This is a genomic window from Lactiplantibacillus daowaiensis, from assembly GCF_005405085.1.
Classification (GTDB): Bacteria; Bacillota; Bacilli; order Lactobacillales; family Lactobacillaceae; genus Lactiplantibacillus; species Lactiplantibacillus daowaiensis.
In genome coordinates this window covers 57,672-100,345 of the sequence record NZ_BJDJ01000011.1, presented here as the reverse complement: position 1 = coordinate 100,345, position 42,674 = coordinate 57,672, and the positions used below count along the sequence as shown (strand labels likewise).

General features: G+C 43.4%; 40 protein-coding genes (1 of these 40 only partly in view). 19 read left to right on the top strand and 21 right to left on the bottom strand.

The features are described 5' to 3' along the window. Positions 1-84: 84 nt before the first annotated feature. Positions 85-951: a LysR family transcriptional regulator gene (locus FFM75_RS08355; protein WP_137628719.1), complete on the bottom strand. Its 867-nt coding sequence runs from the start codon at positions 949-951 to the stop codon at positions 85-87. A gap of 113 nt (positions 952-1,064) precedes the next feature. On the opposite strand from FFM75_RS08355, the gene FFM75_RS08350 reads away from it, so the two are divergent. Next, positions 1,065-1,931 carry an aldo/keto reductase gene (locus FFM75_RS08350; RefSeq protein WP_137628718.1) on the top strand — a complete coding sequence of 289 codons (867 nt, stop codon included), beginning with the start codon at positions 1,065-1,067 and terminating at the stop codon, positions 1,929-1,931. Between the two features lie 15 nt (positions 1,932-1,946). Beyond that, positions 1,947-2,810, top strand: a complete 864-nt coding sequence (locus FFM75_RS08345) for an aldo/keto reductase (protein WP_171001464.1) — start codon at positions 1,947-1,949, stop codon at positions 2,808-2,810. 34 nt (positions 2,811-2,844) lie between these two features. Here the strand turns inward: FFM75_RS08345 and FFM75_RS08340 are convergent, their stop codons facing one another. Further along, positions 2,845-3,453, bottom strand: a complete 609-nt coding sequence (locus FFM75_RS08340; protein ID WP_137628716.1) for a TetR/AcrR family transcriptional regulator — start codon at positions 3,451-3,453, stop codon at positions 2,845-2,847. 161 nt (positions 3,454-3,614) lie between these two features. On the opposite strand from FFM75_RS08340, the gene FFM75_RS08335 reads away from it, so the two are divergent. The 4 genes from FFM75_RS08335 (at position 3,615) to FFM75_RS08320 (ending at position 10,718) form a co-directional block, all read left to right on the top strand. After that, the gene (locus FFM75_RS08335) at positions 3,615-4,676 is read left to right on the top strand and encodes an amidohydrolase family protein (protein WP_137628715.1); all 1,062 of its coding nucleotides are present in this window, start codon (positions 3,615-3,617) and stop codon (positions 4,674-4,676) included. A 118-nt stretch (positions 4,677-4,794) separates the two neighbouring features. Continuing rightward, a complete protein-coding gene (locus FFM75_RS08330; RefSeq protein ID WP_137628714.1) occupies positions 4,795-5,235 on the top strand; it encodes a MarR family winged helix-turn-helix transcriptional regulator in 441 nt (146 codons plus the stop codon). Between the two features lie 2 nt (positions 5,236-5,237). Continuing rightward, on the top strand, positions 5,238-5,891 hold the full coding sequence (locus tag FFM75_RS08325; protein ID WP_263390551.1) for a YczE/YyaS/YitT family protein: 654 nt from the start codon (positions 5,238-5,240) through the stop codon (positions 5,889-5,891). A gap of 519 nt (positions 5,892-6,410) precedes the next feature. Beyond that, on the top strand, positions 6,411-10,718 hold the full coding sequence (locus tag FFM75_RS08320) for a BspA family leucine-rich repeat surface protein (protein ID WP_171001463.1): 4,308 nt from the start codon (positions 6,411-6,413) through the stop codon (positions 10,716-10,718). 85 nt (positions 10,719-10,803) lie between these two features. Here the strand turns inward: FFM75_RS08320 and FFM75_RS08315 are convergent, their stop codons facing one another. The 4 genes from FFM75_RS08315 to FFM75_RS08300 form a co-directional block, all read right to left on the bottom strand. Then, positions 10,804-11,367, bottom strand: coding sequence for a hypothetical protein (locus FFM75_RS08315; RefSeq protein ID WP_137628712.1), 564 nt, complete (start codon positions 11,365-11,367; stop codon positions 10,804-10,806). A gap of 119 nt (positions 11,368-11,486) precedes the next feature. Further along, positions 11,487-12,911, bottom strand: a complete 1,425-nt coding sequence (locus FFM75_RS08310) for a PTS fructose transporter subunit IIC (RefSeq protein ID WP_137628711.1) — start codon at positions 12,909-12,911, stop codon at positions 11,487-11,489. A 19-nt stretch (positions 12,912-12,930) separates the two neighbouring features. Then, positions 12,931-13,392, bottom strand: coding sequence for a PTS sugar transporter subunit IIA (locus FFM75_RS08305; RefSeq protein ID WP_137628710.1), 462 nt, complete (start codon positions 13,390-13,392; stop codon positions 12,931-12,933). Between the two features lie 20 nt (positions 13,393-13,412). Beyond that, positions 13,413-15,326, bottom strand: a complete 1,914-nt coding sequence (locus FFM75_RS08300) for a BglG family transcription antiterminator (protein ID WP_137628709.1) — start codon at positions 15,324-15,326, stop codon at positions 13,413-13,415. 261 nt (positions 15,327-15,587) lie between these two features. Here FFM75_RS08300 and FFM75_RS08295 point away from each other — a divergent pair, with 261 nt between their 5' ends. Beyond that, positions 15,588-15,884, top strand: coding sequence for a hypothetical protein (locus FFM75_RS08295; protein WP_137628708.1), 297 nt, complete (start codon positions 15,588-15,590; stop codon positions 15,882-15,884). Between the two features lie 200 nt (positions 15,885-16,084). Here FFM75_RS08295 and FFM75_RS08290 read toward each other — a convergent pair whose 3' ends face one another. After that, positions 16,085-16,999 (bottom strand): LysR family transcriptional regulator, encoded by a 915-nt coding sequence (locus FFM75_RS08290; RefSeq protein WP_223876639.1) that lies wholly within the window; start codon positions 16,997-16,999, stop codon positions 16,085-16,087. Positions 17,000-17,618: 619 nt separating this feature from the next. Here FFM75_RS08290 and FFM75_RS08285 point away from each other — a divergent pair. The 4 genes from FFM75_RS08285 (at position 17,619) to FFM75_RS08270 (ending at position 22,809) form a co-directional block, all read left to right on the top strand. Next, positions 17,619-18,557, top strand: coding sequence for a nitronate monooxygenase (locus FFM75_RS08285; RefSeq protein ID WP_137628707.1), 939 nt, complete (start codon positions 17,619-17,621; stop codon positions 18,555-18,557). A 200-nt stretch (positions 18,558-18,757) separates the two neighbouring features. Continuing rightward, a complete protein-coding gene (locus FFM75_RS08280) occupies positions 18,758-19,465 on the top strand; it encodes an MIP/aquaporin family protein (RefSeq protein ID WP_137628706.1) in 708 nt (235 codons plus the stop codon). A 53-nt stretch (positions 19,466-19,518) separates the two neighbouring features. Further along, positions 19,519-21,033 (top strand): glycerol kinase GlpK, encoded by a 1,515-nt coding sequence (gene glpK, locus FFM75_RS08275; protein WP_137628705.1) that lies wholly within the window; start codon positions 19,519-19,521, stop codon positions 21,031-21,033. Positions 21,034-21,054: 21 nt separating this feature from the next. Further along, a complete protein-coding gene (locus FFM75_RS08270) occupies positions 21,055-22,809 on the top strand; it encodes an FAD-dependent oxidoreductase (protein ID WP_137628704.1) in 1,755 nt (584 codons plus the stop codon). Between the two features lie 243 nt (positions 22,810-23,052). On the opposite strand, the gene FFM75_RS08265 is transcribed toward FFM75_RS08270, so the two are convergent. Then, positions 23,053-23,379, bottom strand: coding sequence for a type II toxin-antitoxin system PemK/MazF family toxin (locus FFM75_RS08265; protein WP_137628703.1), 327 nt, complete (start codon positions 23,377-23,379; stop codon positions 23,053-23,055). Further along, on the bottom strand, positions 23,379-23,597 hold the full coding sequence (locus FFM75_RS08260; RefSeq protein WP_137628702.1) for an AbrB/MazE/SpoVT family DNA-binding domain-containing protein: 219 nt from the start codon (positions 23,595-23,597) through the stop codon (positions 23,379-23,381). Before FFM75_RS08260 ends, FFM75_RS08265 begins: the two co-directional genes overlap by 1 nt. A gap of 166 nt (positions 23,598-23,763) precedes the next feature. On the opposite strand from FFM75_RS08260, the gene FFM75_RS08255 reads away from it, so the two are divergent. Then, positions 23,764-24,270 carry an acyl-CoA thioesterase gene (locus tag FFM75_RS08255; protein WP_137628701.1) on the top strand — a complete coding sequence of 169 codons (507 nt, stop codon included), beginning with the start codon at positions 23,764-23,766 and terminating at the stop codon, positions 24,268-24,270. Positions 24,271-24,315: 45 nt separating this feature from the next. Here the strand turns inward: FFM75_RS08255 and FFM75_RS08250 are convergent, their stop codons facing one another. Next, positions 24,316-24,570 (bottom strand): hypothetical protein, encoded by a 255-nt coding sequence (locus FFM75_RS08250; protein ID WP_137628700.1) that lies wholly within the window; start codon positions 24,568-24,570, stop codon positions 24,316-24,318. 76 nt (positions 24,571-24,646) lie between these two features. Then, positions 24,647-25,435, bottom strand: a complete 789-nt coding sequence (locus tag FFM75_RS08245) for a Cof-type HAD-IIB family hydrolase (RefSeq protein WP_137628699.1) — start codon at positions 25,433-25,435, stop codon at positions 24,647-24,649. A 193-nt stretch (positions 25,436-25,628) separates the two neighbouring features. On the opposite strand from FFM75_RS08245, the gene FFM75_RS08240 reads away from it, so the two are divergent. Further along, entirely contained in the window at positions 25,629-26,090 is a 462-nt protein-coding gene (locus tag FFM75_RS08240; RefSeq protein ID WP_171001462.1) for a PTS glucose transporter subunit IIA, read from the top strand. A gap of 90 nt (positions 26,091-26,180) precedes the next feature. On the opposite strand, the gene FFM75_RS08235 is transcribed toward FFM75_RS08240, so the two are convergent. The 4 genes from FFM75_RS08235 to FFM75_RS08220 all read right to left on the bottom strand — a co-directional run bounded on the left by FFM75_RS08235 (position 26,181) and on the right by FFM75_RS08220 (position 31,593). Next, positions 26,181-27,548, bottom strand: a complete 1,368-nt coding sequence (locus FFM75_RS08235; protein WP_137628697.1) for a HAMP domain-containing sensor histidine kinase — start codon at positions 27,546-27,548, stop codon at positions 26,181-26,183. Continuing rightward, on the bottom strand, positions 27,541-28,233 hold the full coding sequence (locus tag FFM75_RS08230; protein WP_137628696.1) for a response regulator transcription factor: 693 nt from the start codon (positions 28,231-28,233) through the stop codon (positions 27,541-27,543). Before FFM75_RS08230 ends, FFM75_RS08235 begins: the two co-directional genes overlap by 8 nt. 110 nt (positions 28,234-28,343) lie before the next feature. Beyond that, positions 28,344-30,896, bottom strand: a complete 2,553-nt coding sequence (locus tag FFM75_RS08225; RefSeq protein WP_137628695.1) for a YfhO family protein — start codon at positions 30,894-30,896, stop codon at positions 28,344-28,346. A 31-nt stretch (positions 30,897-30,927) separates the two neighbouring features. Further along, entirely contained in the window at positions 30,928-31,593 is a 666-nt protein-coding gene (locus FFM75_RS08220) for a phosphatase PAP2 family protein (RefSeq protein WP_171001461.1), read from the bottom strand. Between the two features lie 358 nt (positions 31,594-31,951). Here FFM75_RS08220 and FFM75_RS08215 point away from each other — a divergent pair, with 358 nt between their 5' ends. Then, entirely contained in the window at positions 31,952-32,944 is a 993-nt protein-coding gene (locus FFM75_RS08215) for a glycosyltransferase family 2 protein (RefSeq protein WP_137628693.1), read from the top strand. A gap of 4 nt (positions 32,945-32,948) precedes the next feature. Further along, complete coding sequence (locus FFM75_RS08210; RefSeq protein ID WP_137628692.1) at positions 32,949-34,991, top strand: hypothetical protein; 2,043 nt, start codon at positions 32,949-32,951, stop codon at positions 34,989-34,991. A gap of 96 nt (positions 34,992-35,087) precedes the next feature. On the opposite strand, the gene FFM75_RS08205 is transcribed toward FFM75_RS08210, so the two are convergent. After that, positions 35,088-35,357: a hypothetical protein gene (locus FFM75_RS08205; protein WP_137628691.1), complete on the bottom strand. Its 270-nt coding sequence runs from the start codon at positions 35,355-35,357 to the stop codon at positions 35,088-35,090. Positions 35,358-36,277: 920 nt separating this feature from the next. Here FFM75_RS08205 and FFM75_RS08200 point away from each other — a divergent pair. Continuing rightward, a complete protein-coding gene (locus tag FFM75_RS08200; protein WP_137628690.1) occupies positions 36,278-36,859 on the top strand; it encodes a TetR/AcrR family transcriptional regulator in 582 nt (193 codons plus the stop codon). A gap of 40 nt (positions 36,860-36,899) precedes the next feature. On the opposite strand, the gene FFM75_RS08195 is transcribed toward FFM75_RS08200, so the two are convergent. Then, positions 36,900-37,307, bottom strand: a complete 408-nt coding sequence (locus FFM75_RS08195) for a GtrA family protein (protein WP_137628689.1) — start codon at positions 37,305-37,307, stop codon at positions 36,900-36,902. A 17-nt stretch (positions 37,308-37,324) separates the two neighbouring features. Beyond that, a complete protein-coding gene (locus FFM75_RS08190; RefSeq protein WP_137628688.1) occupies positions 37,325-37,966 on the bottom strand; it encodes a VTT domain-containing protein in 642 nt (213 codons plus the stop codon). A gap of 577 nt (positions 37,967-38,543) precedes the next feature. On the opposite strand from FFM75_RS08190, the gene FFM75_RS08185 reads away from it, so the two are divergent. Both FFM75_RS08185 and FFM75_RS08180 read left to right on the top strand, forming a co-directional pair. Then, positions 38,544-39,806 carry an NEAT domain-containing protein gene (locus FFM75_RS08185; protein ID WP_137628687.1) on the top strand — a complete coding sequence of 421 codons (1,263 nt, stop codon included), beginning with the start codon at positions 38,544-38,546 and terminating at the stop codon, positions 39,804-39,806. Next, on the top strand, positions 39,807-40,367 hold the full coding sequence (locus FFM75_RS08180; protein WP_137628686.1) for an NEAT domain-containing protein: 561 nt from the start codon (positions 39,807-39,809) through the stop codon (positions 40,365-40,367). It begins immediately after the preceding gene. A gap of 241 nt (positions 40,368-40,608) precedes the next feature. On the opposite strand, the gene FFM75_RS08175 is transcribed toward FFM75_RS08180, so the two are convergent. The 3 genes from FFM75_RS08175 to FFM75_RS08165 are packed head-to-tail and all read right to left on the bottom strand — an operon-like array spanning position 40,609 to position 42,381. Next, entirely contained in the window at positions 40,609-41,277 is a 669-nt protein-coding gene (locus FFM75_RS08175; protein WP_137628685.1) for a chloramphenicol acetyltransferase, read from the bottom strand. After that, positions 41,270-41,647: a GIY-YIG nuclease family protein gene (locus FFM75_RS08170; RefSeq protein WP_137628684.1), complete on the bottom strand. Its 378-nt coding sequence runs from the start codon at positions 41,645-41,647 to the stop codon at positions 41,270-41,272. The genes FFM75_RS08175 and FFM75_RS08170 overlap by 8 nt, the downstream gene beginning before the upstream one ends. Positions 41,648-41,649: 2 nt before the next feature. Next, entirely contained in the window at positions 41,650-42,381 is a 732-nt protein-coding gene (locus tag FFM75_RS08165; RefSeq protein ID WP_137628683.1) for a DUF2087 domain-containing protein, read from the bottom strand. 205 nt (positions 42,382-42,586) lie between these two features. Between FFM75_RS08165 and FFM75_RS08160 the strand changes: the two genes are divergently transcribed. After that, positions 42,587-42,674: the beginning of an NUDIX hydrolase gene (locus FFM75_RS08160; protein ID WP_137628682.1), read on the top strand. It continues 413 nt past the right edge of the window; only the first 88 of its 501 coding nucleotides appear in the window; it begins with the start codon at positions 42,587-42,589; its stop codon lies off the right edge, out of view.

Genomic DNA, 42,674 nt, shown 5'->3' with positions numbered 1-42,674 from the left:
ATATCAAAAACAGGTCTGGAAAAATCCGAAGATTTTTCCAGACCTGTTTTGTTTCTAGAGACTTATGTCACAGCCTCGATTTTTTTAGGTTGTTGGCCAAGCCGATTGTAATTGCTGAATCAATGGTTGGACTTGGGTTTGATTGGTTGTTAAGTACGTCGCATAAACCGTCATCTGTGCGCTAGGATCGCTAATAGGGATTTGGACACGGCTATCATCGGCGGTAATTGATTTTGCGGCGGGATCTAATGGCGACAAATTAGTACTAAAATACGGGAAGTCGGCATATTTGGTGATTTCTGCCAGTGCCGCGCGTTCTTTTTGATAGAAAAAGTTGGCTTGCGGAATCGCTTGTTGAATGATGGTGCGCCAGGGACCAATATCGCTTAAGACAATAAAACTCATATTTGCAAGTTCTGCAAAAGTCACGGTCGTCTGGTTGGCTTGATACATAAACTTGTTCAAATTAACGGCAAGTCGTTCAGTGCCGATGCGTGTTGACGTTACCAAAGGACTCGTCAACGATTGATTAGACAAAATTACTGTTTGGTCGCGCTGTATTAGCGTGGTTTCAATTGATTGTGTTGGTAATAATTGTGATTGTACCGTCATCATCGGCTGAGCCAGTTGTGCCAAGACGATTAAAGGTCCGGGGATGGTTGTGCCAACTTTCAAGGTTTGTTGGGTGGCCGCAAAATTACGCACGGTCGTGACTAACGCCTGATTTGCGGCGAGCACTTTGGCCGCTTCCTGAGCAGCAAATTGACCGGTAGCAGTTAGCCGTAAACGGTTAGGCTGCCGGTCAAACAATGGCACGTCCCAAAGGGTCTCAAGCTTTTGCATGCCACGAGTTACCGTTGGTTGCGTCACATGCAATTTTTGGGCTGTTGCGGCTAAAGTACCGGTTTCAGCAAAGGTGACTAATTCAGTTAATAAGTATGGATCGACCATAAACAACCTCCTAGTATACGCTACTTGTATACTAGCATGACTAACTGGTAATTTTCAATTGAAGCGGTTGGTCGTATGCTAGAGTCATTCAAATGATGAAAGGACCAATAAACATGACAACTATCCCAACGGTAACCTTAAATAACGGGGTGACGATGCCCCAACTAGGCTTTGGCGTCTTTCAAGTCCCCGATTTAGCTGAATGTGAAACAGCCGTTAGTCAGGCCCTGCAAGCCGGGTATCGCCTAATCGATACGGCGACTGCTTATCAGAACGAAGCAGCAGTCGGACGGGCGATTCAAAAAAGCGGTATTGCGCGTGAAGACTTGTTCATCACGTCTAAATTATGGGTTTCTGAATTTACTTATAAACGGGCGAAACAAGGTATTGATGATTCGCTACAACGATTGGGCTTAGACTATATGGATCTGTATTTATTGCATCAACCTTATGGCGATACGATGGGAGCTTGGCGGGCACTGGAAGAAGCCTATCATGCTGGTAAGATTCGCGCGATTGGGGTGTCAAACTTCTATGCGGATCAATTAGAGAATTTGATCTTGACGATGGCAGTTAAGCCCGTTGTTAACCAGATTGAAATTAATCCTTGGTATCAACAACCCACGGAAGTCGCCTTCAATCAACATGCTGATGTGCGCGTTGAAGCGTGGGCGCCATTCGCTGAAGGCAAGCAGGGAATCTTTACTAATCCGGTAATCGCTAAGATTGCGACCGCACATGGTAAACGTAACGGCCAAGTCATTTTACGCTGGTTACTACAACGTGGCATTACCGTTATTCCAAAGTCGGTCCATCCAGCACGCATGGCTGAAAATTTAGCCGTGTTCGACTTTGAACTCACCCCAACCGAAATGCAGACGCTGGCGACCTTAGATCAAGGTGTCAGCCAGTTCTTTGATCACCGTGATCCAGTGACGATTGAACAAATTTTTGGCTCAAGTTTAAAACAATTACATTAAGCGAGGTTATCAATAATGCAAACACCAACAATTAAGTTAAATGATGGCAATGAAATCCCAGCAATCGGGTTTGGGACCTTTCAAATTCCTAGTGATGGTTCAACGTATCAAGCAGTCAAACAAGCCTTAGCAGTTGGCTATCGGCATATTGATACTGCGGTAGCCTATTTTAATGAGGCTGAAGTCGGACAAGCTATTAAAGATAGTGGCATTCCCCGGGCTGATATTTGGGTCACGAGCAAACTGTGGCTACAAGACTTTGGCTTTGAAGCCGCAACCAAGGCGATTGACTTGTCATTGCAAAAGCTAGGGCTAGATTATATTGACTTATACTTGATCCATCAACCTTACGGCGATGTGCCCGGTGCTTGGCGGGCGATGGAAGCCGCCAAACAGGCCGGTAAAATCAGGTCAATCGGAGTGTCGAACATGACGCCTAAGATTTGGGCCCAATTTGTACCTGAATTTAAGACGCTGCCAGCTGTTGACCAAGTGGAATTCAACCCTTACTTTCAACAACACGCTTTACGCGCTATTTTAGCTGAACATGAGGTTAAGTTAGAAGCGTGGGCCCCATTGGGTCAAGGTAACCAATCCTTATTGAATGATCCGGTGATTACGAGTTTGGCAGCCAAGTACGGTAAAAACGCTGGCCAAGTGATTTTACGCTTTGAAAATCAAGAGGGCATCATCGTCTTTCCAAAATCTGTTCATCTTGAACGGATCAAGAGCAATTTGAACAGTTTTGACTTTGAACTAACGCCTGCTGAAATGGCACAGATCCGGGCTTTAGACAAAAATCAAGGTCGTCATGATCCCGATGCACCCGGAGTTAAGGATCTTTTGTTGAACGCCTTTGATGTACATGCTAACGACTAAATGAAGTTTAAAAACGAGTGACTAATGGCCAAGATTAGTCACTCGTTTTTTGGTCCTCACTCAGTCCCAATAACTGATATGGACTTAAATAGCGGGTTTTCATGATAATGGTTGCTAAATCAGCGGGCGCGACTGGATGTGATTGGAACAACCAGAACTTGACGATATCGAATAGTTCTGCAATTACTAGTTCCCAGGCAAAGTCAGCTGGTAAAGCGGTTGAGAGTGTTGGTTGTCCTTTTAGTGTTGTCAAACGTTGTTGCACGGCTTGTTTGACTTGCCGTTTGAGGCGGTATTCAAATCGAGGATCACCATTTGGTCCTAATAAGGCCCGCAATAACGCCGCTTCTGATTGCAATAATTGTACAGTCTGAGTCACGACCGGATAGATTGCCACCGTCGCTTGATTCGTTTGATTTGTCATGGTTGCCTGAAAATAGCGACTGAAAACAGACTGTAATCGATGACTGATTTGGTCTTCATATTGTGCCAGTAAATCATACTTATCAGTGTAGTGCTGATAAAACGTGCCGCGATTAATTTCTGCTAGTTTAACGAGTTCACTGACGGTCAATCGTTCAAATGATTCCCGGTTTAAACAAGCGATGAAAGCTTGCTTGATTTTTATCGTACTGAATGACATTAGTACCCACCTTTGTTTAAATTAGTTTAATTGTTGGACGCACGAGCATAAAAATCAAGTTTATGACAAAAAATTGAACAAATTTGGGGATTTTGTGGCTAGTTAGTTCACGCATAACTCGGTAAACTAAGCGTGTTAATTAATCATTGGAGATGACGCTCATGGACCCGATTATCGATGTCCACACACACTATTTACCGCCGGCCTATATCAATGCTTTGAAACACCATATTCCAGGTAATCCTGATGGCTGGCCAACGCCAACCTGGACACCAGAAACGACATTAAAATTCATGTCAAAAAATAATATTGGTTATTCGCTATTGTCACTTTCATCACCACATTTTAATTTTGGTGACAAGGCTGAGACCTCGGCAATTGCCAGGGATGCGAATCAAACGGGAAGTGCGTTAGCGCACACTTATTCAAAGCAACTAGGTTACTTGGCATCACTGCCATTACCCTATGTTAATGAAAGTGTTGCTGAAGTTGACTGGGCGTTGCAACATGCTGCTCGCGGCTTTACCGTGCCGACCAATACCCGCGGCCTGTATTTTGGCTCACCGATTTTTGATGAGTTGTATCAACGGTTGAATCACGTCGAGGCAATCGTTGCCTTACATCCCAATCAACCGGCAGCATTACCAATGAATGTCAATATTGACTTACCAACACCATTAATGGGATTCTTTATGGATACAACCATGACGTTTATGAATTTATTGAAGTATCATTTCTTTGATCGTTTTCCTGATATCAAGTTAATTGTCCCACATGCTGGTGCTTTCTTAAGTATTCTAGCCGATCGCGATGCTGTTTTTGTTAAATCCAGCTATCAAGCGGATATGTACGCTGCTTTACAACATGTTTATTTTGATACTGCGGGCGCAGTTTTCCCGCGGCAGTTACCGATGCTAATGACCTTAGCCAATCCGCAACATCTGTTATATGGGAGCGATATTCCATATACTGACTTAAAAGTATCCAGTGAACTGTTAGGCGTTTTGAAGAATGGTCACGCTAAGTCAGCTAATCACCGTCGACAATTGATACAAGTTGCCCAACATTTTGATCATTTCTTTGACCAGCATCGTAAATTACGACAACTGCCAGCGGTCTTAGATATGGAAATCAAAATGTTAAATGGTGCTGAAATTTTAACACCAGCCTTAAAACAAGCTATTCTAGTTGACAATGCCCGTCGATTATTAGCCCATCATTAAATGACAAAAGACCAGCGATGCCTTGATTTGCTGGTCTTTTATTATTGGTCAAAATTGACAAACTTAAATTTTTGGACTTTAATGGACTTATCCACTAATTTTAAGAAGGAGTCCACTAATGTCGCAACCATACTTGTTTAATAAATATATTGCTAGTATTTATCGCCAGTCTAAAAATGAATTTAACCAGCAAGTGGCCCGCTTAGATATTCGGGCTACTGAAGGGGACTTACTGTTATTTATTAGTGATCATCCACAAGTTTCTCAACGCGCAATTGCGCAAGAAATGGTCCTTGATCCTAGTTTAGTCGCCCGTGATTTACGCGACTTGCGGACCAAGCAATTAGTGACGCGCACCCCCGACCCTAATGACGGTCGTGCCCAACTTATTGCCTTAACGTCTTTAGGTCAACAACAAGCAATTGAAATTCGGCAGGTGATGGCGACTTGGTGGCAAAAATTATTTGCAGCGACGCCGGACGCCGATGCTGCAGTATTAAATACGCAGTTGGCAGCTGTTTATGCAACACTACAAACGCGATTGAAAGGAACTGAGTGATTTTGGGAAAGTTTAAATCCCTAGTGAAACAGTATTTGACACTATGTTTAGGGCTAACGCTGATGGCAATCGCGGTGGCTTTATCCAAGTTAGCGGGGTTGGGCACATCGCCGATCTCTAGTATTCCAAACGTGGTTAGTTTAATTACACCGTTGACGATTGGCCAAGTGACGATTGTGTTTATGGTCATTTTGATCTTGTTGGAAGCGGCATTTTTACGACATGATTTTTCATGGTGGGCGTGGTTACAGTTAGTCCCATCAGTGATCTTTGGGGTCTTAATCGATGCTTTTACAAGTTGGCTAAAGTGGTTGCCACTGCATAACTATGGTGCGCAATTACTAGCCACTTTTGTGAGCATTGTGATCTTGGCTTGGGGTGTTTACTTTGAAGTCAATTCGCATACGATTTTGATGGCTGGTGAAGGTATCGTGACCGCAGCTGCGATTGCGTTACATCGTCAGTTTCCAAAAGTAAAAGTTTGGAGCGATGGGACAATGGTCGTTGTCGCCGTGGTAATTGCACTAATTGGCTTGCACGGCTTGGTCGGGGTTCGTGAGGGAACGGTGTTGTCGGCCTTGATCACCGGGCGACTAGTCAATTATTATACCGAAAGTAATCCTAAATTGACCGATTGGTTACAAGCTGAGGTTTAATCGAATAAATTGAGAACGCAATTAGCGATTTATATTCGTTAATTGCGTTTTTTTACTAACTAAAAAGATTAATTTATCCCAATATGTAAGTGGTTTAAACAAAAAAAGATAAATTATTTTGTACGTCAATTTAGTATACCGGGTTAATTAAATCAGGTTAAAGTTAGGCAGAAAAACAGTCAAAATTGACATAAGTATTATTAATACGTAATAGCTAAATTCTAAATAGAAAGTCTGATAATGACGCAACCTGTCATTAAAAAAGATAATAATTTTTAATGCTGGTATTAATTAATCATTAGAATTAAGCATAAATTAAACCAGCTCTTGCCTGTTTTATATTAGCGTGTTAATAGCTATAAATGCCTTTAATACAGCATCTAAAGCATTTCTAAGGATTGAACTCGATAAATTAAGGGGATATACTATTAATGATAAAAAGATATTAAGCCACAATACCAATAATAAAAAGATTTAAACGGGGATACTATTTTTTTAGAATTAAAAGGGGTCGATATGATGAGTCGTAATAATCGTCGTAATCCATATACTAGTTCAAAACTACATTATAAGATGTACAAGCAAGGTCGTTTTTGGTTATTCGCTGGTGTTTTAGCGATGGGTATTTGGCAAGGGGAAGCAACTTTAGCGCAAGCTGAAACGACAACTAGTGAAAGTGATAGCAGTCGTTCAGTCGCGGATAGTTCTGTGTCATCGCAGCAAACCGTGACATTAAGTAGTAGTAGTACGACCACAACCGCTAGTGATGAAAGCACCACTAGTACTGCCACTGATGGAACTCCTACTAGTAGCACAGCAAGTCAGTCATCAAGTCGTCAAGTTAATAGCGACAGCACAAGTCAAGCGACAGCGACTTCAAAAGCCGATACCACAGCAAATGCCACTGATAGTACCACCGAAATCAGTGCTGCTGATCAGACGACTGAAAATGAAAACGGTTCATCAAAGTCAACGAATACGGCAGCTACGACTAATTCTGATGCAACCGCGTCAACCGTTACAAGCAGTTCATCAGCAAGTGATACGACACCGAGTCAATCAGCTGAACAAAGTAGCCAACCAGCCACAACAACATCATCGACCACTGGTGAGACTGAAACTAACACCACACCGACAGCCCAATCAACTAATAACGATCAAACAACGACCACGACCGACTTGGCTACAACCACAGCTGTTCAAACACCAACGACCGCTACGTTAGCTGATGATTTAACCGACGATGTTACTACACCAACCAATGACGTTGTCACCCCAAGTACGACGACTAATGACCAGCAAGTCACCAGTAAGCGTGCCTTATTAATGCGGGCGGCCACTGTTGCTGGTGATATTGCCAGTGGTACGGATGGCACTTGTGCTTGGCGAATCGATAGTGATGGCACGTTACATCTTGGTGCCGGCACGATGGGTACGACGACTGCTAGCTGGCGAAGCTATACAAGTAGCATCAAGACAATCACATTTGATGGTCCGGTAGTGGCACCAGTTAATGCAACCGGCCTCTTTGGCAGTCTACCTAACTTGGTCACGATTACGAATCCTGAACAATTAGATGTCAGTCAAACTACGACAATGGGTAACATGTTTATGTCTGATACCAGCTTAACGACTTTGGACTTGCATGCTTGGGATACAAGCAGTTTGACCAACATGGCGGGCATGTTCTGGTTAGATAAAAATTTGGTCAGTGTTAATATGGCTGGCTGGGATGTTAGCAAAGTGACCAGTTTTCAACAAGTGTTTTACAATTGTTCTGCCTTAACGACGGTTGATGACACGGGTTGGGATACCAGTAGTGTGACCAGTATGGCAGATATGTTCAACAGTGACAGTAATCTAGTTAATTTAGATGTGAGTGGCTGGCAGACCGGTAATGTCACCAACATGAGTAACATGTTTCGTTTAAATACTAGCCTAAAGACCCTTGATGTTAGCAATTGGGACACCAGCAAAGTGACGACGATGGCTAGCCTGTTTTCTGCCGATAGTAGTTTAACGGCTTTGGCTGTCGGCAATTGGGATACCGGCAATGTGACTGACATGAGTGCATTATTTGGTGGTAATAGTAGTTTGACGAGTTTGGACATTGCTAACTGGAATACGAGTAAAGTCACCACAATGGACAGCATGTTAGCCAGTTGCTCGGGGTTAACTAGTTTAGATTTAAGTGCTTGGCAAACCGGCAATGTGACGACCCTCATGTTTATGTTCAGTGGCGATTCTGGCTTAACTAGCCTAAACGTTGCTGACTGGGACACACACAATGTAGTTAAAACTGGGGGCATGTTTGACAGCAACACCGGCTTAACTAGTTTGGACCTAAGCGGTTGGGATACTAGTAACTTAGTAGATACTGATAACATGTTCAATGGCGACAACAACTTGGTCACTTTAAAAGTAACGAATTGGACGTTGCCAAAGTTGAAATTAGCCTACAACATGTTCCTCGATTGCTGGAAACTACAAACCATTGACAGTACCGCCAACTGGGACTTAAGTAGTTTAGTGAATGCCGGTAGCATGTTTGCTAATGATTACGCGTTAACCGGGTTGGCAACGACTAACTGGAGCTTGAAGAATCTACAATCAGCGAGCCAAATGTTTGGTGAATGTCAAAGTTTAACAACGCTTGATGTTAGCAATTGGCAGATGGGCAACGTCACGACGATGCAAAACATGTTCATGGATAATAAGAAATTAGCTAATCTAGATGTCAGCAATTGGGATACGCATAGCTTACAAAATGCCATTCAAATGTTTATCTACGATAGTAGTTTAACGAGTTTGGATGTCGCTAACTGGGATACTAGCAATCTCGTAACGGCCCAAAATATGTTTTTTGAAACGATGAGCTTGCAACATTTAGATGTTTCTAAATGGCAGACCGGGAATCTACAAAGTGCCCGGATGATGTTTTATTGGGATGACCAACTAGAAGGTCTCGATGTCAGCAACTGGGATACACACAGTTTAACGGATACTGCTGGGATGTTTTTAGGTAATCAAAAGATGGTCAGTCAAGATTTGAGTAAGTGGGACACCAGCAACCTTACAAGTATGAAATGGATGTTTTACGGCGATACGAATCTAAAGTCTTTGAACTTAGCCAACTTTGATATGCGGGGCGTTGATCCAATGTATATCGTCTTTACTGGCGATACTAACTTACAGACCTTAACGTTAGGCGCGAATGCCGTACTTCAAAATGGTGCCGCTAACTTGGACTTGCAAGCTGTGCCGGATAATGCGGACTATACTGGCAAGTGGATCAACACCGAAGGCCAAACGTTCACCACACCTGAATTAATGGCGTTATATGACGCTGGTAGTACGACCGCCGTGGCCGACACGTATACTTGGCAAGTTAACCAGAGTAGCTTAGTGGTTAAAGATACAACGGTCATGCAAACCCCAACAAACACGTGGCAAGCGAGTGACAATTTTGTCAGTGCGACGGATAGTGTTGATCAGCCATTAACGGTCGCTGATATGACGATCGAAGGTACGGCCGATACGAGCAAGCCAGGGACGTATCAAGTAATTTATCACAATGGCGATTATTATACTGGCGTGGCCACGATTACCGTTGTGGCGACCCAAGCATCCGTTGATGTTAAGGACGTAACGGTCATCCAAGGCCAAGCATGGCAAGCCAGCGATAACTTTATTGGGGCAACAGATGCAACCGGTAAAACAGTTGACTTTAGTCAGGTGACCGTCACCGGCGCTGACCAAGTTGATACGAGTCAGCTTGGCGCAACTTACAAGGTGACCTATAGTTATCAAGATGTCGATGGTAATGTCGTGTCAAAAACCGTCACGGTAACGGTTGCTAAGAGTCAAGCGGCCATCGATGCACATGATGTCACGTTGATTCAAGGCCAGCCATGGCAGTCAACTGACGGTCTTGTCGGTGTCACGAGTGCCGATGGGACGACCGGGGACTTAAAGGCAGTGACGGTCAGTGGTGACCAAGTTAATGTTAAACAACCAGGTCAGTATCAAGTGACGTATCAGTACATTGATGCGTACAAGAACGTGGTGACTAAGACGATTACGGTCACGGTAGTTGCCAGTCAAGCGGCCATTAACGCTAACGATGCGACAGTTGACCAAAATGGCAACTGGACGGCCACTGATAGTTTTGTCAGTGCGACTGACGCGACTGGTAAAAGCGTGCCGTTCAGTGGTGTCACGGTAATTGGCGCCGATAAAGTCGACTTAACGACACCCGGCCAATATCAAGTGACCTATCAATATACCGACGCTTACCAAAATACGGTCACGAAGACGATTACAGTGACGGTCAACGCGGTGGCGACAACACCGGACAATCCAGACACGGTTGATCCAAGTACACCGGCAACTAATCAGCCGGATACTAACACTGATAAGGGCATTACCTCAGATCAATCAACAAAGCCAACTAAACCGACTGAACAAACATCAGCTGATGATCAGATCAACGTAACCGCTGCTAAACCAGTTAAATTGCCGACACCTAAAGCAACGACGTCAGCTGCTTGGCAGGGCGCTGGCATTCAACCAACAAGTAAGCATTCAGCAACAGTTGCGCAAACCAATCCCAAAGTAACGCCACACCAGTTAGTTGCACAACAAGCAACGATAAGGGGTAATAAGGGGCAATTACAAGCGGCAAAAGCTAACAAGCCAGCAGCGACGTTGCCACAAACGGATGAAGCTAATCCAGCAACACCAACGATTATTGGCAGTTTGTTATTAGCTTGCAGTGGGGTGCTAGGGTGCTTGGGTCTGACTGATCGCAAACAACGCAAGCATTAATGTTACTAGTCAAAAGAACCGCTCATCACAAAATGATGGGCGGTTCTTTTAGTTAGCCATGGTCGCCACCGAAACAATGATCAGCTTATGACGCCGTTTTATGATGGACAACTGTTAAATGTCCAGGCATTTGCCGAACTTTAGTGGCCGCATGGTCGGCGTTAAGTTGTTTAACGATTTGCGATAACGTGACGGTAACCGTCATATCTTTACGAAACGAGTGGACAATAAAACTGTGGTATTTGACTGTCTGACCACTAAGTTTGAACCAGTTAGGGGCCAATTGTTTGGCGTCATCTTTAATATTCTGATCCGGCCAAACTAAGCACTTCGTGGCGGTGCCATTTGGATAAACCTCGAGTTGCCAACCTAATTTAAAATCGGCGACTTCTTGCCACCGTTGAATCTTAGTGTGCTTGATGCTGTAATAAATGATACTACTGTATGTTAAGTCACGATCATGACTTAAGGCTTTAGTTGTGAGGGGCTGATAAGCTGGTTTTTTAACCTGCTTGACGGTTGCTTTTGCCGTCGTCACTTTTGATGGCGTGGCTTTTGTGGCCGGTTTAGTCTGACTAAACAGCCAGCCACCAGCTAGCAGGGCCAATAGTACAATTAAGCCACCACTTAAAAGAAGTCTTTTTTTCATAAACACCAGTCTTTCCAAAGTAATGAAGCTTATCATGCCATTCACTGGCTAAAATGTCAATCTAAGCCAGCAAAACGCCAGTTACCATTGGATGCGGTAACTGGCGTTTGGTTTAGTGGTTATTTAGCTGTAATCGCTTGCTTTTTCGCGTGGCGAATTTTGAAAACTGTTAGTAGGGCAACAGCGACGGCCACCCCAATTAAAATAGCCAATAAGTAAAGTAGGAGGTGATTCGTGGCACCGAGAACCCCAACGATTGGACCACCGTGTGGGACGGCATCAGTAATTTTAAAGAGCATCCCGAAAGCGCCCGCAACGGCTGAGCCGATAATTACGCTAGGGATAACGTGTTTTGGATTAGCGGTGGCAAATGGAATCGCGCCTTCAGTAATCCCAATTAATCCCATTAAGATCGCCGGGACACCAGCTGACTTTTCTTCCTCGGTATTCAAATCACGACGAACGAAGGTTGCAATCCCGGTCGCCAATGGTGGGACGGCGATTGCAGCCGCAACAGCACCCATAATTTGGGCATGACCAGCCGTGATTGAAGCAACCCCGAATAAGAAGGCGACTTTGTTAACGGCACCACCCATATCAACCCCAATCATGGCACCTAGTACTAATCCTAAAACGATGCTAGTGCTAGGGTTCTTTGATAAGAAGGTCAACAAATCTTGCAATGAAGTCATTAACCAAGCAATTGGCGCACCTAAAAAGAGAATCAAAACTGCAGTAATCACACCAGTACCCAATAGTGGAATGACAAAAATCGGCATAATTGGGCGTAAATCTTTAGGAATTGGCCACGTATTAATCCATTTAACCAAGTAACCGGCGGCAAAACCAACTAAGATGGCACCAATAAAACCAGTTCCGGATTTAGTGCCTAAAATAGCAGGCGTATTAGCGACCATCGCACTGATCATTGCTGGGGCTAAAGCTGCGCGACCAGCAATCGCATACGCGATATAACCAGCTAAAATTGGAATCATTAATTGAAAGCCAATGGATCCAATTTGATTCATCGCGCTCCAAATCGTATTTTTAGGAATGACCATCCCGTTAGCAGTTGGATGGCCACCAATTGCGATGGATAGGGCGATAAATAAGCCACCAACAACTACAAATGGAATCATATGAGAAACCCCATTTAATAATTGCTTAACAATCGGACTTTGTTGTGGATCATTCGAACTAGTGGTTGTTGTCGTGGTGGTCGCACCGGTTTGCGTGGTTTGGAGTTGCTGTGCATCAGCGACTAATTTACCAGCATCTTTAATGGCTGCAGCGGTCGTGGTGTGGAGCACTTTTTTACCGTTAAACCGATTTTCACCATCAATTTCAACATCAGCCGCGACAATAACAAAGTCGGCTGCCTGAATATCGGCTGCAGTCAAGCCGTCTTCGACCCCAGTAGCACCTTGCGTTTCAACTTTAACTTGATACCCTTGGGCTTCACCGATTTTTTGTAACTTTTCGGCCGCCATATAAGTATGGGCGACACCGACTGGACATTTTGTAACCCCAACAAAACTTTTCATTTTGAATTCCTCCTTAGTCTTAATGACTTAAATCAACATTACTTTGAATCACTTGATAGAGCTGTGAAGCATCGTGGCGAGCTGCTTGTAAGGCGGCAATAAAATCAGTATCCATTAATTTACGAGCCAGTTTTGACAAGACCTTTAGATGATCTTGATCAGCACCGGTTTGCGGCATCACTAGGCCAATAGCAATTTCAACTGGTTGGTCATCAAGTGACGTCCAATCAACGGGGTGTTGAAAGCTGATAACACTAACTATCGGTTCACTAATCCCCGTAATTTTGGTGTGGGGAATGGCAACACCATTGCCAAAACCAGTCGTGCTTTCAGCTTCACGGGCTAAAAATCCTTGAACTAGTGCCGACTTATCTAAAGCATTGGTTGTACTGATTTTGCCGGCAAATGCCGTTAATGCTGCGGCTTTAGTTGATTGACAGTCAATATCGGTAAAAACATTAGTTTGAACAAAAGTACTCATTTTAAAACTCCTTTTTAAACTTAACGATTTGTTTGTAATTGTTGTAAGACCGCTAAAACTTCAGCGGAGGACTGCGTCTTCGTTAATGATTGAATCAGCTGTGGACGAGCAACGAGCTGATTAACGAAGTGGTATAACTCACGTGCACGATATTGATCTTGGGTTTGGATGGCCAATAGCAAGACCAAGTGGACTTTGGTTTGAGCATCCCATTTGATGCCATTAGCACTGATTAGAATTTCGATACCTGAATGGCGCACATGCTCAGCTGCCGCATGGGGAATCGCAACCCAACCTAAGGCCGTTGATGCCAACTTTTCGCGCGTTTTAACAGCAGCCGGGTATTGGTCATCAACTAAATCTGCTGCAACTAGTCGCTGGCTTAATAACTCAAGCGCGTCATGGCGGGTCTTAACGGTATTATCTATGGTGATACTGTCAGGACTCAGTAATTGTGTCAGTAAATTAATTTGGCGATTGATCGTCTGATGGGCGATAAAGTTTTGTAAATTCGTGATCTCACCTGGCGTTAACAGCGGACTCATGGTAAACAGTGGCTGCGGACTATGTTTGATTGGAATCGTACTAATGATGATATCAGCGTTTGCGGGCAACGTTTGGGTAGTTGTGTCGCTAATTACCTTGATAATTGAAATCTGATTATAAAAATAATGATGAATCCGTTGTAATAATAATTGCCCGTAACTAGGCCCTTGCCCACAAACTAAGACGGCAGTCAGTAATTCGACATTCGTTTGTCGTTCTAAATAGGCTTCAAAATAGAGCGTTACTTCAGTAATCGCCGCAGGACACAATTGAATTTGCAGTCGATCGGCTAAAGCCACACTGAAGTTAACCGCTTGATCAAAGGCCACTGGAAATTGACTTTTGATTTCTTGAGCATATGAATGCGTCGCTGGTCGCCGTTTAAGCTGTTGCCAAGTTAAAAAGTGGGCCAGTTCATTGATTAAAATGGCATCACCAGGTTGATCTTGCATTAGTTCGCGGACGACAGTAATCAATAATTCACCAGTTGGTGGTGTTGATAAGGCAGTCAGTTGTTGTTGCTTAATGACCCGCAATTGCATATCTAGTTGACAAATGAATGGCGTTGCAATTGGTAGGGCTAAAGTCGGTTCAGCTAGGGCCAATAAGGTCTTCGTTGTGGCGGTGCGTTCATGTTCAACTGAGGTAGCCGGCATAAAGCGAGGCGGGTATTGTTGGCTGATTAGCAACGTCAAACCTAAAAGCTGTAATTGATCAGTCATCAACGTCAGCGTGACCGTATTTAGAAACTGATTCAACACTTGTTCGACTGCTGTTACGGTCGTTGGTTGGAAAAGCCACTTTAAAACGGTTGGCAACTGGTAGCGATATGCTAATTGCTGTTTAGAAACCACCAAGCTTAAGCCAGTCGCACGTTTCGTTAAAGCCGTCATTTGCTCGATAGCCAGATTAAAGCGGGTGAGGGCGGGACCACTAATTAGCAAACCAGCTTGTGACCGTTCAAAGCTTAACCCGACACTACTTAGTCGTGGACGCAATAAACGTAAATCATTATTAACGGTACTTTTACTGACGAATAACTGGTCAGCTAAGGCTTGAATCGTAATTGGATCGGTTTGTAGTAACAACCAACTGACGATTAAACGTTGTCGCTGACGACTGGCTGCTAATAATGGTGCTGGTAGTTGTTGTTCGAGTTGGTCTAATGCCGTCATTGGGCCTTCAAAGTAGATGCCATCATTGGGACGGCGCACAAGTGTTAAGCCTAACTGTGGTACTGCGTGTGCGATGATGTCAATCTCAGTTGCAACGGTCCGAGCCGAAACGTTTAGTTGTTGCGCTAGGGTTTGTGCATGGGTTTTACCACTGAGCCGAATCAAGTGGGTGATTTTGATTTGCCGAGCGGTTAAGGTTAATCCTGTGTTCAAAGTCGAACCTCCTAACTCAAAATTAGTTTATAAGAAACGTAAGCGGTTGCATATACAACTGATTGCTAGAATCATTGTTGCAACTTTTAAATGAAAATTTATGCGACTATTTTCATCAATTCACAGCATAAGGCCTCGAACGCGTTTGAGGTCAATGCCTACAGTCGAATTTGTTTAAAACAACAATTAAGCCTTGACCTAAGACGCGTTCGATAAGTTAGGTTAACAGTGACCTTAATTATGCGCATTAGGGGGGATTAGATGACTGGTATTATCGAATTACATCATTTAGCACAAGTGCAGTATTATTACGTCACTGTTTGGTATACAGAATCAACGCGCACCCTAGAGTTTCAGTCACTGACAGCTTGCAAACCATGGTCATTGGTGATGCCATTATTGGCACCGGCTCCGGTTATCCAGCTGAGTTGGCCTTATCAACGACTGACCTTGACGATTCAGCTCGATACGACCCAACTAGTTATTCGTGAGACAGTCGGTCAGTTAGCAAGTCAGTTGTTAGCGTTACTGAACCAGTCCGTAACTCGCGTGAGTTAACAAAAGTCCCCATCATCTTTGTCATGGATAATCGCAAAGGTGGTGGGGATTTTTTGACACTGTAAACATTAACTAGGCTAGTCCGCTAATAACGTTTTAAGTATTGTCCGACTATTTCTTTTTTAATCAGTGTAGTTGCGCTAAATTAATAAGCTAATAAAAAAGGCGTCGTTGCAAGTTGCAAAACGACACCTTTAGGACTAAGCCTGTGGGACTAACTTATGACTGAGAAAATAATCGGAGAACCAATTACGGGTAAACGTCACAACACTACTATGTTGCACATTCTTTAAGGCACACAGTGAGATTTTCCAAGGGAAGAAAGGCTCAATCTCACGACAGACGATATCGCCGGTATTATAATTCTCACCAATCGGTCGGGCCAAAATGCCGACATTATTGGTCTTTTGACACATATTTAGGATCAAATCCCATGAATCAGTTTGTAAGAAGAAATCTGGTTGGATACTAGCATGCATAAAATGTTGTTTCAATTGGAACGTGACCATAAAACTATTGTTCAACGTGATAATTTTTTCTTTACCAATTTCGGTCAATGGAATTGGTCCCTCGATTTTATTAAAGCGATGATTCTTATTGAACCAAACGGCGACTGAATCCTTGTAAATAACTTGTTCACTGATTGAGCTAAACGTTACGGGTGAAATTAAAATGGCCAAGTCTAGTTTACCCAGTACTAGCATTTCTTGTAATTCATAAGCGCCTTTTTCAACTAAGGTCAACTTAATGCCGGGATTGTTTTGAATAAATTGGACTAGAGCTTCATTAAAGACGGTTGAAATAATGACTGGGGCGATCCCAATGCGAACGGTCCCTTGCTTTTCTGAGACGGAATCCTGTAGGCGACCCAACATCATTTCATATTGGGAGTAAACTTTGCGGGCATCCCGCACTAAGCTATTCCCAATATGTGTTAGACCAATGATGCGACCTTTTTTACGATTGAAAATCGTCACGCCTTGCCGAAATTCTAGTTCGGCGATAGATTTACTTAAAGCAGGTTGTGAAACGTGTAACACCTTAGCGCTACGGGTGAGGTTAAAGCCGTTATCGACGATCGTCAATAGATAGTATAATTGGTTAAATTCGATCATATTTGTTAGCTCCTTAGTGGAAAAACAATTTTTCAGTCGAAAACTAAAGTTATTTTGGATAAGTAAACGATTACATTTTAAATAGCAATAATCATAATTACATTTACCAATAGTATAACGGCAACGTTTATCGACTGCCAATACTATTTTTTTATACCCAGTATAAACATAGGTTATGGGTTGATAGCTACAAGCTATCATTAACCGTAGTCCCACTTGAAGTCCCGGTGTTAGGGGTTTAATAAACGAATTGAAACAGTTTATTAAAAACCTTGCGGGTTATTTATTTGAACTATTCCTGTAAGTTATGGCAAGTTAGAAAGGTTGATTTAATCGTTATCTAAAAATTGTAAACGGTATCTTTTTCACAAACATTTTAGCTAAATCATTAAATTCGCTTAAATAGCCAATCTTTGAAAACGCTGTCATAACAGGGTTGCTAGCACTAGGCCTTAAAATAGTTAGGCATACCAAAAATTGCAAAAACTTTTTTCCAAGTTAATATAGATTATGCAAAGCGCAGTTGAGAAGTTCGCAACTAGTGAAATTCCCCCAGGTAAGTGATGTATTAGAAGCAAACTACTACAACTGCAAAAAAACATTTTAGGAGATGCTCATTATGAACCGAGTTACTAAGTTATTAGGAATCCAATATCCAGTTGTCCAAGGTGCCATGCAAGAAGTTGCAACTGCAGAATTAGCTGCTGCTGTTTCTAATGGTGGTGGGTTAGGAATTATCGCCGCTGGTGGTAAGACCGGTGAAGAAGTTCGTGTTGAAATCAAAAAGGCACATGAACTAACTGATAAGCCATTTGCCGTTAACTTGATGTTAATGGATCCTAATACCCCTGATGTGGTTAAAGTTGTGATTGAAGAAAAAGTCCCAATCGTAACTACTGGTGCTGGGACACCTAAGAATTACATGACTGATTTAAAGGGTGCCGGCATTAAAGTTGTGCCAGTTGTCCCAAATGTTAAAATCGCTAAGAAGATGGAAGCAATGGGCTGTGACGCCGTTATCGCCGAAGGTATGGAAGGTGGCGGTCATATTGGGACATTGACTTCACAAGTCTTATGGCCACAAATTGCTGATGCAATCTCAATTCCATTGATTGCGGCTGGTGGGGTTGCTGATGGCCGCGGGGTCGTTAATGCCTTTATCGCTGGTGCTGAAGGGGTTCAATGTGGGACGATCTTCTCAATTGCTAAGGAAAGCCCCGTTGGTGACAATTGGCGTGATGCGGTTATCAATGCAACGGATTCTTCAACTGTTGTTGTTGGTGCAACGATTCGTGACGCTAGTCGGGCCATCATTAATAAGAAGACCGACCAATTATTGGACTTAGAAGCACAAAAAGTTTCTCGTGACGAATTCAATACCTCAATGAACGTTGGGTTACGGAATGCTGTTCGTAAAGATAATGCTGAAACTGGGGTCTTATTCAGTGGTGAAATTTCTGGCTTAATTACCGAATCATTACCAGCTGCTAAGATCGTTAAACAATTAGTAGATGAAGCACAAGACATTATTGACAATAAGAAGATTGAATTAGCCTAGTTAATTACGCAGCACCAGGACTAATAATTAAGCAATTAGTTATCAATTTTAGTGTAATTAATTAGAAAGTAGCGGCTTGTTAATGCTTTAAGCCTGGCCGGTTTAAATGGGTTTAGCACTAACAAGTCGCTTTTAATTATCCATTTAAACGACACTTGTGGCATAACAAGTCGAAAACCACATAAAGGGGTCGATTTAAATTGAACGGTTTGCTTGGTGAATGTTTTGGCACCATGATACTAATTATTATTGGGGTTGGTTGTGGCGCGACAATCAATCTGAATCACTCTTATGGGAAAACCCATGATTGGTTTTATGTCAGCGTTGCTTGGGGGTTTGCGGTAACGTTTGGGGTCTATGTTGCAGGTCAATTTGGTGCTGACGGTCACTTGAATCCGGCCGTCACACTTGGCTTTGCCTTATTTGGACTATTTCCATGGTCAGCGGTAGGATCCTATCTATTAGGGCAATTTCTGGGGGCTTTTATCGGGGCGGCAGTCGTCGTCTTACATTATTATCCACACTTTAAAGCAACCAAAACAGAAGCTGAAGGCAATTCAGTCGGCATCTTTGCGACAATGCCAAGTATTAACAATCCCATTTTTAACCTGCTTAGTGAAATTATTGCGACTTTCACGTTTATCTTTATCTTATTAAATTTAGGGAACTTTACCCAAGGCTTAAAGCCACTGATCGTTGGGGCCTTGATCACCACTATTGGGCTAACCTTAGGTGGCACGACTGGATTTGCGTTAAACCCAGCTCGTGATTGGGGGCCTCGGTTAGCCTATACCATCTTGCCAGTGCCAAATAAAAGTGCGGCTCACTGGGAATATGCATGGGTACCGATGGTCGGACCACTGGTTGGCGGCATACTCGCTGCAGCCTTACAAGTTAGCGTACATTAATAATAATTGAAAGCGGTTAATCGACAAAACCGCAGTATCGGAGGGTGTTTAACATGACAGAAAAATACATTATGGCAATTGATGAAGGAACCACAAGTTCACGGGCGATTATTTTTGACCACGACGGTCACCAAGTCGCTGACTCACAAAAGGAATTTCGGCAATATTTTCCCCAACCAGGTTGGGTTGAACATGATGCTAATGAAATTTGGAGCGCCGTTTTAACAACGATCGCCAACGTTTTCATCGAGTCCGGGATCAAACCGGATCAAATTAGTGGGATTGGGATTACCAATCAACGTGAAACCACGATTATTTGGGACAAACAAACTGGCTTGCCCATTTATCATGCGGTTGTTTGGCAATCACGACAAAGTGCCCCGATTGCTGATAAATTAATCGAAGATGGTTATGGCGACATGATCCATCAAAAGACCGGTTTGATTGCGGATGCTTACTTCTCAGCCACTAAAATTCGTTGGATTTTAGATCAAGTGCCGGGGGCGCAAGAAAAAGCTGAACGCGGTGACTTGTTATTTGGGACCATTGATACTTGGATCTTATGGAAATTAACCGGTGGTAAAGTACATGTGACCGATTATTCCAATGCCAGTCGGACGATGCTCTTTAACATCAATGACTTAACTTGGGATCAAGATATTTTAGACTTACTCAATATTCCAATGGCGTTATTACCAACCGTCAAGTCCAACTCAGAAGTTTACGGTAAAACAGCTGATTACCATTTCTATGGTAGCCAAGTACCAGTGTCTGGGATGGCAGGGGACCAACAAGCCGCGTTATTCGGGCAATTCGCCTTTGAACCTGGCATGGTTAAAAATACGTATGGGACCGGGGCCTTTACCGTGATGAACACCGGTGACACGCCGCAATTATCCGAACATAATTTATTGACCACGATTGCTTATGGCATCGATGGCAAGATCAATTATGCGTTGGAAGGGAGTGTTTACGTTGCCGGCTCAGCCATTCAATGGCTACGTGATGGGATGAAACTGGTTAAAAAGGCCCCTGAATCTGAACAGGCTGCCGTCTCATCACACAATCACAATGAAGTTTATATGGTCCCAGCCTTTACTGGTTTAGGCGCACCATATTGGGATTCTGATGTTCGTGGTTCGGTCTTTGGCTTAACCCGTGGGACAACCCGTGAAGACTTCATTAAAGCAACGTTACAATCATTGGCTTACCAAAGTAAAGACGTGATTGAGACGATGAAACGCGATGCCGAAATCGATATTCCAAAGTTAAAAGTCGATGGTGGCGCTGCTAAAAATGATTACCTGATGCAATTTCAAGCTGACTTGTTAGACACCGAAATCGATCGTGCAGCTGATTTAGAAACAACGGCCTTAGGTGCCGCCTTCCTTGCCGGATTAAGTGTTGGCTTCTGGCAAGATACTGATGAGTTACAAGCCATTCATGCGGATGGTCAAATTTTCCAACCTAAGATGGGCACGGCGGAACGTGAAAATCTGTATGCTGGTTGGCAGGCAGCCGTAAGTGCCGCCCAAAACTTTGTTCATGAACCATATCAAGCAAAATAAACACGCATAGGAGCGATAAAGATGAGTTTTTCAATGACTAGTCGTCAAGACGACTTAAAACAATTAAAGTCCCAAGAGTTAGATTTGTTAATTATCGGTGGTGGGATCACCGGGGCCGGTGTGGCCTTACAAGCTAGTGTTGCTGGCATGCAAACTGGGTTAATCGATATGCAAGATTTTGGTGGGGGGACTTCTTCACGGTCAACTCGCTTAGTCCACGGGGGTATTCGTTATCTAAAGACCTTTGACGTTGAAGTTGTGTCAGACACGGTTAAAGAACGGGCCGTCGTACAACATATCGCACCACATATGACCCAACCAGATCCAATGTTATTGCCAATTTATGACGAACCCGGGACAACGTTTAGCATGTTCTCAGTCAAAGTGGCGATGGACCTATATGATCGTTTAGCAGGTGTTGATAAGAACCCTAATTTGCAGAAGTACAGTAACTATGTTTTAACGAAGGCGCAAGTGTTGGAACGCGAACCACAACTTAATCCTGATAAGTTAGTTGGCGCCGGCGTTTACTTGGATTATCAAAATAATGACTCCCGATTAGTCGTTGAAAACATCAAGCGTGCTCATGATGCTGGTGGCTTAATGGTCAGTCGCATCAAAGCGATTGAAGCGTTACACGATAAGTTTGGTGATATTAATGGGATGCGGGTTCAAGATTGCTTAACTGGTGAAGAATTTGATATTCATGCCAAGTTAGTCATCAATACAAGTGGTCCTTGGTCTGACGAAGTTCGTCATTTAGACCAATCCGCTGATCCTGAATCACATATGCGGCCAACCAAAGGGGTGCACTTAGTCGTTGATCAATCCCGTTTGAAGGTGCCAAATCCAACTTACTTTGGTTCTGGGACTAATGATGGCCGGATGATCTTTACCATCCCACGTGAAGGTAAGACTTACTTTGGGACGACGGATACCGACTTTGAAGGCGATTATGAAAACCCACAAGTTGATCAAAAAGACGTTGATTACTTGTTAGGTATTATTAACAAGAAGTACCCAACGGCTAACTTAACCATCGATGATGTTGAAGCTAGTTGGGCTGGGATTCGGCCATTAGTTCGTAACGAAGTGCCAGATGATGCTGAAACCGATGCCGTTTCTGGTGCCAGTGCGGCAGCTAGCTTGCAACCATCTGCGGTTTCACGTGGGAGTTCATTAGTCACTGCTGCTGACGGGATGATTACGTTAGCTGGTGGGAAGTTGACCGACTACCGCTTAATGGCTAACGGGGCAATTAAGCAAATTCGGCAAACCTTACGTGATGAATATTTGGAAAACTTCAAAGAAATTGATTCAGCGGAAATTAAAGTTTCCGGTGGTGATTTTGATGGAGATAACGTCGAAGACGCGATGGCTGACTTCACCAAACAAGGGGTTGCTAAAGGCTTGACGGAACCAGAAGCACGCGAAATTGCCACTTTATATGGGTCAAATGCCCCAACGATCTTCGCCCAAGCTGATCAAACCAAAGCAGCGCCAGGCTTAAGCTTAGCTGAAACCTTGTCATTACATTACTCAATGGATGAAGAAATGGCCTTAACACCGGTTGATTACTTGTTACGTCGGACTTACAATGTGCTCTTCCATAGCGATACGATTGATCAAGTTAAGGTTGGGGTCATTGATGAAATGGCGCGGTATTACAACTGGGATGCCGCTACTAAGACGCGTTATACCGAAGATGTCGACCGTGAAGTTGAAGCTTCACGTTTGATCGACCTCAAACTTCAAGCACCAGTTGCTGCTAAATAAGGGCAACTAGCCCAGGTCAATTGACCTGCTAATAATGGTTTCCACATTTTAAAACTCACCTTGATCAGCGTCAGGATTGCCGTTTTGGCGCTGATCGTACATAAAGCAAGCGTAGATAAAGGCGCCTTGGTGTTTTAAGAACAAAAAAATAAATGGGACAAGAAATTAAAATTTAGTTTCTTGTCTCATTTATTTTTGTCAGGACTAATTATGTCATGGCCTCTTTTGTTGGTGAATTTACCCTTAAATGAATTGATCAATAGTTGAAAGACCTCTGGCCCAAGTTACAGGATCACATAATTCAACGAATTCTAATTTTCGCTTCTCAAAATCCATGGATCTAAGCTGATGTGTTACAACTTCACCTTTAATCTTTCCAGGTTGATCAAGCGGGACATAAGTGCCAAATGTTCGTTTTGTACTTGTAATAGGACAAATTAAGCAAAAACCTGTGAGTTTATTGAAAACGGTTTCGTTAACGGCTAATCCTGGACGCCGTTTTTTTATTTCATGACCTACTAAAGGGTCAAAATTAATGTAGACGATATCACCTTGAGATGGACGATACATTAGTCGTCCACCTCGTCCCATTGCTTGTCTTCATCAGTGATGCTATCACGAAATCCTTGCCATTCAGATTCATTAGCAAATAAATCATTTTTGATTGGTGTCATAACAAACGTGTCTCCAACTTTGACGATTTTGTATTTATCACCGGCGGCTGGTTCGAGTTCACGTGGAATAATTGCGCCAAATGAATTACCAATTTTACGAATTGTTGTTTCCATGATGCTCACTTCCTTATTTTTGTTATAATGACGAATTTCGGTTATCAAGGATGCCCTCAAGTTGGTTGTAGCAAACAAGTTCAAGTTGAAAAAGGTTGAACTAACCGGCAACACCTTAGGTTTTCTAGTATAATAGATAATAAATAAACAGATTACGAGGTGGATTATGGAATCAATTACTGTATCACAGACCTTGTCCGTCAGTAACCATCGGATTTTTTCATCTGATTTGAATGAGCATAACACCGTTTTTGGCGGCAAAATCTTAGCAACCATTGATGATAACTCTTCGATTCCAGCGGCACGAGTGGCGCGCATCGAAACGGTGACCGCTTCGGTGGATCAAGTGAACTTTATTTTACCGTTTCGCCTGCAAGATTCCATGTGTACGGAATCCTACGTTTCGGGTGTCGGGCATCGCTCCATTGAAGTATTCACCAAAATCATTGGTGAACATCTCAATACTGGCGAACGCTTTTTAGGGTTAACTTGTTTCTCATCATTTGTAGTCACTGAACATGATATCGTCTTGCCGCAAATTGTGCCCGACAAGCCAGAGTACGACTTTGTTTGTCAAGGCTATGCCGCACGTCAAGAAGCGCGCATGGAACGGTTAAAGCGCCAAGAAGCGTTCAATCAAAACATTAGTTTGGAATTTCCTTGGAACCAATAAAAAAGCAGATTTTGTAACCAAAATGGTTGCAGAATCTGCTTTTTATCATAATCCTGGATTTACTGGTGTCGATTCAGTGGGATTAAATTCCCAACCGTCTTTAACTTGCTCATAAACCATTTCAATCACGGTACCGGTGCGCATGTTAGTAAAGATAAACTTGATTTCACCTTCATTACGGGTGGCATAGCGAACCGTTAAGCCGTTACTACTGTCGAGACGAATTTGATCGACGGCAGCGCCCAATTCATCACCACTTGCGTAAAAGCTTTCCATATCAAAGCTCTGTTTAGCACTCATGTTTTCAACTCCTTAGGTTAAATGACCTAATCTTAATTTAGCGACTCAGTCAATATTAGTAAAGCAAAAATTAAGCTTAGATTAAATTAAAATGCTGACACGCATCCACGATGCCATTGTCATCATAGCGGCGGGTGACATAATCTGCTTGTTGTTGGACCGCAACCGGTGCATTGCCCATCGCAATCCCGACGTTAGCGGCTTTTAGCATCGAAATATCGTTATAGCCATCACCAAACGTATAGACCGGTAATGTCTCAAACCCAGCTTTGGCTTGTAAAGTCGCAATCCCACTAGCTTTGGTCGTCCCAGTTGCGACGACATCGATACAAACATCTGAGTTACGATAAAACGTCAAGTCTGAAAAGGTTTCGCGTAACTGGGCTTCTTGTTGGCGACCAGCGGGGGTGTCAGCGATAAACGTTAAGGCCTTACTGATATCGCGATTTTGATAATAACTGGCATCAACTTGCGGTAGTTCACGATGGATGCGGCGGTAATTTAGTCGCACTAAGTCATCGATTTGACTGATCGCCATACCATCGTGATTAGAAACGGCTAAACTGACTTGTTGCTGCTCAGACCAAGTCGCCAAGTGATTTAATACCGTGGGCGCTAACGTATCTTCAAATAACTGTTGATCTTGGAAATAGACATCCGCGCCATTTGCACTAACAATGGCGTCAAATTGTCCCGCTTGAATAATATCTTGAATCTCAAACCGGTCCCGGCCAGTGGCAATGACTGGTAATATTTGATTCGCACGCAAACTTACGAGCGCTTGCAAGTTTTCAGTTGGAATTTGCTTTGCCTGGTTTAATAAGGTTGCGTCCAAATCGAACGCCACGATTGCTTGATACATCATGATTCCCTCCAATTAAGTTCGTTATCTATACAATATCATCTTGAACGCGTTTCAGGTCAAGGGCTAAAAAAAGTTTTTGAAACCGCTTGACTTAAAACCCGTTCGATACTTTACAGTATGGGTGTGTTAGAAAGTAACGTGTATGACTAACTGGTGGCCACCAGTCCTTAAAACTTATATGGAGGTCTTGATCATGATGAAATTATTCCAACGGAAACATCAATTACAATTAGTTGCCCCAGTCGGTGGGATGTACGTCGATATTCGGAAAGTGCCAGTAGACAATGTGACCGTAGGCTTTGCCTTAGAACCGATGGTAGGTGAGATTCAAGCCCCAATTGCCGGTGAAATTACGCAGTTAACGCCGCAATCAGTGACGATTATGGCCGCGCATCAGTGTGACGTCACCGTTCAATTAGGTCAATCAACAACTGGTGCTAGCGCAACGGCTTTTAATTGGCAAGTGGCGGTCGGCGACCAAGTAACACCCGATACCTTGTTAGCCAATATGGACTTGAATGCACTTCATGAGGCCAATCAATCAGCCTTGGTGATCTGTATGGTGACTAATCAGCGGCCAAATGACTTTGAAATCGAAAAAACGGGGTTAGTGAGCCAAGGCGACTTGTTAGAAAACTTTCGGGTGAAGGCTTAAGCCTAATGATTTATGTTGGTTAAATTACAATTAAAAAGTGCCAACCTGATTTTTACATTTACAAAATCAGGTTGGCACTTTTAATTGTTGTTACTGTTTCGCTAAAGTCAACGTAAAGATGGTGCCTTGTGGTTGGTGGTCGCTGACCGCAATTTGCGCATGATTCAAGTCAGCCAAACGACTAACAATGGCTAATCCTAGCCCCGTACCAGGAATCTTCTGAGAACGAGCTTGATCGACCCGATAAAAGCGCTCAAAGATCCGTTGTTTATCGTCATCACTAATGCCAGACCCATTGTCGGCAATCGCCAAGGTCGGCTGCCCATCAATGACTTTAGTTGTCATGATGATGGGTTGATCGGCAGGTGAGTACTTGCTGGCATTATTGAGTAGGGCAATCAAGATCTGTTGCAAACTATCTGGATTGACCATCGCCATCAAAACGTCCGGACTTAAGTCTAATTGGACCGGTTGCGCAATATTTGGTTGATAGTTATCAACGGTTTCACGAACCGTCTGATTGATGTCCAACAATTGGCGATCGATTTCAACATGATCCATCCGTGACAATCGCAATAAACTTTCCACCAGTGTCTGCATCCGCGCTGATTCATCATCAATAAACTTCAGTGATTTCGGAATGATTTCCGGATGCTGCTCACCGCGACGTTTAATCAAGCTAATATGACCCCGGATCGCAGTTAATGGCGTTCGCAGTTCATGAGACGCATCGGACACGAATTGATGGTCGCGCAAGACTTGGTCGTTTAAAGATTTCAAGAGTTGATTGATTTCAGACCCTAAGTCATGGACTTCATCGGGACTATCTGGCACCGGTAGGGCTTCATGATAGGAGATGTTGTCACTATGGTTGATTTCGTTAGCGGCACTGGTTAAGTTAGCCAACGGCTTGTTTAAGCGCCGTGCTAACCAAGCAATCATGAAGTAACCAAGGACTCCACAAAAGATGAGGACAAAAATCAGAATTTCCAAAATCAAGCGGAAAATATGCAGCACATCATGAAAGCTCGTCCAGGTCTCGTAATAGATATGGCCCGAATCCATCGCCGCACGATAGAAGAACCCGTATCCACTCACATACCAGACCGAACGGAAAACTGGCATTTGGGTGGCATTGGCTTTAAAGAACTTTGACGTACCTTTAGAGTAGAAGGTTTGTTCTTCATGCTTAGGGATCTTCGTGTGTACTTTAACGAATGTATTTTTCGTATTGATTGGGCTGTTGATCGTCCAACGATTCCAATCGGGTTCGTCATCAATAATCGAGCGGTCTAAACTCTTCGTGAGTGTCCGCGCGTCATCGATGCGATCACGCGTCAAGCGGTAACCGACGACTAATGAAATCGATGCACCAGTAATCAAGACGATTAAAATCATCATTAACGTAAATGAGCGGGTGATTTGCGCGGCATTAGATTTACCACGAAAATTAAACATTGGCATCATCTCGCAAACAATAACCAACGCCGCGGACCGTATGAATCAATTTGTGGCTAGCTTCGGTATCAATTTTATGCCGCAAGTATCGAACGTAAACATCGACAATATTGGGTTGGCCTTCAAAGTCAACACCCCAGACTTGGTCTAGTAATTCATCACGTGACAAGGTGCTTTCAGCATGTTGCATGAGAGTCAGTAATAATTCGTATTCGCGTTGGGTCAATTGCACCAAGCGTTGATTACGATGCACTTGCCGCGCTTTAGTATCTAGTTCCAAATCAGCGTATTGGTAAACCGCTTGCGTATCATTAGCTTGGGATTGGTGCCGCAAGATGACCCGAATTCGGGCCAATAATTCCTCAGTATCAAATGGCTTGGTGATGTAGTCATCAGCGCCACCATCTAACCCGGCAACTTTGTCCCCAACATAATCACGTGCTGTCATCATAATGACCGGAATCGTGTCATGTTTACGAATCCGCCGCAAGACTTCCAGTCCATCCATTTTAGGCAACATCCAATCTAAAATGATTAAATCAAGACTATCTTTTTGAGCTAAATATAAGTCATAGGCTTGTTGCCCATCTTCAGCAGTAATCACATCATAATCTTCAAAGGCGAGTTCTTGTTGTAAAAAGTCAACGACACTCGCTTCATCATCTACTAGTAAAATCTTTGCCATGGTCCAAACACTTCCCAAAATTCAGTTTAAGTTTAGTATAACGATAATTATATCAATTAACACAAATTGTTATCTAAAAAAGCAGTGACGATGGCCACTGCTTTTTTAGGTTAATCCCGAGCGCGTTTTCGCCGGCGCCAACTGTATCCAGCAAAGCCTAAGGCACTGATGACACTAATACTACTCCCTAGGACTAAGCCTGGCGCATGATATTGTAACCTGATCGTATTTTTGCCACTCGTGATTGGCACAGCTGTTAAGCCGCCAAGCGTTTTCTTTAACGTCACCGTTTGACCGTTGACCTTAGCATGCCATCCTTGGTCATAAGGTAGGGCCACATACAACCACTTAGTGCCATTCGTATTCGTCATCGTACCGGTGACTTTAGTGGTTAGCCCGCGGGCACTGTATTCAGGCACGAACCGGGTGGCATGTAAGACTTGATAGACTTGTTTGAACTGTTCTAGATTCAGGCTGGCCAAGCGAACTTTGGGTTGTAGTTGCTGATGCTTGGTCTTAAATTTCAGTGTCACGACAGTGCCCTTGCTATAATCGCCTAGATGTAATAGGAGGCGATGGTGGTTAGCATCGACACTTGGCGAAACCAATTTACCATTCACTTCAAAGGTCGAATATTTCGTAACACCGCTCGTATCATCGTAGTACAGTGGACCAGCCGTCGTGACCTTTAATCGCACCGTATGCCAATAGTGATACAGCTTGGCACCGCTAGCGGCGGTGACGTGATCACTTATAATCGTGGCATTGCGATAGTAAGCCGCTTGACTAGGCCGCAAACTTTGCAAGATGTTTTCTTGATTGAATAGGGCATGGGTTTGGGTCAACTTGACATTGTTTAAGCCAGGATTAATCGCAAAGCCCATGCCTAAATAAGTCGGATTACGCTTCGTGGTGGCTTGACCCTTCGCGTTTAACACGACATCATATTTAATTCCTAGTAGCATGGCACTGACGGGCGTCAAGCCTTGCGAACTGATTCGTCGGGCATTTTTACTATATAATCCGAGTGACTTTAACGTCATCCGAGTTTGTTCATTTAAAGTTGAACTATAGTAATTGATGTCATGAAAGTTAAATAGCAACGGATCATTGTAGTTGTTATATTTTTCTTGGTAAGCACGGTTGATCAAGGTATTGGTATTGTCGACGCGGTAGAGCTGACCATCGGGATCATTAACAGAACGCATTTGTTGATATTCCGTTTGGTAAGCAGTCTGATAGGCACTTTGACTGCCAAAATGAGTCGTGCGCATGCTCAAGATAAAATTGCCGGCTAACTCACTGGCAACTAAACCAGTGAGCAATAGTTGTTGGACCACATGCCAAGTGGCAAACAGCACCAACGCACCAATAACGACATAAGCTAGACTTAAGCCTAGCACATGCCCGGTGACAGCCGTTTTTAAGGTGCGATTAGCGCGCCAACCAATCAGTAATAGGGCAATCAATCCGGCTGGTAAACCGAATTGCCATTTTTTAGCGATGCGATGCGGATCGGCTTGCCAACTCGCAAACGCAATCATGATCATCACAAAACTGAAGAAAAAGGCATCACGGAAGGGAAAGCCTTCCGGTTGTTGGAACATGTGCCAAACGGTGTCTAGTAATCGGATGCCCATACTCAGTAACAGGGCGACTAGGAGACTAGCCGCGTGCCATTTCTGGGCGCGTTGAATAAGTGGCTGTACAAAGTAGGCCCCGACGAGTAAAACAACGACGGTGGTACTGAAAATAGTTGGCGCGTGACTTAACCGATAACTATAATTACTGGCACCAGCTGCTAGTTGGCTCAAAATATTGAATTTGTATTGGGCAGCTAATAAGAAGTTATTACTGCTGTTCGTTGTTTTAGCCGTTTCCAGCATGCCTAACGCCGTTGGAATAAGTAAAAACAGCGTACTGAGGCCACTTAGTACCGCAGTTAAAACGACTTGACCAATTTGACGACGACGTGCAACTAAGCTGGTCCAAATGGGTTGATCTGGTATTTTAGTTTCAAACAACTGATAAATAAAGTAATAAATGACAAACAAACAAGTCATGTAGCCTAAATAAAAATCAGTGACGATGCTTAACCACAACCAGCCAAAAAATTGTGCGCCGTGACCAGTTGCCATGAGTTGATCGAGGCCATTTAAAATTAGTGGCAACCAAATCAAGGCATCCAACCACATCAAATCAAAATAGTTCATGGCTACGAAGCCACACATACTAAAAGCGACCCCAAAGATTGCCGCATCTAAGCGGGTGGTATGAAAGTGTGCTTGTAAGAAAATGGTCATTGTAACGGCAATTGCCATAATTTTAACCATTAAGATAACGGTAATCCCAGTAGGTAAGTTAGCTGGATTAAAAGCCAAAATGATGAGATTAAACGGACTCATTAAGTAGTAGGCAATCGTTGGAATCATCGTGCCACCTAACGATTGTGAAAATGAGAATAGTTGAAAATTATGCGCTAAAATCGCATGCCGATAAGCCGTGAAGAACGATAAATATTGGGTCCCCATATCACTAATTAAAAAATTATGATTACCAAATGGTGTAATTTGCTTTTGCCACAGGACGGCACTAATGACGAGTAAGGCCAAACCACCGGCAATCAGTGGACTTAACCACCGTTGACGAACTTCCCTTTGCATGTTAAATCAACCCCAATTCTTGAACAACTTTTTAATCTAATGGTCGGTTTTGCCGGCGATGAAAGAAATTAACGACCGGTGTTGACCAATGCCAGAACCAAGTCTGTGCCATTTGCCAACAGCCACTCGCTAAACAAACACTGGCGACGGTGTCAGAAGCATAATGGTCGCGTAAATAGACCCGCGCGACCATCACGATGATGATCCAAGCAATCCCGAGTAGGCTAACACCTAACTGTAAGGGCCAAGTGCGTAAGTAGGCCCGGCTAAGGGTGAGTAAAATGCTAACTAATAAGACGGTGCCAAAGACATGACCACTGGGGAAGCTGTAGCCAGAGTCAGCTAACAATTGCTGTGTCGGCCGACTGCGCCGGAAGATTTCTTTGCAAATAAAGGCGATGACGTCACCGCCAAACATGGTACTGATAACGAGTAAACTGGTTAGTCGCTGATGACGCACATATAAACCAGCGGCGATGACGATGGCAATCACTATGGTTATTGCCGGACTAGCCGCCATGGTGACAAACGTAAAAAAGTGCGTCATGGTATTAGCATTGAGTGTGGCAATCAGTTGAAACGCATTTTGGTCGAAACCTTGCAGCACGGCCGCGTTAACACTGACTAAGATTGCGAGAATTGCGAAGAGCCCGAGCCATGACCAGGCGAGTTGCGTTGAATAGTATGACTTTTTCATTACCATAATTGTCCTCCTGTAAATAAGCAACGATTTGCAAGTTTTTGTTAAGCAAACTTCTTTTGTCCTAAGATTGGATTAAGATTACTTTTTTTATGAACCAGCTTGTGGTTATAATCAGTTTTAAGCATAGACTGGCTATATAGCGGTGAATCAAATCAATTCGTGGGGAATTAATTTGGTAATCAACACCCGTTATTATAGGCAAGTAAATCTTAAGCAACTACTTAGGAAAAAGAAAAGTTTTCTGAAAGTTTCTCAGATAAGTTTCAGTTAATCTGAGTGGTTGCCGCATTTAAAACTGCGTATATTAATGGTCAACATTTGAGTTAGGTTCAAATCATAAGGGGGCTTAGTGATGCAATCTCTACGTTTAACGGTGATTGTACCGTGCTATAACGAAGCTGCCGTGTTGCCAAAGTCGGCCGCGGTGTTAGGCGAAATTGTAGAACGGTTGATTAAAGATCACCAAATTAGTAGCCAAAGTAAATTATTGTTTGTCGATGATGGCAGTAGTGATCAAACTTGGCGGTTGATTCAAGACTTAGAAACGCAAAACCCAATTTATAGTGGATTGAAATTCAGTCGTAACTTCGGTCATCAAAATGCGTTAATGGCTGGGATGCAAGTTGCGGGACCAGTCTCTGACGCAATTGTCACGATCGATGCCGATTTACAAGATGACCCAGAACTGATTCCTAAGATGGTCGTTCGCTTCAAGTCTGGTAGTGACATCGTACTAGGTGTCCGGAATGACCGCAGTAGTGATTCAACCTTTAAACGGTGGACGGCTGAAACGTTTTATCGGTTGATGCGCAAGATTGGTGTGCAGCTCGTGCCAGATCATGCGGATTATCGACTTTTAAGTCAGCGTGCTGTCGCCGCTTTAATGCGATATCAAGAAACCAATTTGTTTTTACGGGGGATTATTCCCCAACTCGGTTTACCAACGAGCAAGTTGTATTATCAACGCCAACCACGGTTTGCTGGCGAATCTAAATATCCGTTTAAAAAGATGCTGGCCTTTGCAATGGATGGCATCACGTCCTTTTCGATTGCCCCAATCAAGGCCATTATGTCGTTAGGTGTGGTGGTGATTGCGATTAGCCTCGGGATGTTGATTTATGCCGGGATACGCTTTTTTACGGGCAATGTGATCAATGGGTGGACCTCACTAATGATGAGCTTGTGGTTCCTAGGTGGCATTCAATTGATTGGGATTAGCATCATTGGTGAATATATCGGCAAGATTTTTGCCGAAGTCAAACACCGGCCGCGCTATATTATTGAAACGGATGACTATTCCCAAGCTCAACAACCACAATTAGTTGCTGAATCGCGGCGAGGTTAACCTCATGATGCGATTAACGAAAGGCTTACATTGGTTAGCGGCTGGTATTTTATGTTGGGCGATCGTTTTTGCCAGTACGCAACCCGTTAAATTTTTTGCTGACCAAGATTGGGTCCGCCCAGGCGTGATGCTGATCTTAACGGTCGGGGTATTGCTAATTTGGCAAGGTGGGCGGCGGTGGACAACACGTTGGTCGCCACTCACTTATCGGCGTGTCTTGTGGGGTGTTGCTGGCTTGATCATCATGACCCAGCTCATTGTTGCTTGGCAATTTGTCGATGTAGGGCGCAGTGATGCTTACTTTGTACGCAATCAGGCCATTGCGTTAGCGCATGGGTCAACGACTTGGAACCATTATTTTGCGGTTTATCCCAATAATGTTAATTTCACATTATTGGCTAGTTTAAGTTTGAAATTAATGTTAGGCCTAGGCCTCAATTCGCCATGGATCGCCTTAAATATGTTGCGTTTTATTTGGTTGGATACGACCTTAGTTGCTGGCTTGACGATTTTACGACGCTGGCGACATTGGCAACCCGGGGCCTTGAGTTTAATGGTGATCTGGTTGGTTAGTGTTCCGGTATATGCCTACGCGCTATTTGCCTATACCGATGTCTTAGTCATGCCGATACCGATCGTGAGTTTAGCATTAGGCTTATGGCTGACTAAACAACGTGGTTGGCGGCGATGGGCAATTGGGATTGGGGCCTGTTTATTGATCAGTTTCGGGGTACTGGTAAAGAGTAACCTGATCGTCGTTTGGCTCGCGGCGGCATTGATTATCTTAGCCAGCGGCTGGCGTCAGCACCTAAACTGGACTTGGCTAGGTATGTTGTTACTAACGCTGGCGGGTTGGTGGTTCGGCTTTCATCTGTGGGCCACAACGGCTGGTTATCAAAAACAACCCCAAACCGCATTGCCGGCAACGAGCTGGATTGCGATGAGTTTGAATCCGCAATTAGATGGGCAGTATAATCGAGCAGACTTTAAACAAGTCGAACAACAACCGACTGCTCAGGCCAAACAAGCGACCGCTAAAACTATGATTGCCCAACGGCTACAACAGTTGGGCCTTAATGGCAGCCTACAACACTTAGCCAAGAAGTTTCGGGTCTTTTGGGCCACTGGTGATTTTGATAGTTTTAAATTGACCACTCAATGGCTCCGTGCCCCCAATTGGGTATTACAACATCAACGTGCCGTCCAATTTTGGTTAGTTACTTGGACTCAGACCTTATTCTTAAGCCTCTTGTTAGGTAGTGCTTGGACGTGGTTTACCGCCCGCAAACGGCGCTTAGCACTCAGTTATTTAGCGCTGATTGTGATTGGTTTGACAGTGTTTCATGTCGGTCTATGGGAAGTTGAGGCCCGGTACGCGTTACCGTTGTTACCGATTTTAATGTTGTTAGGCAGTGATGCTACGGCGACAGTACCAAGCTGGACTTGGTGCTATGGTCGATCGCGCTGGTTAATTAGTTGGCTAATCATTTTGGGTGTCGGGTTTAGTGGCTTAAGTATTTTACAAACAAGCCAAACCACTATGGTCAAAAGCCAGATTGTTGCGCGCCAAGGAAATGGGGCGTACTTTCAAGCAACTAAGACCGCCTTAGCCCCGCAACAAACCGTCACGCTAACGTTGCCAGCTAACGGTCGCAATAACCAATTAGGCTTACAGCCAACTGGGAAAACGGGCCGCGTTCAAATTACGGTTCGCCATGCGGGACACTTGGTCAAACAAGTCACCGGTACCACCAACCAACTGGCGACGATCACGTATCCAACCCAGACCGCTGGCCAACTAACGGTGACGATTAAAAATCAGAGTCCGCACGCCGTTCACTATCAGGTGGCTAGAGCCAACTACAATCAAGCTAGTGGACGGGTCACGACTAATACTCACGTGTATTGGCGGTATTTCGTGCTTAACCGAACGACCGCACAACCACTGACGCGTATCCGGACGATTGGCTTAAATCTGCTGATTTGGTTGACGCTAAGCTTAGGCTTGCTTTGGTGGCAACCACGTCCAACTGAAATTGACGTATAACCTAAAAAAGGTCGGCTCCGGATGAGGGAAGCCGATCTTTTTTAGGTACTTGCAAGGAATAATCTGTTTGATAATTTTTGACTTAGTTGTGTTTAATTAAGCTGTTTTATGCTGTGACAAGTTCCGGTAGCCGAAGTAAAATTGGGTAGCGGCGAGAATAACGTTGAGCCAATTCAACACTTGGAACCAACCTGATAGGCTGGCAACCGATGCCGCACCGTAGAATGCCCAGAACCCCCAAACAATCGCCACGACGTTAATCCAAGCGAACGTTTTTTGTAGTTGTTGATTATCCAAGTCGAACCACATCCAAATGGCATTCACAACGAACCAGACAGCTAAAATCCAAAAACTCCAAGTAAACATAGCAATTACCTCTATTCTCACTTAAATTTGAAAGGCTGTTATGACCTTTCAACGGTTATAGCATATCGCGGTCAGCCTAATCTGAACACTGTCAAAGCGCTGATATTCGTACGTTTTCGGACAGTTAAGGGGCAAAGTGTTCGAAAACGTGCAGATGTGGTTAAGATGATTGGCTAGCACTATTTGAAATAGTTTTCCCTGATAGTCTCTACACAATCTTGGCACTGCAAGAAACGAACACAGCGCTTAGCCGACTTACGAATTGGCGAAAGAGTTACAATCTACGAATATTTACAGAAAATAAATTGTCTTTTTTCAACAACTTAATGTTTATTTCTCACTTACTTTGATATTGTGGCTTTGTATCAAGTTGAGTGAGACTAAACCACGCCATAATCGAGAAGGTGTTTTATGACCAATCAAGTATCAGTTGTAATTTTGATCATACTTACGGGTTGGCTGTATAAATATAGTAAAGCACAACCGAGCCAACCTGTAATTAAGCTGTTAAGAAAGTACGGCTGGCTGATTGTGCTAGGATGTTTTGCATATCTAATCAGAATTCAGATAAACCATTTATTTAGTGCAATCAGCATAATGCAGCTTGTCCTAATGATCGTAATCATATTTTTACTCGTTCGTTCTAGTAGAAAAAATAATGAGTAAATAAGCAAGGGTGAAAAACCAGTGTTGGTTTTTCACCCTTGCTTGTGTCTTGATCATCATAACGCTTGTTTATCGCGCCAGTTTCTTTCTATATTAACATGTAAATTGAAGATGTAATTAATGTCTTAGCTAACCGAGGAAATAAACAGTGCGTTGGTTTTCGAACATCTTAGTTTAATTTTGTTCGAAAAAGATGGTTATTTTAAAAACAAGTATGCTAGGATGAGTTTAAGTACGGATGAGGGGTTTAGAAAATGACAAAAGATGTCCGCAAGATCAAAACCGAACGGGATATTCAACAAGCAATGCTGCGACTCCTGACGACGAAAACTTTTCGGCAAATTACGGTTGCCGATATTTGCCAGCTGTCGCTAACTAGTCGCTCGACATTTTATGCGCACTATTTAGATAAATATGATTTGTTAGATAAAATGGTGGCTTATTATAGTACGATTTTTAACGAAAAGGTCCATGACCGATTTAATCAGATGATTGATGGTGAGATTGATGCGTTGGTACGCGGCTTATTGGCTGATATGGCCGATAATCGTGATGCCATTCGGATCTTGTTCACCGTTCATGAGCCAGAAGCTGACCTAGAAGCGACTTTTCATCGCTTGCTTTTAAAGGAATGGCAACAGTTCATTAAGTCAGAAGCGCCAACCATGACAGCGCCGGCTGATTTAATCGCGGCGATGGGGACCAACGTACAAATGACCGTCATCGAATGGGCCTTGCAACATGGGGAAACTTCGATTGATGTCGTTGCTGACGCGGTCAATACGATTCGTAAAGCTGTCTTATTGCAAATCAAACCGACGATGAAAAATAAATAAAACTGCCTGCGACCAATGAATCAGTCGCAGGCAGTTTTGATTAAGCTTTAAAAATTAAGTGTTTACTGAAGAACCAATTGATGACCACAATGAGGACTTGGTCAATTAATTTCACGATAAGCGGGTTACCAGCTAATAAGCTAATCCCAACTAACATAATTAATTCATCGATGCCAAGACTTAACGCCCGATACCAAAAGAATTGACCGACTTCTTTCAAACGAGCGGTCCAAGTTTGGGCATTGGTTTCAAAGACCCACTGGCGATTGGTCAAGTAAGCAAAGACAACTGAGCCGAACCAGGCTAAAACGTTGCTAATGAGGTACGGCACAGTCAAATGAGTTAATCCCGCAAATAGGGCTAAGTTAATCAGCGTCGTTAGCCCACCAAAAATTAAATACGCGGCGACGCGTTGATACTGTCGCCATAAATTACTGAGGACTTGCATCTATTGTCACCTCCATATTAATCATCTAATGTTGACCGATGTTTGAGCATTGTGATTCCAACCGGAATTAAAGAAATGACCACGATGGCTAGCATGATCAATTCAAAATGTTGTTTAACAATGGCAATATTGCCAAATAAGTAGCCAGCACTAATTGCCACGATGATCCAAGTTAGACCACCTAAAATATTGTAGCGGGCAAAGGTCGGATAATGCATCGCACTCATCCCAGCGGTAAATGGGACTAAAGTCCGAATAATGGGCACAAAGCGGCCAAGGAAAATCGCTAAACTACCATGCCGGTCAAAAAAGGCTTGTGATTCTTTTAAGTACTTTGGTTTAATAAACCGGCTCAAACGGGGACTACTTAACACGTGATGTCCAAATCGTTTACCAATTTCAAAATTGACCAGATCACCTAAAATTGCGGCAATCCCTAGTGATACGACTAAAACCCCAACATTTAAATCGCTGGTCATCGCGGCCAATGACCCACATAAAAAGAGAATTGAATCACCAGGTAGAAAAGGAAAGACGACTAAGCCGGTTTCAACGAAAATCAATAAGAATAAACCGACATAGATCCAATTACCGTAACTGGCAATCAGTTGGGGGAGCAACGTGTTCAAATGGAATAAACCAGAAATCAAGACTGTCATGATGAGGACCTCGCTTTTTGATTTAATCATACGAATTTTGCCGATCGCTTGCCCCTTATAAGTCGTGAAGAGATTCTGAGAAACTATCAGAATAATTTCAGTTGATACCACTTTTAAGCAGCAACCAAAGCGGGCATACTAGGGTCATGGTTGAACACCACCACTTCCTCGATTTCCGCTTGAATTAATGTGATTATGGTGTGTCAATCAACCCCGTTGTTACTTACTTTGAAAACCGCGTCACTAGCATGAAAAGATGCTGGTGGCGCGGTTTTTTGATTTGTTTTGCAAGTGACCGAATAATCTCGATTGAGGCCGGTGTAACAAGTGTTTAACTGAATTATCAGGCTATCACTCACGCTAAACAGTTAGGGACTTGGATTAACGCAACAGTTACGCGGTAAAATTAAATTGAACATAATTAGTTTAATTGTCAGGGGAAAATAGTTAAACCGGGTCAAAATTATCAATACTATTATTAAGTTAATATAAATTCATAAAATATATTAAATACGACTTAATAATGTGGTAAGATGAATTTGGCTTAAAGTTCAGATTATTTTTAGGAGGGTTTTTCATGCGACATCAGCAGTGGATCAAGGTGGGCCTTGGGGGCTTAATGGCAGTTGTTTTTTTGCTTTTGAATGTAACCGCTTTACATAACGTACAAGCGGCAACGCTTGCCGACGGGACGTACCAATTACCAGCATCATTTGTTAAGGATGACCAAGGTCATGCTGGCAGTGTGACTTCTTCGGCCGCCAGCTTTTTTAACAATCGTGCAACGGTGGTCGTTAGTAATGATAATTATCAAGTCACGTTACCAATCACAACGGCTGGTCAAAAATATATCACTGGTGTAACTAGTGCTGGCAAGGATATTCTAACTGGTAGTAGTTTAACAATTGCTTTAACTAGTCCAGCAGCGACCGTGCCAGTCACGTTCAACTTAACGACCCCGATGGGCGCGATGACTGAAAGTGCCTGGTTAACCTTGGATTGGCAACAAGTACCAACAGTTGCCGCTAGCACCACATCCAGTAGTGCAGCAACTACAGCATCGTCTTCAGCAAGCACAACCGGTCCGACGACTAAGTCAAGTGCCAGTTCAACGTTCAGCACTACTAGTAGCAGTGTGACGACTACCAAGGCAGCGACGCAAGCTAGCCAACAGACGGCGGTGACTAAGGCGACAACGACGAAAACCACCCAACCAGCAACGACTAAGACCAGTACTAATAAGCAGGCCGCGGCCTTAACCATGACTGGTTGGACGTATCAAGTTTTACAAGCTACTGGTAATCAAGTTTCAGCGGCGAATAAGTTTTATACGCATACGGCGACAATTATCAAAACGGGCAATCAGTATCAGGTTCGCTTAAATGTTCGCTATGCTAAGTCAACCGGGATGGCAATGCATGGATTTACGCCGCTAACGATTAATGGTGAGACGGCTCAGAATATTCATTATGCAACGAGTGGCAAAAATTACGTGGTAACGTATACGTTTACCGTCAAGTCGTTGCAAGCTTTGACCAAATTAATTAGCGGGACGGTGCATGTGACCGTCCCAGCCGCCGATATTGATCAGACCTTTACCGTCCGATTTAAGTTTAGTCATGCCGGTACCGACAACGCCGGGACAACGCATCATGCGACCACCAATCCGCAATCAGCGGCGAACACAACGTCGACACCAGCAACAACCAGTGCGACCAAAACAACGCGGCAACAATTGCCACAAACTAAGGAAGCCACAACTTCAGTGGTGACGCTTATTGGTTTTCTTAGTCTGGGACTATTAAGTGGTGGTTGGCTACTCATAAAGTGGGTGGTTTAAATGCAAAAACGAGCGGTGGTCATCATGGCAATGACCGGCTTGCTAGGACTGACATTAGCTACAACGGCACAGGCCAAGTCAGTGAATTATCAAGCATTGACTTACGGGACGACGAAAACGTCGATTGCCAGTAAATATTTTGTTAAACCAGCTAAAGTGGCTGTGAAAAATAAACACTATGTCGTCACCATGCATTTGAAAACAGCTAAGGCCCTAGGCAAATACCCCGTCCAAGTGTTACGCGTAAATGGGGCTAAGCCGCAGCACGTACGTAAAGTCCGGGATAAAGCCGACAATTCTAATATTTATTATTCTTTTACAACAAAAAGTTTGAAACGGGCAGTAACGGCTAAGCTATCGATCAATGTCTTACATGTTTATCATGCGACGCATGCGATTTCGTTCAAGTTTAAAACGAGCCAACTGCCCAAATTAACGGCACATGTTCGCATGGTTACTCAGGCCAAGCATGCAAGCAATACGAAAACGGTGACGCCCGCAAAAAAAGGGCCAACACTACTACTAACGTTACCTCGCAGCACGCCACTAGTAGTAGCGTAAACGCGGCGACTTCAAGTACTAGTACATCGCAGTCATCAGTTCAGACTGAAGCAAAACCAGCCGTAACGCCTGCCAAGCACGTAACCGGCAACGTCAAACCACTATTACTCAGCTCGGTAACGGGGTTATTAGTGCTGATTGGTGGAATTAGCTGGCTAGTAAAACGCCAGTCAGAATAGTGTCAAAAAAGTCAGCCTAATTTTCATTTTGATGAAAGTTAGGCTGACTTTTTAATGGCATTTTACTTTTCTAATAAGGTAGCTGGTTGATTGAAAGCGGCTTGCAGGTCATTAAACAGCTTGCTGACATGATAGCCATCCGCCACCGCATGATGGATCGTAATCGATAGTGGCATGGTCGTTTGAAGACCATGGACTGTAAATTTTCCCGCTTGGAAAACCGGGAAAAATGTGTTCAATGGCGTAAATGGCAACGGGGTATAGCTGGTGAATTCGACCCATGGCAAACTGCCAATCGTAAATAAATTAGGACTTTGTGGGGCTTTCGGCATAGGACCGGTAATGTGGCCATATTGTGCCAAGTCAGCTAAGTACCACTGGTTAAAGGTCGTAAATTCTGGCGTATATGCTGTCCAGAGGTTAGACATCGAATGATCATCATGCAGCACCGTATATGAGGGATGCACAACGTCAAACGTCACCAACTGATCATCAAAGCGACCGACGCGCATTTCTGGATGGTCTGTTAAGCAATGGCTGACCAAATATAAGTAAGCGGCATTAAATTTAACTTGATGGGCCCGAGTCCATGCTAGTAATTTAGTGACATCCATATTAACGGTCAACGCAAAACCGGTTGGCATCATTTTAGTAAAGTAATAAAAGTATTCCCGCCGTGACCAAGTTGCTTGATCAATGGGTGTGAAGTTGGTATTTAAAGGTTCAGTCATTAGATTCCTCCCAGTCTTTAGGGCGACGATTATAGCCGCGGTCATCAAATGGCTGTAAATCTCGGTACCATTTGGCTTTTAAGTCTTTCAACGTTTGGCGCATGTTTAAGACATCCGTCGTTTCCTTTTTCCAAAGGACCGTGTATTCAAAGTCTTCACCAGCCTGTGCATCCCAATCAGCTTGCAGTGGAGTATTGCGATAAAAGTCTTTGTTCAGGTTCAATTGATAAAACGCCCAGCGGTTGTGTAAGTTTGCGGCCGTATCCAAGTAAATTTTATGATTGCGCTTATTTTCGATTTGAATCACCCCATAATATGTGGGCGCCATTTTATAAGCTTGGCGTAGCTGTTGTTTGCGATTAGTATCCATGTTTAATCCTTTCTAGTCATTGGCCGCCAATATTTGGTGCCATCCGCTTGACGGTCTAAAAACCCATATTCAATTAAGTAACGTCGCACGGTCACATAATCAAAGTAAATCGGTTTTAAGATTGCGTTAAGGGCAGGTTCAGTTAAAACTTCGGCGGTCGGAATCTCATCAACGATGCGTGTTAAAACAATAATGATAGTCTTTTGCTTTTTAGGCAGTCGTTTTAACTGTAACGGTTCAGTTGAGAAATCAAAATAATGTTGCAGGGCTTTAGCCGCTTCTTCTTCAGTAATCAGCCACCGGTCATCAGGTTGCTGTGGCTGTTCTGGCACATCGATCAATTGTTCTTCAGTCGGTTGGGCCAGTTCACCAAAAACTTGTTCATAAATAGCCAAGTATAATTTGGCCTGTTTGGCTTTTTCTCGGAACGTAAATTTTTGATGACGAATCGTTGCGGCGGCTACTTGTAATTGTTTAGCCAGCGCTTGGTCCTTAATACCGGTTGCAAATGCGGTTAACAGATCTTGCTGTTTAGACGTCAATGTATTGTAGCGACTATCCAAATGAATCAATTGGGTCAAGTTACCGCCATGAACGGTTTCGATATGTTGCGTCAAGGTACTAGTTGGTGTTTCAGCGACCCAGTTAGCCGCACAATAGTTGCATTGCAATTCGTTAGCTTGCACATGCCAGCCGCGTTGTAGGTCGACTAAGCTCAGTTCAGCTAGATTCATCCAAGTTCACCTCTCAATAGGGCTAAATTTACACTTGTTTATTAAATCTGTCAACAGCTTAAAAACAATAATGTTTACTCAAATAATAAACAAGTAGATGTGAATAAATCCATTTTAAATAAATATGCAGTTTTGTGATTAAAAAGGGTATACTATAAGTAATGACATTTATAAACCCCAACGGGTATAGGAAGAAGGCAACTTAATGGCTAAATTCCATCGTGCATTTGGTGTTTATGGCATTATTGGTGATCAAGATGGTTTGGTCGTCACTAAAAAATACGGTGGTCCAT

What these genes read in the sequence shown, in the direction of transcription:
- FFM75_RS08270 (WP_137628704.1), top strand. Translation starts at nt 21,055, where the DNA reads ATGAGTTTTTCAATGACTAGTCGTCAAGACGACTTAAAACAATTAAAG.
- FFM75_RS08195 (WP_137628689.1), bottom strand. Translation starts at nt 37,307, where the DNA reads ATGCAAGTCCTCAGTAATTTATGGCGACAGTATCAACGCGTCGCCGCG.
- FFM75_RS08245 (WP_137628699.1), bottom strand. Translation starts at nt 25,435, where the DNA reads ATGATGTATCAAGCAATCGTGGCGTTCGATTTGGACGCAACCTTATTA.
- FFM75_RS08200 (WP_137628690.1), top strand. Translation starts at nt 36,278, where the DNA reads ATGACAAAAGATGTCCGCAAGATCAAAACCGAACGGGATATTCAACAA.
- FFM75_RS08335 (WP_137628715.1), top strand. Translation starts at nt 3,615, where the DNA reads ATGGACCCGATTATCGATGTCCACACACACTATTTACCGCCGGCCTAT.
- FFM75_RS08350 (WP_137628718.1), top strand. Translation starts at nt 1,065, where the DNA reads ATGACAACTATCCCAACGGTAACCTTAAATAACGGGGTGACGATGCCC.
- FFM75_RS08265 (WP_137628703.1), bottom strand. Translation starts at nt 23,379, where the DNA reads ATGTATCGTCCATCTCAAGGTGATATCGTCTACATTAATTTTGACCCT.
- FFM75_RS08185 (WP_137628687.1), top strand. Translation starts at nt 38,544, where the DNA reads ATGCGACATCAGCAGTGGATCAAGGTGGGCCTTGGGGGCTTAATGGCA.
- FFM75_RS08345 (WP_171001464.1), top strand. Translation starts at nt 1,947, where the DNA reads ATGCAAACACCAACAATTAAGTTAAATGATGGCAATGAAATCCCAGCA.
- FFM75_RS08340 (WP_137628716.1), bottom strand. Translation starts at nt 3,453, where the DNA reads ATGTCATTCAGTACGATAAAAATCAAGCAAGCTTTCATCGCTTGTTTA.
- FFM75_RS08290 (WP_223876639.1), bottom strand. Translation starts at nt 16,999, where the DNA reads ATGATCGAATTTAACCAATTATACTATCTATTGACGATCGTCGATAAC.
- FFM75_RS08210 (WP_137628692.1), top strand. Translation starts at nt 32,949, where the DNA reads ATGATGCGATTAACGAAAGGCTTACATTGGTTAGCGGCTGGTATTTTA.
- glpK (WP_137628705.1), top strand. Translation starts at nt 19,519, where the DNA reads ATGACAGAAAAATACATTATGGCAATTGATGAAGGAACCACAAGTTCA.
- FFM75_RS08355 (WP_137628719.1), bottom strand. Translation starts at nt 951, where the DNA reads ATGGTCGATCCATACTTATTAACTGAATTAGTCACCTTTGCTGAAACC.
- FFM75_RS08175 (WP_137628685.1), bottom strand. Translation starts at nt 41,277, where the DNA reads ATGACTGAACCTTTAAATACCAACTTCACACCCATTGATCAAGCAACT.
- FFM75_RS08285 (WP_137628707.1), top strand. Translation starts at nt 17,619, where the DNA reads ATGAACCGAGTTACTAAGTTATTAGGAATCCAATATCCAGTTGTCCAA.
- FFM75_RS08165 (WP_137628683.1), bottom strand. Translation starts at nt 42,381, where the DNA reads ATGAATCTAGCTGAACTGAGCTTAGTCGACCTACAACGCGGCTGGCAT.
- FFM75_RS08310 (WP_137628711.1), bottom strand. Translation starts at nt 12,911, where the DNA reads ATGAAAAGTTTTGTTGGGGTTACAAAATGTCCAGTCGGTGTCGCCCAT.
- FFM75_RS08295 (WP_137628708.1), top strand. Translation starts at nt 15,588, where the DNA reads ATGACTGGTATTATCGAATTACATCATTTAGCACAAGTGCAGTATTAT.
- FFM75_RS08225 (WP_137628695.1), bottom strand. Translation starts at nt 30,896, where the DNA reads ATGCAAAGGGAAGTTCGTCAACGGTGGTTAAGTCCACTGATTGCCGGT.
- FFM75_RS08170 (WP_137628684.1), bottom strand. Translation starts at nt 41,647, where the DNA reads ATGGATACTAATCGCAAACAACAGCTACGCCAAGCTTATAAAATGGCG.
- FFM75_RS08315 (WP_137628712.1), bottom strand. Translation starts at nt 11,367, where the DNA reads ATGAAAAAAAGACTTCTTTTAAGTGGTGGCTTAATTGTACTATTGGCC.
- FFM75_RS08190 (WP_137628688.1), bottom strand. Translation starts at nt 37,966, where the DNA reads ATGACAGTCTTGATTTCTGGTTTATTCCATTTGAACACGTTGCTCCCC.
- FFM75_RS08250 (WP_137628700.1), bottom strand. Translation starts at nt 24,570, where the DNA reads ATGAGTGCTAAACAGAGCTTTGATATGGAAAGCTTTTACGCAAGTGGT.
- FFM75_RS08215 (WP_137628693.1), top strand. Translation starts at nt 31,952, where the DNA reads ATGCAATCTCTACGTTTAACGGTGATTGTACCGTGCTATAACGAAGCT.
- FFM75_RS08320 (WP_171001463.1), top strand. Translation starts at nt 6,411, where the DNA reads ATGAGTCGTAATAATCGTCGTAATCCATATACTAGTTCAAAACTACAT.
- FFM75_RS08240 (WP_171001462.1), top strand. Translation starts at nt 25,629, where the DNA reads ATGATGAAATTATTCCAACGGAAACATCAATTACAATTAGTTGCCCCA.
- FFM75_RS08260 (WP_137628702.1), bottom strand. Translation starts at nt 23,597, where the DNA reads ATGGAAACAACAATTCGTAAAATTGGTAATTCATTTGGCGCAATTATT.
- FFM75_RS08220 (WP_171001461.1), bottom strand. Translation starts at nt 31,593, where the DNA reads ATGAAAAAGTCATACTATTCAACGCAACTCGCCTGGTCATGGCTCGGG.
- FFM75_RS08180 (WP_137628686.1), top strand. Translation starts at nt 39,807, where the DNA reads ATGCAAAAACGAGCGGTGGTCATCATGGCAATGACCGGCTTGCTAGGA.
- FFM75_RS08330 (WP_137628714.1), top strand. Translation starts at nt 4,795, where the DNA reads ATGTCGCAACCATACTTGTTTAATAAATATATTGCTAGTATTTATCGC.
- FFM75_RS08255 (WP_137628701.1), top strand. Translation starts at nt 23,764, where the DNA reads ATGGAATCAATTACTGTATCACAGACCTTGTCCGTCAGTAACCATCGG.
- FFM75_RS08235 (WP_137628697.1), bottom strand. Translation starts at nt 27,548, where the DNA reads ATGTTTAATTTTCGTGGTAAATCTAATGCCGCGCAAATCACCCGCTCA.
- FFM75_RS08305 (WP_137628710.1), bottom strand. Translation starts at nt 13,392, where the DNA reads ATGAGTACTTTTGTTCAAACTAATGTTTTTACCGATATTGACTGTCAA.
- FFM75_RS08205 (WP_137628691.1), bottom strand. Translation starts at nt 35,357, where the DNA reads ATGTTTACTTGGAGTTTTTGGATTTTAGCTGTCTGGTTCGTTGTGAAT.
- FFM75_RS08230 (WP_137628696.1), bottom strand. Translation starts at nt 28,233, where the DNA reads ATGGCAAAGATTTTACTAGTAGATGATGAAGCGAGTGTCGTTGACTTT.